General features: G+C 36.9%; 59 protein-coding genes and 1 tRNA gene. 43 read left to right on the plus strand and 17 right to left on the minus strand.

The annotated features are described in order from the left end of the window. From GWJ01_RS11875 to GWJ01_RS11940, 14 genes are all read left to right on the plus strand, one after another. On the plus strand, nucleotides 1-393 hold a 393-nt coding region (locus GWJ01_RS11875; RefSeq protein ID WP_036904905.1), incomplete at its 5' end, for a hypothetical protein. Then, entirely contained in the window at nucleotides 393-563 is a 171-nt protein-coding gene (locus GWJ01_RS19065; RefSeq protein WP_023582529.1) for a Lar family restriction alleviation protein, read from the plus strand. The genes GWJ01_RS11875 and GWJ01_RS19065, both read left to right, overlap by 1 nt. Nucleotides 564-625: 62 nt before the next feature. Next, nucleotides 626-1,009, plus strand: a complete 384-nt coding sequence (locus tag GWJ01_RS11885; protein ID WP_036904907.1) for a RusA family crossover junction endodeoxyribonuclease — start codon at nucleotides 626-628, stop codon at nucleotides 1,007-1,009. A gap of 18 nt (nucleotides 1,010-1,027) precedes the next feature. Next, nucleotides 1,028-1,831: a KilA-N domain-containing protein gene (locus GWJ01_RS11890; protein ID WP_036904909.1), complete on the plus strand. Its 804-nt coding sequence runs from the start codon at nucleotides 1,028-1,030 to the stop codon at nucleotides 1,829-1,831. Then, nucleotides 1,828-2,853: a DUF968 domain-containing protein gene (locus tag GWJ01_RS11895; protein ID WP_161711120.1), complete on the plus strand. Its 1,026-nt coding sequence runs from the start codon at nucleotides 1,828-1,830 to the stop codon at nucleotides 2,851-2,853. Before GWJ01_RS11890 ends, GWJ01_RS11895 begins: the two co-directional genes overlap by 4 nt. A 28-nt stretch (nucleotides 2,854-2,881) precedes the next feature. Then, nucleotides 2,882-3,265 (plus strand): antiterminator Q family protein, encoded by a 384-nt coding sequence (locus GWJ01_RS11900; RefSeq protein ID WP_161711142.1) that lies wholly within the window; start codon nucleotides 2,882-2,884, stop codon nucleotides 3,263-3,265. A gap of 240 nt (nucleotides 3,266-3,505) precedes the next feature. Continuing rightward, entirely contained in the window at nucleotides 3,506-4,672 is a 1,167-nt protein-coding gene (locus GWJ01_RS11905; protein ID WP_161711121.1) for a 5-methyltetrahydropteroyltriglutamate--homocysteine S-methyltransferase, read from the plus strand. Between the two features lie 112 nt (nucleotides 4,673-4,784). Then, nucleotides 4,785-4,943 carry a hypothetical protein gene (locus GWJ01_RS11910; protein ID WP_156733932.1) on the plus strand — a complete coding sequence of 53 codons (159 nt, stop codon included), beginning with the start codon at nucleotides 4,785-4,787 and terminating at the stop codon, nucleotides 4,941-4,943. Nucleotides 4,944-5,147: 204 nt separating this feature from the next. Continuing rightward, entirely contained in the window at nucleotides 5,148-5,396 is a 249-nt protein-coding gene (locus GWJ01_RS11915) for a hypothetical protein (RefSeq protein WP_115350921.1), read from the plus strand. 65 nt (nucleotides 5,397-5,461) lie between these two features. After that, nucleotides 5,462-5,534 (plus strand) — tRNA-Pro (locus tag GWJ01_RS11920). Nucleotides 5,535-5,635: 101 nt separating this feature from the next. Further along, complete coding sequence (locus GWJ01_RS11925; RefSeq protein WP_161711122.1) at nucleotides 5,636-5,953, plus strand: phage holin, lambda family; 318 nt, start codon at nucleotides 5,636-5,638, stop codon at nucleotides 5,951-5,953. Further along, nucleotides 5,946-6,365 (plus strand): structural protein, encoded by a 420-nt coding sequence (locus tag GWJ01_RS11930; protein ID WP_161711123.1) that lies wholly within the window; start codon nucleotides 5,946-5,948, stop codon nucleotides 6,363-6,365. The genes GWJ01_RS11925 and GWJ01_RS11930 overlap by 8 nt, the downstream gene beginning before the upstream one ends. Before the next feature lie 199 nt (nucleotides 6,366-6,564). Further along, nucleotides 6,565-7,143 carry a phage antirepressor N-terminal domain-containing protein gene (locus tag GWJ01_RS11935; protein ID WP_075673907.1) on the plus strand — a complete coding sequence of 193 codons (579 nt, stop codon included), beginning with the start codon at nucleotides 6,565-6,567 and terminating at the stop codon, nucleotides 7,141-7,143. Between the two features lie 70 nt (nucleotides 7,144-7,213). After that, nucleotides 7,214-7,588 (plus strand): lysis protein, encoded by a 375-nt coding sequence (locus GWJ01_RS11940; protein ID WP_161711143.1) that lies wholly within the window; start codon nucleotides 7,214-7,216, stop codon nucleotides 7,586-7,588. 239 nt (nucleotides 7,589-7,827) lie between these two features. Here the strand turns inward: GWJ01_RS11940 and GWJ01_RS19070 are convergent, their stop codons facing one another. Continuing rightward, nucleotides 7,828-8,031: a KTSC domain-containing protein gene (locus tag GWJ01_RS19070; protein ID WP_036904935.1), complete on the minus strand. Its 204-nt coding sequence runs from the start codon at nucleotides 8,029-8,031 to the stop codon at nucleotides 7,828-7,830. A 940-nt stretch (nucleotides 8,032-8,971) separates the two neighbouring features. Here GWJ01_RS19070 and GWJ01_RS11950 point away from each other — a divergent pair. From GWJ01_RS11950 to GWJ01_RS12060, 23 genes are all read left to right on the plus strand, one after another. Continuing rightward, nucleotides 8,972-9,319, plus strand: coding sequence for an HNH endonuclease (locus tag GWJ01_RS11950; protein ID WP_161711124.1), 348 nt, complete (start codon nucleotides 8,972-8,974; stop codon nucleotides 9,317-9,319). 162 nt (nucleotides 9,320-9,481) lie between these two features. Then, a complete protein-coding gene (locus GWJ01_RS11955) occupies nucleotides 9,482-9,952 on the plus strand; it encodes a phage terminase small subunit P27 family (protein ID WP_099660116.1) in 471 nt (156 codons plus the stop codon). A 3-nt stretch (nucleotides 9,953-9,955) separates the two neighbouring features. Further along, complete coding sequence (locus GWJ01_RS11960; protein ID WP_161711125.1) at nucleotides 9,956-11,689, plus strand: terminase large subunit; 1,734 nt, start codon at nucleotides 9,956-9,958, stop codon at nucleotides 11,687-11,689. Nucleotides 11,690-11,877: 188 nt separating this feature from the next. Next, a complete protein-coding gene (locus GWJ01_RS11965; RefSeq protein WP_023582514.1) occupies nucleotides 11,878-13,107 on the plus strand; it encodes a phage portal protein in 1,230 nt (409 codons plus the stop codon). Then, a complete protein-coding gene (locus GWJ01_RS11970) occupies nucleotides 13,085-13,729 on the plus strand; it encodes an HK97 family phage prohead protease (RefSeq protein ID WP_185902262.1) in 645 nt (214 codons plus the stop codon). The genes GWJ01_RS11965 and GWJ01_RS11970 overlap by 23 nt, the downstream gene beginning before the upstream one ends. A 13-nt stretch (nucleotides 13,730-13,742) precedes the next feature. Further along, nucleotides 13,743-14,951 carry a phage major capsid protein gene (locus GWJ01_RS11975; RefSeq protein WP_161711126.1) on the plus strand — a complete coding sequence of 403 codons (1,209 nt, stop codon included), beginning with the start codon at nucleotides 13,743-13,745 and terminating at the stop codon, nucleotides 14,949-14,951. A 95-nt stretch (nucleotides 14,952-15,046) separates the two neighbouring features. Further along, a complete protein-coding gene (locus GWJ01_RS11980; RefSeq protein ID WP_088495899.1) occupies nucleotides 15,047-15,355 on the plus strand; it encodes a head-tail connector protein in 309 nt (102 codons plus the stop codon). After that, nucleotides 15,352-15,675, plus strand: a complete 324-nt coding sequence (locus tag GWJ01_RS11985) for a phage head closure protein (RefSeq protein ID WP_109372937.1) — start codon at nucleotides 15,352-15,354, stop codon at nucleotides 15,673-15,675. Before GWJ01_RS11980 ends, GWJ01_RS11985 begins: the two co-directional genes overlap by 4 nt. Beyond that, nucleotides 15,672-16,112, plus strand: a complete 441-nt coding sequence (locus GWJ01_RS11990; protein WP_023582509.1) for an HK97-gp10 family putative phage morphogenesis protein — start codon at nucleotides 15,672-15,674, stop codon at nucleotides 16,110-16,112. The genes GWJ01_RS11985 and GWJ01_RS11990 overlap by 4 nt, the downstream gene beginning before the upstream one ends. Then, entirely contained in the window at nucleotides 16,109-16,444 is a 336-nt protein-coding gene (locus GWJ01_RS11995; protein WP_109372938.1) for a hypothetical protein, read from the plus strand. The genes GWJ01_RS11990 and GWJ01_RS11995 overlap by 4 nt, the downstream gene beginning before the upstream one ends. A 65-nt stretch (nucleotides 16,445-16,509) precedes the next feature. Continuing rightward, the gene (locus GWJ01_RS12000) at nucleotides 16,510-16,977 is read left to right on the plus strand and encodes a phage tail tube protein (RefSeq protein WP_109372939.1); all 468 of its coding nucleotides are present in this window, start codon (nucleotides 16,510-16,512) and stop codon (nucleotides 16,975-16,977) included. 2 nt (nucleotides 16,978-16,979) lie between these two features. Beyond that, a complete protein-coding gene (locus tag GWJ01_RS12005; protein ID WP_088495895.1) occupies nucleotides 16,980-17,360 on the plus strand; it encodes a phage tail assembly chaperone in 381 nt (126 codons plus the stop codon). Nucleotides 17,361-17,401: 41 nt separating this feature from the next. Further along, complete coding sequence (locus GWJ01_RS12010) at nucleotides 17,402-17,665, plus strand: phage tail assembly protein T (protein ID WP_227335946.1); 264 nt, start codon at nucleotides 17,402-17,404, stop codon at nucleotides 17,663-17,665. A 19-nt stretch (nucleotides 17,666-17,684) separates the two neighbouring features. Beyond that, nucleotides 17,685-20,951 carry a phage tail tape measure protein gene (locus GWJ01_RS12015; protein ID WP_161711127.1) on the plus strand — a complete coding sequence of 1,089 codons (3,267 nt, stop codon included), beginning with the start codon at nucleotides 17,685-17,687 and terminating at the stop codon, nucleotides 20,949-20,951. A 2-nt stretch (nucleotides 20,952-20,953) separates the two neighbouring features. Beyond that, nucleotides 20,954-21,286 carry a phage tail protein gene (locus tag GWJ01_RS12020; RefSeq protein ID WP_023582503.1) on the plus strand — a complete coding sequence of 111 codons (333 nt, stop codon included), beginning with the start codon at nucleotides 20,954-20,956 and terminating at the stop codon, nucleotides 21,284-21,286. Beyond that, nucleotides 21,283-22,032, plus strand: coding sequence for a phage minor tail protein L (locus tag GWJ01_RS12025; protein WP_161711128.1), 750 nt, complete (start codon nucleotides 21,283-21,285; stop codon nucleotides 22,030-22,032). Before GWJ01_RS12020 ends, GWJ01_RS12025 begins: the two co-directional genes overlap by 4 nt. A 5-nt stretch (nucleotides 22,033-22,037) precedes the next feature. Further along, nucleotides 22,038-22,745 carry a C40 family peptidase gene (locus GWJ01_RS12030; RefSeq protein ID WP_161711144.1) on the plus strand — a complete coding sequence of 236 codons (708 nt, stop codon included), beginning with the start codon at nucleotides 22,038-22,040 and terminating at the stop codon, nucleotides 22,743-22,745. Nucleotides 22,746-22,835: 90 nt separating this feature from the next. Beyond that, nucleotides 22,836-23,336 (plus strand): hypothetical protein, encoded by a 501-nt coding sequence (locus GWJ01_RS12035; protein WP_161711129.1) that lies wholly within the window; start codon nucleotides 22,836-22,838, stop codon nucleotides 23,334-23,336. Between the two features lie 56 nt (nucleotides 23,337-23,392). Next, nucleotides 23,393-23,986 carry a tail assembly protein gene (locus GWJ01_RS12040; RefSeq protein WP_237585717.1) on the plus strand — a complete coding sequence of 198 codons (594 nt, stop codon included), beginning with the start codon at nucleotides 23,393-23,395 and terminating at the stop codon, nucleotides 23,984-23,986. 19 nt (nucleotides 23,987-24,005) lie between these two features. Continuing rightward, the gene (locus tag GWJ01_RS12045) at nucleotides 24,006-27,437 is read left to right on the plus strand and encodes a host specificity protein J (protein WP_161711130.1); all 3,432 of its coding nucleotides are present in this window, start codon (nucleotides 24,006-24,008) and stop codon (nucleotides 27,435-27,437) included. Further along, a complete protein-coding gene (locus tag GWJ01_RS12050) occupies nucleotides 27,437-27,799 on the plus strand; it encodes a hypothetical protein (RefSeq protein ID WP_202611207.1) in 363 nt (120 codons plus the stop codon). The genes GWJ01_RS12045 and GWJ01_RS12050 overlap by 1 nt, the downstream gene beginning before the upstream one ends. Nucleotide 27,800: 1 nt before the next feature. Next, complete coding sequence (locus tag GWJ01_RS12055; RefSeq protein WP_098943252.1) at nucleotides 27,801-28,415, plus strand: hypothetical protein; 615 nt, start codon at nucleotides 27,801-27,803, stop codon at nucleotides 28,413-28,415. A 50-nt stretch (nucleotides 28,416-28,465) separates the two neighbouring features. After that, the gene (locus tag GWJ01_RS12060; protein ID WP_161711131.1) at nucleotides 28,466-29,857 is read left to right on the plus strand and encodes a phage tail fiber protein; all 1,392 of its coding nucleotides are present in this window, start codon (nucleotides 28,466-28,468) and stop codon (nucleotides 29,855-29,857) included. 1,249 nt (nucleotides 29,858-31,106) lie between these two features. Here the strand turns inward: GWJ01_RS12060 and GWJ01_RS12065 are convergent. Continuing rightward, a complete protein-coding gene (locus GWJ01_RS12065) occupies nucleotides 31,107-32,333 on the minus strand; it encodes a tyrosine-type recombinase/integrase (RefSeq protein WP_161711132.1) in 1,227 nt (408 codons plus the stop codon). A gap of 462 nt (nucleotides 32,334-32,795) precedes the next feature. Here GWJ01_RS12065 and GWJ01_RS12070 point away from each other — a divergent pair, with 462 nt between their 5' ends. Next, nucleotides 32,796-33,131, plus strand: a complete 336-nt coding sequence (locus GWJ01_RS12070; protein WP_109401479.1) for a hypothetical protein — start codon at nucleotides 32,796-32,798, stop codon at nucleotides 33,129-33,131. A 540-nt stretch (nucleotides 33,132-33,671) separates the two neighbouring features. Here GWJ01_RS12070 and GWJ01_RS12075 read toward each other — a convergent pair. Continuing rightward, nucleotides 33,672-34,565 carry a hypothetical protein gene (locus tag GWJ01_RS12075; protein ID WP_109392785.1) on the minus strand — a complete coding sequence of 298 codons (894 nt, stop codon included), beginning with the start codon at nucleotides 34,563-34,565 and terminating at the stop codon, nucleotides 33,672-33,674. Nucleotides 34,566-35,215: 650 nt separating this feature from the next. Beyond that, the gene (locus GWJ01_RS12080; protein ID WP_109392786.1) at nucleotides 35,216-35,524 is read right to left on the minus strand and encodes a helix-turn-helix domain-containing protein; all 309 of its coding nucleotides are present in this window, start codon (nucleotides 35,522-35,524) and stop codon (nucleotides 35,216-35,218) included. Nucleotides 35,525-36,094: 570 nt separating this feature from the next. Between GWJ01_RS12080 and GWJ01_RS12085 the strand changes: the two genes are divergently transcribed. From GWJ01_RS12085 to GWJ01_RS12105, 5 genes are all read left to right on the plus strand, one after another. Continuing rightward, nucleotides 36,095-36,508: a hypothetical protein gene (locus tag GWJ01_RS12085; protein ID WP_109401480.1), complete on the plus strand. Its 414-nt coding sequence runs from the start codon at nucleotides 36,095-36,097 to the stop codon at nucleotides 36,506-36,508. A 350-nt stretch (nucleotides 36,509-36,858) separates the two neighbouring features. Next, nucleotides 36,859-37,014, plus strand: coding sequence for a hypothetical protein (locus GWJ01_RS12090; RefSeq protein WP_157957591.1), 156 nt, complete (start codon nucleotides 36,859-36,861; stop codon nucleotides 37,012-37,014). A gap of 349 nt (nucleotides 37,015-37,363) precedes the next feature. Further along, a complete protein-coding gene (locus GWJ01_RS12095) occupies nucleotides 37,364-38,779 on the plus strand; it encodes an NAD(P)/FAD-dependent oxidoreductase (protein ID WP_109392788.1) in 1,416 nt (471 codons plus the stop codon). A 423-nt stretch (nucleotides 38,780-39,202) separates the two neighbouring features. Beyond that, nucleotides 39,203-39,580, plus strand: a complete 378-nt coding sequence (locus tag GWJ01_RS12100; RefSeq protein WP_109401481.1) for a hypothetical protein — start codon at nucleotides 39,203-39,205, stop codon at nucleotides 39,578-39,580. A 532-nt stretch (nucleotides 39,581-40,112) separates the two neighbouring features. Further along, the gene (locus GWJ01_RS12105; protein WP_109392790.1) at nucleotides 40,113-40,406 is read left to right on the plus strand and encodes a helix-turn-helix domain-containing protein; all 294 of its coding nucleotides are present in this window, start codon (nucleotides 40,113-40,115) and stop codon (nucleotides 40,404-40,406) included. 143 nt (nucleotides 40,407-40,549) lie between these two features. Here the strand turns inward: GWJ01_RS12105 and GWJ01_RS12110 are convergent, their stop codons facing one another. The 13 genes from GWJ01_RS12110 to GWJ01_RS12170 all read right to left on the minus strand — a co-directional run. Continuing rightward, a complete protein-coding gene (locus GWJ01_RS12110) occupies nucleotides 40,550-41,287 on the minus strand; it encodes an ankyrin repeat domain-containing protein (RefSeq protein WP_193528583.1) in 738 nt (245 codons plus the stop codon). A 410-nt stretch (nucleotides 41,288-41,697) separates the two neighbouring features. Beyond that, the gene (locus GWJ01_RS12115) at nucleotides 41,698-42,258 is read right to left on the minus strand and encodes a hypothetical protein (protein WP_161711133.1); all 561 of its coding nucleotides are present in this window, start codon (nucleotides 42,256-42,258) and stop codon (nucleotides 41,698-41,700) included. A gap of 68 nt (nucleotides 42,259-42,326) precedes the next feature. Further along, nucleotides 42,327-43,700 carry a VasL domain-containing protein gene (locus GWJ01_RS12120; protein WP_161711134.1) on the minus strand — a complete coding sequence of 458 codons (1,374 nt, stop codon included), beginning with the start codon at nucleotides 43,698-43,700 and terminating at the stop codon, nucleotides 42,327-42,329. An 84-nt stretch (nucleotides 43,701-43,784) separates the two neighbouring features. Next, on the minus strand, nucleotides 43,785-44,213 hold the full coding sequence (gene tssE / locus GWJ01_RS12125) for a type VI secretion system baseplate subunit TssE (RefSeq protein ID WP_088494841.1): 429 nt from the start codon (nucleotides 44,211-44,213) through the stop codon (nucleotides 43,785-43,787). Between the two features lie 2 nt (nucleotides 44,214-44,215). Then, nucleotides 44,216-44,773, minus strand: coding sequence for a type VI secretion system lipoprotein TssJ (gene tssJ / locus GWJ01_RS12130; RefSeq protein WP_161711135.1), 558 nt, complete (start codon nucleotides 44,771-44,773; stop codon nucleotides 44,216-44,218). Further along, nucleotides 44,754-45,848: a type VI secretion system baseplate subunit TssG gene (gene tssG, locus GWJ01_RS12135; protein WP_109401485.1), complete on the minus strand. Its 1,095-nt coding sequence runs from the start codon at nucleotides 45,846-45,848 to the stop codon at nucleotides 44,754-44,756. The genes tssJ and tssG overlap by 20 nt, the downstream gene beginning before the upstream one ends. Further along, nucleotides 45,812-47,575, minus strand: a complete 1,764-nt coding sequence (gene tssF, locus GWJ01_RS12140; RefSeq protein ID WP_109401486.1) for a type VI secretion system baseplate subunit TssF — start codon at nucleotides 47,573-47,575, stop codon at nucleotides 45,812-45,814. The genes tssG and tssF overlap by 37 nt, the downstream gene beginning before the upstream one ends. 32 nt (nucleotides 47,576-47,607) lie before the next feature. After that, entirely contained in the window at nucleotides 47,608-49,230 is a 1,623-nt protein-coding gene (tssA, locus tag GWJ01_RS12145) for a type VI secretion system protein TssA (RefSeq protein ID WP_161711136.1), read from the minus strand. A 44-nt stretch (nucleotides 49,231-49,274) separates the two neighbouring features. Continuing rightward, complete coding sequence (locus GWJ01_RS12150) at nucleotides 49,275-52,631, minus strand: ImcF-related family protein (protein ID WP_161711137.1); 3,357 nt, start codon at nucleotides 52,629-52,631, stop codon at nucleotides 49,275-49,277. Next, nucleotides 52,618-53,751 (minus strand): hypothetical protein, encoded by a 1,134-nt coding sequence (locus tag GWJ01_RS12155; protein WP_161711138.1) that lies wholly within the window; start codon nucleotides 53,749-53,751, stop codon nucleotides 52,618-52,620. Before GWJ01_RS12155 ends, GWJ01_RS12150 begins: the two co-directional genes overlap by 14 nt. 56 nt (nucleotides 53,752-53,807) lie before the next feature. Continuing rightward, nucleotides 53,808-56,204 carry a T6SS phospholipase effector Tle1-like catalytic domain-containing protein gene (locus tag GWJ01_RS12160; RefSeq protein ID WP_161711139.1) on the minus strand — a complete coding sequence of 799 codons (2,397 nt, stop codon included), beginning with the start codon at nucleotides 56,202-56,204 and terminating at the stop codon, nucleotides 53,808-53,810. Beyond that, the gene (locus tag GWJ01_RS12165; RefSeq protein WP_161711140.1) at nucleotides 56,189-56,734 is read right to left on the minus strand and encodes a DUF3304 domain-containing protein; all 546 of its coding nucleotides are present in this window, start codon (nucleotides 56,732-56,734) and stop codon (nucleotides 56,189-56,191) included. The genes GWJ01_RS12160 and GWJ01_RS12165 overlap by 16 nt, the downstream gene beginning before the upstream one ends. Next, on the minus strand, nucleotides 56,719-56,877 hold a 159-nt coding region (locus tag GWJ01_RS12170; protein ID WP_161711141.1), incomplete at its 5' end, for a DUF3304 domain-containing protein. The genes GWJ01_RS12170 and GWJ01_RS12165, both read right to left, overlap by 16 nt.

Below are 56,877 nucleotides of genomic sequence, written 5' to 3' on the forward strand. Positions count from 1 at the left end.
ATGAAAATCACAGAGCAAATCTTAGCGTTGTACAAAGTCGGTGAAGTAGTAGATCGCGACATTATTACTCGTGATTTAGAAACCACTTTAGGTGGTGCCTCTCGTGCACTTGCTCATCTCCATAGTCTCGGTGCATTAACCAGAGTTAGTGAAAATTACCCGCTTTACTATCAAGTGACGAATGAGGCTAAAAAAGTTCATAACGCAATGATAGAGGAACGTAAGTCAGGAGAATCCGTCTACCTCGAAAAGCTAAATGCTCAGAAAGCAAAAAAACGAGGTATTCCAACAATCATATGGGTAAAACACGCCACTTCTAATTTTGCACATATGGGGAAATTACCAACTGAGCCCTACGATTCGTTAGTCAGAGCAGTAAGGAGTAATCACTAATGAACAATAAAAGCTGTCCATTCTGTAACTCTAAAAAACTAGAAGTCATGCAAGTGATGATCAATACATTCACTCGCTGTCAGAAATGTGGAGCAAGAGGTCCTATTGCTAATAACGCGGACGAAGCCCTGAAAGCTTGGGATAAAAGGAGTGTAAACGATGCTAACTAAATACGCGCTGTTTATAGGTTTTTGGTTCGTTCTCATGCTGGCTATTGGGTTGTGGGGGACTTATGCCTGAACTCATGCTCACGTTGCCATTTCCACCTAGTGTTAACTCATATTGGAGAAACATTAAGGGTAGAACGCTGATCAGTGAAAAAGGGCGTAAGTTTCGAATTAACACCATTGCTTCTGTATATGAGCAGTTAAAACGAAAACCCAAAGCTATTAAAGAAAATGTCTCTGTCCTGGTTCGTTTATACCCACCAACAAAACAGCGCAGGGACATTGATAACTTTTTAAAGGCCCCATTTGATGCATTAACACATGCGGGTATTTGGGAAGATGATCAGCAGGTAAAGCATATGGATGTGATGTTAATGGAAGTCGTAAAGGGTGGAAAGTTAGAAATCACTATCCGCTCATTTAATAACGTGATGTACGGTCACGAGTAAAACGTGGAGAGAAATAGCATGAATGGATTAATTGTTATTGATGGTTTTCAGGTTCGTAGAGATGTAGCCGGTCGCTATTGTTTAAATGATTTACATCGAGTATCGGGTGGTGAAAAGCGCCATCAACCATCGAACTGGAGTTCATTGGCTCAAACCAAAGAGTTAATTGATGAAATTTCGACCGCTCCTGAGATCACAGGAGCGCCCATTGTGACAGTCGCTGGTGGATATAACCAAGGGACGTATGTTTGCAAAGAATTAGTGTATGCCTACGCAATGTGGATCAGTGCTTCTTTTCATTTAAAAGTAATCCGCACATTTGATGCCTTAGTGACACAACAGCACCAAGAGAAACTCAGTGATAAGGTCCAAGCTGGCGTGATACTACTGGAATCGATGTCTAAAAGTTTAAATTTTTCGAATTCATCAAAATTAGGCGCTTATCAAAAATTACAGGCCATGGCGGGATTACCTGAATTAGCACCTGTGTATGCGATTGATGCACCAAGTGGATCTATGGATGGCTCCAGTCGTCCAACAGTTGCATTATCAACACTGATCAACAAACACAACCTACCTATTTCAGCACAGCAAGCCTATAAGCGATTAGCCGAACTAGGCATTGTTGAACGTCTATCACGCCCAAGCACGAAAACTGCTAGCAAAACGAAAGAGTTTTGGTCTGTTACGGCTAGAGGTTGTCAGTTTGGGAAGAACATGACCAGTCCTAGTAATCCTCGCGAAACCCAACCGCATTTCTTTGAGAGTAAAACGGATGAGTTGATTCGCATGGTGATGCTGAATAAACAGGTGAGTGCATGAAATTATTATTAACGCCTTATATTCAGCCAGAGCTTGGTGTTGTGCTACTTAAACCTGGTGCTGAATTACTCGAGCAATTTAAAAAGCATCACCGCGTGATTATTAGTGATGTGCCAAAAAGTTTAGATGTGTTGCCCTCAGGCGCATTAACGGGCGATGAACAGCCGATTTTAAACAATAAGCACATCATTCAATTTCTTAATAGTAAAAAAGTGATCCACACCATCGATAAAGTGGCACCGATGGACTCTTGGGTTATTAGTAATATCAAATACTGTCAGATTGATAACGATGAAGATAATTATCATCACCACGAGTTAGTAACGACCTTTAATGAAGCGGGAGTTATTCGCACTTGCTGGCATCACGATAATCATATTCGTCATTCATCAGCCGGTTGGGTTGCTGAATTAGCTCATAAAAATCGTATTAATTGGATGTTAGATACTATCCGTTTTCGTTTGAGATTAGATGGTGGCCACCAGCTGACAATACCTGATTTTTTCTCATTTGCAGTTATGCATAACTTGGTTGATGAATTGCCTGAACCAATATTACGCCAGATTTTAAATTGGTCAGATAAACAAGAGGAACGCAAAGTTCATGGTGGTTTTCCTGAAGCTGACATTATTCCAAGTAACGTGACAGCGCTATCAGCAATGAATGAGCGTTTAGATGCGATAAAGCCAGTTATTAAAATTGTTGTCGATCCAGAGCCACCAGCGTCATTTCTTCTTAAACCTAAAATGCAACGCTGGGAAAATACCAACTGGCTTCAATGGGTGAAAACTCAACCGTGTTGCGTGTGTGGGCAACAGGCTGATGATCCGCACCACATCATAGGTCATGGCATGGGAGGCATGGGTACTAAAGCTCACGACTTATTCACCATTCCATTGTGTCGTATTCATCATGACGAGTTACATCGAGACCCAAAACAATGGGAAGTTACTCACGGCAATCAACTCGAATTGTTATTTCATTTTTTAAACCGTTCATTAGGCATCGGTGCATTTATTTAACGTGTGTACGGCACGAGGAGTATTAAGCATGAGAGATATGCAGGAAGTTTTATCACGTTGGGGAGCGTGGTCGGCAGATAATACAGAGTCGGTCCAATGGTATTCGGTTGCTGCGGGATTTAGTGGATTAATACCAAGTAAAGTTAAAGCACGTCCTCAATGTTGTGAAGACGATGCAATAATTATTTCTAGTTGTATGGCGCAATTGAATAAAAAGAATAGTGATATGCATGACCTATTGCTTGATTACTATTTATTCGGAATGACATTTATGCAACTTGCTAACAAGCACAGTTGTTCTGATGGACATATAGGTAAAAAATTACAAAAAGCAGAAGGAATAATAGAAGGTATGTTAATGATGCTAGATGTTCCATTAGAGATGGATCGATATGTAGAAAAAATCATATAAAAACTTTACGTACGTAAAAATGATGATATTGTGATAAGACTGACATCAAGGTCAACTAGCTTATGAACCTCATTTAAAGTGAGGTTTTGTGTTTTTATTGGTTATTCTCTTTGTCTGCGCTTTTAATTTTTAAAATGAAATAGCTTCATATTAAATATGAAATAGTTTCAATATCCATTTTTTTTATTAATGCTATGTTTGGTAGCAAAATTCTTAATAAGAAAATATAGGATATATTGAATGAGCACTAACATCCCTCCATTTAAAGCTGATGTCGTTGGTAGTTACCTTCGACCTGAATATCTACATAAAGCGCGTAGCGATTATGCTAATGGCACTATTTCTAGCCATGAATTAAAAAAAATAGAAGATAAAGCGATCATTGAGTTAGTAGAAAAGCAGAAAAAAGCCGGATTACATGTTATTACCGATGGTGAGTTTCGTCGTAGCTGGTGGCATTTAGACTTTATGTGGGGATTAAACGGCGTTGAAAAAGCCTTTTTATCTAAAGGATATTCATTCGATGGTATTGAAACTCGTCCAGAGACGGCTCGATTAACAGGAAAAATATCTGGAAATAACCACCCTTTTATTGAACATTTTTCATTTTTGTTGAAATTTGCTGAGGATAATATTGTTCCTCGTTTAACGATCCCTGCACCAGCTCAATTTTTCAAAGAGCTTTATCGACCAGAGAATTTAGATAGCACTAATGCAATTTATCCTTCAAAAGATGAGTTAATTAACGATATTATTGGTGCTTATCAAGAATTCATAAAAGAGTTATATCTTGTAGGGTGTCGCAATTTGCAATTAGATGATTGTACTTGGGGCATGATGGTTGATTCTCGATATCACAATTCAGGTATTGCTGAGAGCGAAAGTGTAAATAGTTGCTCATGCCATTCAGATCATACTGTAATAAGCAATGATATAAACTCATTAGCGGAAACGCTTGTTTATTTGAATAATGAAGCTATTAAAAACGCACCATCAGATTTAGTGTTAACAACACATGTTTGCCGAGGTAATTATCGTTCTACATGGGCGGCTAGTGGTGGCTACGGACCGATTGCTGAGATCCTTTTTGGAAGAGAAAATGTATCAGCATATTATTTAGAGTTTGATACAGATAGAGCTGGTGATTTCTCTCCATTATCTTATGTTTCAGGTAACAAAAAAGTTGTTCTGGGATTAATTTCTTCCAAAATTGGCGAGTTAGAGGATAAACAAAAAGTAATAGAACGAATCTATGAAGCTAGTAAGTTCATACCATTAGATCGATTATGTTTAAGTACTCAATGTGGATTTGCATCAACTGAAGAAGGGAATGCATTAACTGAAGAGCAACAATGGGATAAAATCGCATTAGTAAAAGAGATTGCTCAAGAGGTCTGGAAAGATTAATCTCACAGACTGAAAACGTTATTACTCATAAGACTCTATATATCGTGAGATTATTGATAGTTTCTCAAAACCTCGTCTGGGCGGGGTTTTTTGTTATCTGGAGTTTATATGTATGACGAATTCGACAGATTCTAAATATCCAACTAGGGCTGACTTAGCTAAAGCCAGCCCTTACACTGAGCGCGATAAATTGTCAGAAGAAGAGCGTGAAGAAAGAAGTCAGAAGTTTAATGATTCTCTATTTTTCGGTAATGGGTATCTCAAACTTTAATTCCCCCGAATTCGAGGGTGTTACCTTTATTGATGAGGGTATCATAGTTTAAGTTATTGATATTGTTCCGATGTCGGAATTCCGATATCGCTATTTCAACCTGTAAGTAATTCTTACAAGTTCACATATTCGATTATTCCGAACAGTTTATTCAGAAGATCGCTTAGGCGGTCTTTTTTATTATCTAAAATAAGGAACGAAATTATGTACGCACTTAAATTAATTACTGAACGTGAAGGTCGTAAAGTGGAAGAAGTCCACTGCTTAGGAGAAATGTACCGCCTAGAGTTTTACCCAGAATCAGAAAATAAAGATATCGTGGCGCGGGTTGAACACACAAAGAAAGATGCTATCCCTTCATTTGATATTAAGCGTACAGATCATGCTTACATTACGACAGTAACAGGTGATACTGTTCGGGTTATTTCCAGAGGCAGAAAAGCTTGCCAGTAAGGTCATTTCGGTGGCTTTTTTTATTTCTACCATTTTGTTGATATCACCGAAATGGTTTCGTATATGCTCCTTTAGTTTCAATATGGTAGAACGGCTATCTTCGGATGGACGGCTTGGGTTCGAATCCCGAAAGGAGCCTCACTTATGCCGACCACAGAATCAATCACAACACCTCACGTTCACACAAGAGCTGTGAGTCGGCGTTCTATTAACTAATTCCTCCAAATAAGGGGGTGAGTATGAATCATATGAAAGAAACCCCTGAATTTTGGGCTCAAGTATTCCAAGTTATCGACGCCCATAAGGAACAAGGCATTAGCGCAGCGCTAGCAACTAGCATGGCTATTCTACGTGGTAAATACAACGGAGGTGGCTGGAAGAAAACGTTATTTGATGGTGCTATGTGTGCGTTGTTTGCATGGTTTGTAAAAGACCTCTTGACGCTACTTGGCCTTAATCATGAATTGGCATATCTGGCTAGTGTATTCATTGGGTATGTCGGTGTGGATGGATTAAGTAAACTCATTAAGGGTAAGGCAGGGCTGAAAAATGACTAGACCCGCACGCGGTGAACGCAATAACAACCCAGGCAACATTGACTATAACCCACGTAATAAATGGAAAGGTTTAGTCGGAATTGAAACGGGAGTTCCTAACCCTCGATTCTGTGTCTTTGAGTCGCCTGAGTATGGCATCAGAGCAATTTATAAACTAACTCAAACATATCAACGTAAATATGGTTTGAACTCAGTATCAGCAATTATTAATAAGTATGCACCGCCAGTTGAGAACAACACGAATGGTTATGTTAGCCGTGCATCAAAAGAGATTGGTGTTGGTATTAATGACAAGATAGATACTCAATCAAAGTCAGTTGCTATCTCTTTAGCAAAAGCAATCGTGGGCGTTGAGTTGGGCTATCAACCGTATTCACAAAAAGTCTTTGAAGATGCTTGGTTGTTACTTTAACTCAATAATTAATCCTATCTCATAGCCTCGCATTTGCGGGGCTTTTTTGTATCCACGTTTTACGCACACCGAAAGTGCAAATCACATCGAGCCAATATTTAGGTAATGAGCCTTTGAGGGGATCAGTTAAAGCTGGTGTCGCTTCGATGGGCTGATTTCCTATTTCGGCAAAGGTTCATTACTAAATAAGGTAGACACTATGACTAATACAATTACTGTTCCATTTTATGATAACGAGCTTTATGTTGTTGAGCATAACAATGAGCCGTATGTTCCCATGAAGCCAATAATTGAAGGTATGGGATTAAATTGGGCATCACAGTTTACTAAGTTAAAAAAACGCTTTAGTAAAGGTATTGTGGAAATCGCAATACCTTCTAAGGGTGGTGAGCAATCAATGATTTGCCTACAACTTAGAAAACTTTCAGCTTGGATGCTGACTATTTACCCTAACAAAGTTAAACCTGAAATTAGAGGTAACGTTATTCGATTTCAGGATGAATGCGATGATGTCCTTTATCAATATTGGACAGAAGGGGTGGTTGTTAACCCTCGCAAGTTAAGCGTGATGGAACAACTCAATGAAGCTTGTGCTGATTTTAAAAGAGATGAAGCGATTGCGAGTAAGTTTGGCAAAGGGTTAAACGCTTGGAAGGATGTTAAGCCTCAACATGAAAATAAAATTCAGAGCCTAAAAGAAAAAGCAGGGGAAATGGTACTTGATTTTATTTTGATGGAAACGGGTAAAGGTAAAATAACGAGGGGTAGTTGTGAATAAGTTAAAGCCCTGGTTTCCCATTTTATTATGGGGAGCTTTGTGTGTTGCTCTATTCTTTTCAACCAAAGAAATGATTGAGCTTGGTAAAGAGAATAAAGAGCTAAAGAAAACAAACGACTCTCTTGTGGTTGAAATGGCCGATTACGAAAAGCGCATTAACTCACTTCATGAACTTGATACAACACACACGATGGAACTCACAAATGCAAAAGCTGAAATTGATAGGTTGCGCGTTAGTGCTGGGCGCAACCCTGAACGGGTGTACATCAAAGCCGAATGTCCAAAGAGCGCTACCACTTCCACCTCCGGCGTGGCTAATGCAACCACCGCCCGACCTACTGACACCGCTATCAGAAATTATTGGTTACTCCGAGAGCGAATTGCAGAATCAGAGCAAGTGATATTGGGATTACAGGATTATATTAGGACGGAGTGTGTGAACTAAAAAAAGCCCTACGTAGGGTACGAGGGCTAAAATAAACCAAGTTGAAAAATATCAATCTTTAATTAGTATAGTATACGTAACTAAATATACTCATAGTACAAGAATAAAAATATTACTTTTAATTTTAACTGGAATTCTCTTTGTTAATTAATCCGTAAACTTATTACATTAGTTATCAAATAATATGTTTTTGTTTATGTTGAAATAAAATTTAAGTGTAATAATAATTATTAGATTACTTAACTATAAGGGTATTTATGTTCAATCATAGAATAATAAAATGCTTCTTTGGAGTTTGATGCCATCAATCCTTGATATATGCAAAATGGCACTTCATTATACTGATGTTTTTCCCCACATTTGAAATTAATTGCTAATGTTTTACTGTGGTAATCGTAAGCAACAGAGATGATGTTAGACGATGAAATATAAATTTTATCCATTAGAGTAAGCTCTATTAGGTAAATGTAATAAATGAAAAATAGGTTTTTGACCTTAGCTATTGTTAATCTTAGTAGAAATATTAAATTAGTTTTATGTGATAATGGAAAAGTAATGGAATTTATTATTTGTGTGAAGTTAATCACAATAAAGATATGGAATACTTAGAATAAAAAAAGCCCAGCATTAAGCATGGGCAAACTAACAAGATGTCAATCAAAGTATAGCGATGTTTGTTTAGTATAGATTAAATAAGTGTATATACCAGTTTACTGTTGTTAATTATCTAATTTTAATTAATTGACATAAAACAAGATGACTATACAGGGGTAAACTGGGCAGAGACTGAATTAATAGGGCAATTACTAATAGAGCGCTATTTAGGAAATTATTTAGTAGGTAGTTACCAGATCTCTTCATCAGCGGAGTATGGTTAAAAAAAAGGCCCTAAAGGGCCAAACACAAAAAGGCATGAAAAATAATCAATCAAAGTGTGAGTACAAATACTACATTAGAAAAATATTAAATAAAGTAACAAAGTGTAAGAATAAAAAAATACTTCTCCGTAAATTAAATTTAAGTAAAAAAAAGCCCACATACATGGGCAAAACTAACGAACCACAAAGTAATAGGGGGGAGAGATATTCTTTTAGTATAATCAAAGAAAGGAGAAATACTATTTTAATGTTATTAAATATTTTGTTTTATGTTAATCATTTGAATCTATGTTACTGAACCTGTTAGGTGTTATGTAGCTGGCATTATTGAGTTAATACAAAAATAAAAGTTAAACACCAAATGTGCCTCAAGTTATGAATGAACTAAATAACAGAACGTGGTGCAGTCAGAAGTAAAGTCGGGAAATCCCGCCTTTAAAATCAAAGGGGATTATCCTCCTCTTTAAAATGGCAAATATCTGCCCTTTAAATTATAGGAGATAACATGCCACCTCGCATACCTCGCGCATGTCGTAAACAGGGATGCGCCAAGACAACAACAGAACGTAACGGTTACTGTGAAGAACATCAGAACTTAGGATGGGAAACCCACCAGCGCGGTAAGTCTCGTCATCAACGTGGTTATGGTACCCAATGGGATAAGCTACGAGCACGCATACTCAAGCGTGATAAGTATCTGTGTCAGGAGTGTCTGAGAGCAGGACGAGCCACTGAAGCAAAAACGGTTGACCACATCATTGCTAAAGCACATGGGGGTACCGATGCAGAAGATAACCTACAAAGCCTGTGCTGGCCCTGTCATAGAACTAAGACAGCAAAGGAAGGGAAATAATTCCGTAGCTTAAAGCAACCCTATTATTCATAGGGGAGGGGCGGGTAAAATCCCTACCACTCTCGCCACCTAGGACCGCCCCCTTACCTCTTTTCACATCACCGCAGGTTAGAAAACTTTTTTTGGGGAACCCCAAGCAATTATTGATAGGAGATTTCTATTATGGCTGGACCGCCTAAAACCCCGTCACATCTGCAATTGGTGAGGGGGAACCCATCAAAACGACCGATTAATAAAAAAGAGCCAAAACCGCCAAAAGGGGTACCCCCAACTCCGAAGCATTTCACTAAGCAAGGTAAGTATTGGTTTAAGCGTATTGCTGAAGAACTTGATGCAATGGGTGTCATGAGTCAGATGGATGCTAAGGCATTGGAGTTACTCGTCGAAGCTTACACTGAATATCGACATCATTGTGATGTTCTCGATGAAGAAGGCTATACCTACAAAAACAATACAGAAAGTGGATTGATGATAAAGGCGCATCCATCCGCTGCAATGAAGGCCGATGCATGGAAACGTATTCGTGCCATGTTAAGTGAATTTGGTATGACTCCCGCTTCTCGAGCAAAAGTCACGATGAACACTCCCGCCGAAGAAGATCCTTTTGAGGCATTTTTGAAAAAGCGCAAATGATGAATGGCAATCGTAGCAGATGGAATTCAGTACGCCGAACAGGTGGTTGCTGGAGAAATTGTTGCGTGCGAACTGGTACGTTTAGCGTGCCAACGGTTTTTGAATGATTTAGAGCATGGGCCTGAGCGTGGCATCTATTTCATTGAAGATCGCGCACAGCACATACTTGATTTTTATAGTTTTATTCCTCATGTCAAAGGAGCATTAGCGGGTAAACCCATTGATTTAATGCCTTGGCATGTATTTATCTTAATTAATATTTTTGGCTTTGTTATTCCGTTAATTGATGAACAAACGGGTAAAAAAGTTGTAGATGAAGACGGTGATGTTGTCTTTGTCCGTCGTTTTCGCACAGCTTACAACGAAGTTGCACGTAAAAACGCAAAATCCACATTGTCATCAGGTATTGGGCTTTATATGACCGGTGCTGATGGTGAAGGTGGTGCCGAAGTTTACTCTGCAGCTACGACGCGTGATCAGGCTCGTATCGTATTTGAAGATGCGAAGAATATGCTGAAGAAGTCCAAAGCGACACTAGGTCGTTTATTTGAATTTAATAAACTCGCTATCTATCAAGAAAGAACCGCCTCTAAGTTTGAACCTCTTTCCAGTGATGCCAATAACCTTGATGGTTTAAATATTCACTGCGGTATTGTTGATGAATTGCATGCACACAAAACTCGTGATGTGTGGGATGTATTAGAAACTGCCACCGGTGCGCGTCTGCAGTCTCTTCTTTTTGGGATCACCACGGCGGGTTTTAATAAAGAGGGAATTTGTTACGAACTACGGGATTACGGTATTAAAGTGCTTCGTGGCCAAGTGGATGATGACTCGTTTTTCGCGATTATTTATACCTTAGATAAGGACGATGATCCCTTTAATGAAACCGTATGGCAAAAAGCGAATCCGGGTCTCGGTGTTTGTAAGCGCTGGGATGATTTACGCCGTTTAGCCAAGAAAGCCAAAGAGCAGGTTTCTGCACGGATTAACTTCTTCACCAAACACATGAATATTTGGGTCACGGCTGAATCTTCATGGATGGATATGATGAAGTGGGATAGTGCTCCTGAACTCGCATCACAACAGGAATTACAAACTTATCCGTTATGGGTCGGTGTTGACCTTGCTAATAAAATTGATATTTGTGCGGCAGCTAAAGTATGGAAACAGCCTGATAACGGTCATGTTCATGCTGATTTTAAGTTTTGGTTACCCGAAGACCGACTTGAGCGTTGTTCTAAACAAATGGCGGAGCTTTACCGCAAATGGGCTGATATGGGGTATCTCGAATTAACTGATGGTGAAGTTGTCGATCATGCTCAAATTAAAGAAGAAATCATTGAATGGGTGACTGGCGAGAACTTAAACGAACTGGGTTTTGACCCGTGGAGTGCGACACAATTTAGTTTATCACTGGCTGAAGAAGGGTTACCCCTTGTTGAGGTTGCTCAAACGGTGCGTAACTTTTCCGAGTCCATGAAAGAGATTGAAGCTCTGGTTTATGCGGGTAAGTTTCATCATGGTCAACACCCTGTTATGAACTGGATGATGTCGAACGTCACGGTTAAACCGGATAAAAATGACAATATTTTCCCTAATAAATCAACGCCTGAAGCCAAAATAGACGGCCCTGTTGCACTATTTACGGGTATGAGTCGATTATTGGTGAATGGTGGAGATCAGGAACAAAACCTCTCTGATGTCCTCGCTTCTCGAGGCTTACGCTCTCTCTAAGGAAATTTAATGAAATTTTTAACAATAACAGCCTTATTGGTTGGGATTGCGGGTGCCTTTTTGTTGTCATGGGGCGCTTGGTTAATCTACCTACCGATGGGCTATATTTGCGCGGGTTTATTGTGCCTTTTATGGTCATACCTTGTTTCAAGAGCGCTTGGACAACCTAGAAATAACAAGGAGGAATAATGTTTTTCCCTGGGTTATTTCAGAAATCTCAGAAAGAGATGACCTCATCAGAACTGAGTGAGTTAATTGGATTGTCTTATGACACTTATTCTGGTCGAAGAGTGAGTACACAACTCGCTATGCAACTGACTTCTGTATTTAGTTGTATTCGTGTTCTTGCAGAATCGGTAGGGATGTTGCCATGTTCTTTATATGAACAATTAGAAAGAGGAAATAAACGCGCCACCAAAGAACGGTTACACAAGTTACTGGCGGTTAAGCCCAATAATTACATGACACCACAAGAGCTTTGGGAGCTATTAATTGCCTGTTTGTGTTTAAGGGGGAATTTTTATGCTTATAAGGTGTACGCCCTAGGCGAAGTGGTTGAATTACTACCTCTCGATCCTAGTTGTGTCACGCCAAAATTAAATAGCCAATGGGAGCCTGAGTATCAGGTGACATTTCCAAATGGTAAAAGTGAAACACTGACACAGCAAGAAATCTGGCATGTGCGGATTTTTACTCTTGATGGTTTAGTGGGATTAAGTCCGATCGCCTATGCACGTCAAGCCATTGGTTTAGGATTAGCCACCGAAGAGCATGGTTCGCGTTTATTTGGAAACGGTGCGGTGACAAGTGGTGTATTACAAACGGATCAATATCTAAAAGATGATGCTTACGAAAGACTGAAATCTGACTTCGGTGAACGGCACCAAGGGTTAGCCAATGCACACAAACCGATGATTTTAGAAATGGGGTTGAAGTGGCAACAAATCAGTTTATCGGCTGAAGATGCGCAATTTCTTGAAACACGAAAGTTTCAGTTAGAGGAAATTTGCCGTATTTTTCGTGTTCCTCTCCATATGGTGCAAAACACCGATCGTGCCACATTCAATAACATTGAAAACTTGGGTATTGGTTTTATTAATTACTCACTTGTTCCCTACCTTATTCGTATAGAGCAACGCATTAATGCAGGACTAGTAAAAGCCAGTAAACAAGGCACTTTTTATGCCAAATTTAATACTGGTGCTTTATTACGTGGTGACATGAAATCGCGATTTGAAGCCTACTCAACAGGCATTAACTGGGGGATTTATTCGCCTAATGAATGTCGTGAACTCGAAGAGTTAAATCCTCGTGAGGGTGGTGATATTTATCTCACACCGATGAACATGACCACTAAGCCAGAAACCCAAAAACAAGAGGAGAAAGCGCATGCCGATGACGACCAAACAACGGCTTGATGTGCCATTGAAAATTAAGTCTGTTAGTGACTCTGGTGAGTTTGAAGGCTATGGCTCCGTTTTCGGGGTAAAAGACAGTTATGCCGATATTGTGATGCCGGGGGCTTTTCTTAATTCCCTGAGTCAGTGGAAAGAAAAAGGTACGTTACCTGCTTTACTTTGGCAACACCAAATGGCTGAGCCTATTGGTATTTATACCGAGATGAGAGAAGACAGCACCGGACTCTATGTAAAAGGTCGCCTGTTAATTGATGACGATCCTTTATCTAAACGTGCACATGCTCATATGAAGGCCGGATCACTCTCCGGCCTTTCTATTGGTTACATTCTTAAAGATTATGAATATGACCGCAGTAAAGATGCCTTTCTACTGAAAGAAATCGACCTATGGGAAGTCAGCTTAGTGACGTTTCCTTCCAATGATGAAGCGCGAGTCAGTGATGTGAAATCGGCATTTGCTCGTGGTGAATTACCTACACAAAAAAGTATTGAGCGAGTCCTGCGCGATGTTGGGCTTTCGCGAACACAAGCCAAGGCTTTTATGGCCAAAGGCTACGATGCACTTTCTCTGCGTGATGTTGAGCAAGAAGCATTAGAAACATTGAAATCTATTTTTAAATAATAAAGGAAAAATTATGGCTATTGATCATAAAGACGTCAGTGAAGTTGCGCAGGAATTAAAAGGTCAGTTTGATGAATTTAAAAAGTCGAATGATAAACGTATCGATGCAATTGAAGCTGAAAAAAGTAAGTTATCAGCAACCGTTGATACCTTAAATGAAAAATTATCAGAGCTGGATGAATTAAAAAGCAATTTAGAAGCGGAACTTGCTTCAGTAAAACGTCCAGATGGTAACGTGACGAATAAAGATGTCTCTGAGCATAAAACCGCGTTTGAATTATTTGTGCGTAAAGGTACAGATGATGGCCTTGCGGAATTAGAGCGTAAAGCAATGCAGGTCGGTTCAGATCCTGACGGCGGTTATGCGGTACCTGAAGAACTGGATCGTAATATCATTACGGCATTGCGTGATGAAGTGGTTATGCGCCAAGAGTGTAATGTGATTACGGTTGGCACAGAGAAGTTTAAACGCCTGATTAATCAAGGTGGCACTAATAGTGGATGGGTGGGTGAAGTGGATAAACGCCCTGAAACCAACACATCAAAACTCGCCTCTATTGAGCCTGTATGGGGAGAAATTTACGGCAACCCTGCTGCTACTCAAACTATGCTTGATGATGCCTTTTTTAATGTTGAGCAATTCATCACCAGTGAGTTAGCCACAGAATTTGCGGAGCAGGAAGAAGCGGTATTTACCCACGGTGACGGTATTAAAAAGCCTAAAGGCCTGTTGGCATACGGCAGTGACGATAAAGGCGATAAAGAGCGTGAGTGGGGTAAGTTACAGCATTTGTTATTGAAAAAACCAACAGAAATCACTGCGGATGAAATCATGAAATTGATTTACACCATGCGAAAGGTTTATCGTACAGGTGCTAAATTTATGATGAATAACAATACATTATTCCAAGTTCGTACACTGAAAGATGCTCAAGGTAATTATTTGTGGCAACCCGGTCTGCAATTAGGGCAACCTTCAGCATTATTAGGGTATGGCATTGCAGAAAATGAGCAATTTGCTGATGTCTCTGCTGATGCTGTGCCGATTGCTTTTGGTAACTTCAATCGCTGTTACACCATTCTTGATCGTATTGGTGTTCGTATGTTACGTGACCCATACACCAACAAACCGTTTGTACATTTCTATACGACGAAACGCGTTGGTTCTATGTTGGTTGACAGTAATGCGGTGAAGTTACTGAAAGCGGGAGCCACTAAATAATCTGAGTTTATGTATCTCAGTTTCATATATACCGCTTAATTGCGGTTTTTTTATGCCTGCGATCGAGATAGGTCGCAGGATTTATTGGAGGTTTCATGGCATTTCCAACTATCGATGAATTGAAACGCCAATGTTATATCGATGGTGATCAGGATGATGATTTGCTTCAACAAAATCTATCGTCAGCGATAGCCGAAGTGGAAAGATTAACAAACCGAAAATTGTATGATGATGAAATACCTGAAAATGATCATTATGGCTTACTTCTTTCCGAAGATATAAAAATAAGGCTCATGCAAATGGTCGGTTTTTGGTATGAGAATCGTGAAGGTCAATCACTCCCCGAGTCGCTATGTAATGCATTGCGTGAATATCGTATCAGACCTATGCGAGGGCAATCATGAAAGCAGGAAGATTGCGCCAAACTGTCATATTTCAACAGAACGTACCCATTAAATTACCTTCAGGGCAACTTAAAAAAGAGTGGGTTGATATCGCTTCAGTGCGATGCGAAGTAAAACATCTTTCTGGTCGTGAGCTGATATCAGCTAATGCTGAAATGTCAGAGGTTACTGTTAGAGTGTGGATGCGTTATCGATCCGATATTAACAGTACCTGCAGAATGGTTTGGCGTGAGCAAATTTATGACATTCAGTCAGTCATCCCTGATGGGAAATTGACTCGATTAGAATTGCTATGCAAACAAGGAGTTAAACAATCATGAATTTGGATTTCTCCGATCTACTCGACTTATCAAGAGAGTTAGATGTTTTAAGTCGAGCTGAAAGTCATCAAGCGATGCGAAAAGCAACCAATGCGGCCGCGACGTTATTACGTGATGAAATTAGAACGTCCGCACCACGAAAGACGGGAAAATTAGCACGAAATATAGTGACCCGTAATCACAGAATGCGCAATAAAGGCGAGGTTTCTTCGGGCGTTTATGTTCGAGGGAGTAACGCATCAGGCACAAACAGTGATACATCCATGAAAAGTGATCATCCTAATAATGCCTTTTATTGGCGCTTTCTTGAAGAGGGTACTTCTAAAATGGCGCCAAGGCCTTTTATACGTCCTACTTTTGATCGTGAATCGGATAAGGCAGCCAATTTAGCCATTAGCGAATTAAATAGAGCGATTGATGAGGCGCTAGGAAAATGACAGAGGCGGATATCTACGCAATTTTATCTCCTGTATTACCTGATAAAGTTTTTCCGTATGTCGCTCCACAATCAAGCCCTGCAATAACAGCGCCTTGGTGTGCCTTCTCTTTGTACGATGTCAAAGGCGATGTACTGAAGGGGCAAGCCGAAACGATGACAAATATTCAGGTTGATGTTTATGCCGATACGATTGATGAGGCGAGAACGCTTCGCTTGTTATTTGCTAATGCCTTAACAAAATTAAGCCCTGTTGAAATTTCAGAGAAACAAGACTACGAGCCAGATACAGGATTGTTTAGAGCAACATTTGAGTGCCAAGTTTGGCAATAGCATCGCCTTATTATTCACACTAAAGCCACCTTCGGGTGGTTTTTTTATGCCAATAGGAAATGATCATGTCTAGTAAATATGAAAAAACACAAGGCACTAAAATCAGTGTCTCGAAATTACCCGCAACAGAAGTTAACCCAGCTGATGCGGTATTTTTAGGGATTTCTTGCTCAACAAAAGAGATCAGTTATACCGGTGGGCAGAAATCAGATATTGATGTCACCACGCTCTGCTCTGAGGAGCAAGAAGTTACCAATGGATTATCCGCACCTGCAGAGCTCACCATTAATGGTAATTTCACCGATGATGAAGGGCAAGAAACATTACGTACCGCGTATGAAAATGATGAAGTTCATGCATTTAAAGTGGAGTTCCCTTCGGGTATTGGCTATACATTTTTAGCCGAAGTACGTCAAAACAGTTGGAGTGTTTCTACTTCGGGTGTGGTTTCTGCTTCATTTACCCTACGTTTAAAAGGTAAATCTAAGCCGATTAAAAACGGGACTGTTAATTTAAATAAAGGTAGCGAATAACCATGAAAAAACCGTCATTAAAATCACTGGCTTTAAGTGAAAAGAATGCCTTTCGCACAAAGAAAGTGAATGTTGCTGAATGGGAAAATGCGGTTGTTATGCTTCGTGAGCCGTCATCACCTGCGTGGATGAAATGGCGTGAAATTATTCATCATGATAATGCAGAGGATGAACATTCGTTATCTGACATTGAAATTGCACAACGTAATTTACGTGCCGATGTTGTGATGTTTATTGATGTGTTGCGTGATGAAAACGGGGATGTCGTTTTTGATGAATCAGACATCAACGATGTGATGGCTATTTATGGCCCTGTGCATTCTCGTTTATTAAAACAAGCGCTCGATTTAACTATTTCGGTTGATGATGCAGAAAAAAAGTAGCCCAGCCTGATACTTTCTTTTTAATGACATTGGCGCTCCGCATGGGGCGCACTCTTGATGAACTCACTCGCCAAATGAGCTTGAGTGAACTTCGGATGTGGATGGCTTTTGATCGCATTAATCCCATCGGTGATATTCGCAGTGATATTCAAACAGCACATATCGTTTCTTCTATTTATCACTCTCAAGGCGGTAAATGCACGCTTTCTGATGTGCTTTTACGCTGGGATCCCAAAGCAACTCAAGAAAGTGATGATAGTTCTAATGGGTTAGAGAATTTCTTTCAGTCTATTTCAGAAAATTAATTATTTTTGCGAGGATAAAATGGCAAAACTGCGTGAACTGATTATTAAAATTTCTGCTAATTCTTCCTCGTTTCAATCTGAAATAGCGCGGGCTTCGCGTATGGGAGAAAACTATTATCGGATCATTGAGCAAGGCGGGAGACGTGCCAGTGGTGCATCTCGTGAAATGCAACGCGCTATTCATGATCTAAATGGTGAATTATCGTCCATTAAAAATACTGTATCAGGCGTTGCGGGTGCATTTGCAGGAGCTTTTGCAACACAGCAACTTATCAATTATGCAGACACATGGAGTCAACTCAGCGGTCGATTAAAATTAGCGTCTACCTCGCTGGAAGATTTTAAACAAGCACAGCAAGAGTTAATGACGTTGAGCCAAAGAACGGGCACATCGATTGCAGCGAATACGAATCTATACAGCCGTGTTGCACAATCCATGCGTGATGCGGGTTATGCCTCAAGTGATGTTGTGAAAGTTACCGAAACCATTGCAACTTCATTAAAACTCTCTGGCGCCAGTGCTGAAGAAACCAGCTCTGTTATTACACAGCTAAGCCAAGCATTAGGTTCGGGTGTTCTTCGTGGTGAAGAGTTTAATGCTGTCATAGAGAATGGTGGTCGATTAGCAAAAATGCTGGCTGATGGTATGGGAACGACGATTGGTGGTCTGCGTGAAATGTCGCAAAATGGACTGCTCACGATGGATAAAATTGTTCCTATCCTGACGAATACGCAACAGTTACGAGCCGAGTTTGAGCAATTGCCAGCCACGGTAAGTGGGTCTGCACAGAAGATTGAAAATGCGTTCATGGCATGGATTGGCAATGTTAATGAAACATCAGGCGCTACTCGCACACTATCAACCGCAATGGAGGGGATCGCGAACAATATTGATGGTATAGCCTCTGTTTCTGGCGTGTTAATTGGCCTAGGTCTGGCGCGTTATTTTGGTGGGTTAACAACAAGTGTGGCAAATGCAACCATTGGGGTTGCGCGTGCAACAAAAAATGAAATCGCCTTAGCTCAAGCTCAGTTACAAGGTATTAAAATATCAACGGCTCGAGCAAGGGCAGCAGTCTATCGAGCACAGCAAGCTAGAGCTTCAGCACAAAGTGCTGAGCAACAAGCATTGGCTGAGCGTCGATTAGCTTCAGCGCAAGCAACATTAAATCGAAATATATCAGCAAGGCGTACTGCTCAAGAGAATCTTAATCGAATCACATCGACAGGATCTCGATTAATGAGCGGTGCTATGGGGCTAATAGGTGGGATCCCCGGACTTGTTATGGCAGGTGCTTCTGCTTGGTACATTATGTATCAGAATCAAGAGGAAGCGCGGCGTTCTGCTCGGGAATATGCCGAAACTATTAATCAGGTACAAGAGAATTTAAGAAAGATGTCTCTTCCTGATGTATCTGACAATTACGATAAAACGAACGATTCACTCACTGAACAAAATAGGCTAGTTACAGAGCAAAAAGGTAAAGTTGATGATCTAGAGAAACAAATTAGAGGTTACCAGCAGATACTTGCATCACCTGGTCCTAAGATGGGTGATTTCATGATAAATCATCTAACTAGTGAAGCTGATGTTGTTAATCAATTAGCTGAAGCTGAAAAAGATCTTGCAGCAGAAAAAGAACGCCTCATTCAAATGCAAGAGAAATCGACGGGAATTCAGTCTGCATTAAAAAACATTGAAGAACAACGAGTATTTTTAATTCGACAACAGGCTTCAGAGCAAAACAAAGCTCATCAAGCCTTGTTGTTTATGAATGCTGAGCAAACGAAGTTCAATCAGATCATGAATATTGGTAACAACATGCTCGCTACTCGGCAGGCACTAGTCAATATTCCTATGCGTATTCCTAATGCACCACTAGATGATAAACAGCAGACGCTAATAAATAACTCTGAACGAGAGAAAATTCTATCTTCATTAACGGGTGAAGCTAAAGTTATTAAACAAGCCGAATTTTCTGCCGATGATGTGGGGTTAACCAACACGCCTGAGCATGCCGAAAATCGCCAGAAATATATTAATAACCTAGTGACTGCTTTTCAAAATCGAGAAAAGCTAAATGAATCTCTTCAAACAGGAAAGGCAACACAAAGCGCCTATGAAAAGGCGCAAAAAGAAGCAGAAAGAACCGCAGAACAATATGAGCGGAAGATAGCAGATTTAAGTGTGGCAACAGAGGTTCAGAAGGTTAGAGCTTCACAAGGCGAAAAAGCCGCCTCTCTTTATGCAGCATCACATGAAAATGGGGCTAAATGGACGGATAAGCAAAGAGAAGCAATTGAACGCTCATCTATTGCTCTCGCAGAATGGACGCAAAAAGCAGATGATGCCGTCAAAAAGCATCGTGATATGGAAGACGCTCGCAAAAAACTGCAAGAAGCCACGGTCAAATTTAACGATGAAGCTACGTTAGCGACTCAAACCAATAGCATGAGTTCAAGAGAAAAAAGCTACTTTGAAGAAAGCCAGCAAATAGACCGTATCTACAATGAATCTGCAAAGAAAACAGAAGATATTGAAGCCAGATCTAAAGCATTAGATGCATTGGAAAATAAATATCGAAGTATTGCTCTCGCTGAATCTGACTGGACCGCAGGAATAACACGTGGAATGAAAGATTGGGTTCAAGAAAGCAGTAACTACGCTACTCAAACAGCCTCTGTTGTTCAAAATGCAATGGGAGGAATGGTTGACACGATCAGCGATAAATTAAATGGCAATAAAGCCAGCTGGAAAGATTGGTCTGTTAGCGTGTTGAAATCTATTCAGAATGTACTCATTAATGCGGCAATCGTGAATAGCCTTAATACAATGGCCGGTGCTGGTGGTTGGATGGGCGCTGTTGGTGGATTTTTAGGTGGTGTTGCCCACGCTAAAGGTGGGGTACATAGTTCAGAAAGCCTTGGTTCTTATAGTAATCAAATCGTTAGCTCACCCACGTATTTTGCCTTTGCTAAGGGGGGCGCGCCTAATCTCGGACTCATGGGCGAGGCAGGGAGTGAGGCTATAATGCCATTAACTCGAACTGCAGATGGCAACTTAGGGGTTAGAGTTGTTGGTGGTAATAATCAAGGCGCTCCTTCAGCACCACAGGTTTACATTACCATTGACGGTAACGGTAATTCAGAAACTCAATCAACGAATGGATTCGAGCAGTTTGGTGCGGAGATTGGCCGATTTGTTGATAGCCGTTACCGAGAGTTAATGTCTAAAGATATTAGGCCGGGTGGTTTAATTTGGAATGCAACTCGAGGAGGCCGTTAAAAATGGAAACATTCACTTGGTGTCCGCGTGTAAATCCGACTGAAGATGTCTCTTACAACACAAGGAAAGTCAAGTTTGGGGATGGTTATGAACAAGTTTCTGGCAATGGTTTAAATTCACGCAGTCAGAAATGGTCAATGGAGTTTGTGGGTGATGAAAATTATATTTCAGCTATTCGTCACTTTATTGATAAACACGCAGGAATAAAGTCATTTTTCTGGAAACCGCCTCTTGAGCCACTTGGATTGTATCGTTGTGATGAACACAAACTCATTCCGAACGGTGCAGGAAATTACACCCTTTCTTTGGTTTTTATTCAGGCATTTAAATCATGATCACAGCCGATTATCAAAAATTAGAGCCGGGCAATACTGTCCGGCTTTTTGAAGTTGATGGTACAGAATTTGGTGTTCCTAATATTCTGAGATTCCATGCATACAATATTCCCATCACGGAAGAGGAAATGCAAAAGGCTAAAGGAGAAATAGAGGCTAAGTCCATTTGGTGGCAAGGGAATGAATATGGGGCATGGCCAGTTCAAATAGAAGGGTTAGAGTCCTCTACAACGGGATCTAGTGCTAATCCTAAATTGTCAGTGGCTAATTTAGATAGCTCAATAACCGCATTATGCCTGCATTATGATGATATGTTGAAAGCAAAAGTGGTTATTCACGATACACTTTCTCATTATCTCGATGCAGAAAATTTTAGTGATGGAAATGCTTCTGCAGATCCTACCCAAGAGCGAGTGTCTGTCTTTTATATTGATAGTAAAAGTGCAGAAATAAATGAATTTGTTGAATTTACACTGGCGAGTCCAATGGATTTACAAGGTGTGATGATACCTACTCGGCAACTACATTCAATGTGTACGTGGTGTTTACGTGGGCAATATAAATCGGGAGATGGGTGTGATTATGCAGGGCAAAATGGTTATTTTGATAAACAGGGTAATCCTGTTGACGATCCATCACTAGATAAGTGCAGTGGTTTATTGAAAACGGGGTGTGTACCGCGATTTGGTAAAAATAATCCTCTTCCTTTTGGTGGCTTTGTCGGAACCTCATTGTTACGGAAATAATAATGATGCAAAAGAAAATACGAAAGGCGATATTTTCTCATGCAAAAAAGGAATATCCCAAAGAAGCATGTGGCGTTATCGTACAAAAATCCAGAGTAAAGACATATTTACCTTGCGTAAATGTAGCTACAACACCTCAAGAACACTTCGTTATTTCTCCTCAAGAATATGCATTATGTGAAGACCAAGGCGTCGTTATTGGTATTGTTCATAGTCATCCAGATGCCACGACTCAACCTTCTGAGTTAGATCAGGCTCAATGTGATGCACTGGGTATCCCTTGGTATATTGTCAGTTACCCCGAGGGGGATTTTCGTGAAATTCTTCCTCGAGGCGAACTTCCTCTTATTGGCCGTCCATTTGTACTTGGTTTTACGGATTGTTGGGGCCTAATAATGAGTTATTTTAAGCAGACACATAATATTGTATTACCTGATTATCGTGTTGATTATCCGTGGTGGGAGCAAGGTGAGGATCGCTATATGGATAATTGGCAAGAAGCGGGGTTTGTAAAAGTAGAAGGTGAACCACAAGCAGGTGATATGGTTGTTATGCAGGTTCAATCCAATGTTGCAAATCATGCCGGTATTATTCTGGATGATGGTATGTTGTTGCATCACCTTTATGGGCGATTAAGCCAACGAGTTCCTTATGGTGGTTATTGGCGAGATAGAACAATTATTATATTGCGTCATTTATCATTAATTAAATAAAAAGTATTTATTTCTATATTTGCCTTTCATTCTTATTATCAAATTATTAACATGTTCACGTTTAATTATAAAAACTGATATGGAGTGATAATGAAAAAATTTGGTTTTTTTACATTTGCTATTGGTGTTATCAGTATAATTATCGGATTGATAATATTAATGAATATTAAAACGGAATATGATTCTGTTAGATTATTTCCTAATGCAGTAGTTTCTATGTCCATCGGTTGTTTTTTAACTTTAATAGGCTCTATTTTTGCAGGCTGTGGCGCTATTGTTGAAGAAATTAGAGGAGGTAAATCATCTCTTACTAATAATCAACAAATAAATAATCAATCAATTGAAAGTGAATTTTTTGATATAGGTAAATGGTCTGCTTCTAATTTTGTTATTAGAGGAAGTGATGGACTGAAATTTGATGAAGAAGCAGTAACTAAATTTGTCGAAGAAATGAAAAAATCAAAACCTGCATATAACGGAGCACAGTTAATAGCATTTTATAAGATGGATATAAACGCTATAACAAACGGTTTTCCAGAATCATTAAGATCAAAATTTACTGAAGATTTTGAAAATAAAGTAAATCATTAATCATTCAAACATCTTAAATATAACCCGCCAAGTGCGGGTTTTTTTATGGAGTTTTTATGCAAGAAGAAAAAATGGTAACAATAGAGTTAAGCGGAATATTAGGCAAAACATTTGGTAAAACTCATCAGCGCATAATTACGACAACATCAGAAGCAATCAGAGCACTTTGTTGTACCTTAAATGGATTTGAACAGTATTTAAATACCAGTAAATCACGTGGATTAACATACGCTGTATTTAAAGGGAAAAAGAATATTGGTGTTGATGATCTTAATTTCCCGATATCAGAAGAAATTATTCGTATCGTTCCCATTGTGATGGGGAGCAAAAGAGGTGGTGTTTTTCAGACTATTTTTGGTGCCGTCCTTGTTGCTGCCGCTATATGGCTACCTTGGGGTTCCGCATTATGGGCCAGTAACCTTTTATTTGCTGTTGGCGCATCAGTCGCTATTGGCGGTGTTATTCAAATGCTTTCACCTCAACCGAAAGGTCTTGCAATGCAAGATCAGGGCGAAAACAAACCTTCGTATGCATTTGGCTCTCCTACTAATATCGTTTCTCAAGGTTACCCTGTGCCAGTGCTGTATGGCGAAAGAACTATTGGTGGTGCCATCATTTCTGCCGGTATTTATGTAGAAGATCAGCAATAAATCTATTTGGAATAATCTAATGAGAAAAACAATTCACGGTCAAAAAGGGGGCGGTGGTAGTCCTCGTGTGCCTGTTGAGCAACCTGATGATTTACAATCTATTGCTAAAGCAAAGTTACTCATTGCCTTGGGTGAGGGAGAGTTTGCAGGAGAGTTAACGGCACAAAATATCTTTCTTGATGGCACACCGTTAGAAGACACTGAAGGAAATGCAAATTTTAGTGGTGTGACGTGGGATTTTAGACCAGGCACACAAGCACAGACTTATATTCAAGGATTACCTAGCGCTGAAAATGAGATCAATGTTGGTTCAACGATTTCGAGTAAAACACCGTGGGTTCACACATTTACCAATTCACAATTATCGGCTATTCGGGTTCGTCTAAAGTGGCCTTCATTATTCAAGCAAGAAGATAATGGGGATTTGGTGGGTAATGAAGTTAAATACGCCATTGATTTACAAACTGATGGTGGTAGTTGGAAAACCGTTATTGATAGTGCTGTGAAAGGAAAAACGACATCAGGTTATGAGAGAGCACACAGAATTGATTTACCTGAATCGACAACATCATGGTCACTACGTGTTAGAAAAGTCTCTAATGATGCTAATAGCAGTAAAATTGGTGATACGGTTGTTTTGCAAAGTTACACTGAAGTCATTGATGCTAAATTCACCTATCCTCATACAGCGTTACTTTATATTGAATTCGACTCTAAACAATTCAACGGCTCTATTCCGCAAATAACGTGCAAACCGAAAGGACGCATAATCCGAATACCTTCAAATTACAATCCTATTGATCGCACCTATGCGGGTGTGTGGGATGGTTCCTTTAAATGGGCATGGACCAATAATCCCGCATGGGTTTTCTACGATATTGTCATCTCCGATAGATTTGGTCTTGGACAACGAATAAATCAACAACAGATTGATAAATGGGAGTTATACCGTATAGCGCAGTATTGTGATCAATTGGTACCCGATGGGAAAGGTGGTGATGGCACCGAACCTCGTTATGTCTGTGATGTTTATGTGCAAGATAGAAATGAAGCGTATAACGTGTTACGTGACTTTGCGGCCATCTTTCGAGGAATGACCTATTGGGGGGGCGGTCAGATTGTGACATTAGCGGATATGCCTCGTGATATTGATTATAGCTATACCCGAGCCAATGTGATTGATGGCAAATTTATTTATTCAAGCAGTAGCAGTAAAGAAAAGTATTCCACAGCATTGGTTTCGTATTCAGATCCGCAGAATGGATATGCTGATGCAATGGAGCCAGTGTTTGAACCTGATTTAGTTTCTCGGTTTGGGTTTAATCAATTAGAAGTTACCGCAATTGGTTGCACCCGACAAAGTGAAGCAAACAGAAAAGGGCGCTGGGGAATACTGACAAACAATAAAGATAGAATGGTGACATTCTCTGTCGGGTTAGATGGGAACATTCCGCAACCTGGTTACATTATCGCTGTTGCTGATGAACTATTGTCAGGAAAAGTCACTGGCGGTCGAGTGAGTGCCATCAATGGCAGAAATATCACGTTAGATCGTGTTGCAAGTGCTGTGAGTGGTGATCGTTTAATTCTCAATCTTCCTTCAGGGCAATCGCAAGCAAGAACGATACAAACAGTATCAGGGAAAGTGATCACGGTTACAACGGAGTACAGTGAGACACCAGAGACAGAATGCGTTTGGGTTGTCGAATCAGAAGAGCTGTATGCACAACAATATCGCGTTGTTAGTGTTACAGAAAATGAATCTAATCAATTTACTATTACCGCCATTCAGCATGATCCCAGTAAATATGAACATGTTGATTCTGGCGCATTGATTGATGAAAGGCCCATTAGTGTTATTCCTCCTAATAACCAGCAAGCCCCGAAAAACATTGTCATCGACTCTTACTCCATTGTAAGCCAAGGCGTTAGCATTGAAACGATGCGAGCACAGTGGCCACAAGTTGAAAACGCAATCTCTTATGAAGCGCAATGGCGTAGAAACGAAGGTAACTGGGTCAATATGCCTCGTAGCTCCATTAACTCTATTGAGGTTCCTAATGTTTATTCCGGTCGATACTTAGTCCGTGTTCGAGCCATTAATGCTTCTGAGATCTCAAGCGGATGGGGATATTCTGAAGAAAAAACGTTAACCGGAAAAATAGGAAATCCACCAAAGCCGGTTAACTTTAGAGCGTCACCATTAGTCTTTGGCATTAAGTTAGACTGGGGATTTGGTGAAAACACCAGTGATACATTAAAAACTGAAATTCAGTACAGCAAAACGAATGATGGTGAAGGCCTGATGTTGTTATCTGATGTTCCTTACCCATCTAAAACCTATGAAATGGCGGGTTTGTCGGCAGGAGTGGCTTTTTATTTTAGAGCAAGGCTGGTGGATAAAACAGGCAATCAATCTGAGTGGACTGAGTTTATTCGGGGGGAATCGGAGTTTGATGTAGGTACGATATTGCCAGAGCTTGATGGGCACTTCATGTCATCAGAAGCCGGTCGGCAACTCAGTGAACGCTTGGGTTGGAATGCTGAGACAGCAATTATTCTTAGTAATGCTGACTCTCAACTATCACGCAGTTTGTTAGTGAAACACGGTCAATCACAAGCTGGGATCAAAGAGCTATGGCAAGTTCGTGCAACGGATAACGAAGCATGGGCGCAGGAAGTTAAAGAAATTTACTCTGCGGTTGGTGATAACACGTCTTCAATTAAAGAGACTCAAACGTCAATTACTGAGCTAAATAAAGCTTTCAGTCAAACAACTACGGAGATCCGCACAGAGTTAAAAACAACTAACCAAAATTTAGCTGACACCAACCAGAAGTTAGGCAATACAGATAAAGAAGTTGGTCGTATTCGTGCTGATGTTACGACGAATAAAGAGGCAATATCTGAAACAAATAAAGCTATGGCTAAATCAGAGGAGCAAGTGCAAGCCCAATTCGGCAAACAGCAGGGCATGATTAACCAAAAAATGCAGGCCGAGTTTAGTCAAACGGGCGACGGTGTTGTCACGCACTCAATCAATATCACGATTGTTCATAACAACGTGAAATATAACGCAGCAGGACAAGTTATTAGTGCTCAAGTTAAGAATGGCAAGCTTGAAAGTTTTATAGGCTATAACGCTAATAATTTCGCGTGGTATAACCCAGTAAACGGCAAGATGGAACTGTTTATGGCGGTTAAAAATGGACAGCTATTTGTTAGAGAGGCATTTATTGGTGATGCCACTATCACCAGTGCAAAAATTGCTGATGTATTGCAATCAACTAATTTCAGCAATGATAAAAAAATTGGCTATCAATTAAATATGCGCACAGGGGAGGAAATAAAATATGGAAATAACTCGCAGGGCTACTGGATTGAAACAAACGTATTAAAACGCTTGTTTGATAAAAACGGCACAATGCGGATCAGAATGGGGATGTGGTAATGGGGATGGGATTAGAAATTTATGATGAAAAAGGGCGGTTAATTATTGGTGAAGATACTATCATTCCTCGTTATTTAGGAAAGTTTGATTTGCCATTATCACAGTATGGTTCATTGATTATTCCTGAAATTTCATATGGTGGGGAAATAGTTTGCCACTTTTGGATCCGTTATCGCTCTATATTCTCTAACTCATTCCACAAGATGGGGCCAAATGAACGAACTAGTTATTCAGTGAGCGGGACTACGTTAAATTATCGTTGTGATTATAACGTTTATCGATGGGAGCAAAATGGAGGGGGAGGTGGGCAAACGCAGACAAATGATAGTTTTTCAAATCATGTAGTTGTATGGGCGGTGTAATATGATTGGTGCTGAAATATACACAAAAAATCGCTTAACTCAATTCACAGATAGTTTGGAGACGATGTGTGTTTTAAAGAAACTTCTTCCGTCTGAGGTAACGACAGCATCAGGCCCTTATGATGAGTTTCCCATTATTTATGCACTGAGTGGGCAGTGGTTAGTAGCGCCCATATCTAAAGTCGAAATTCCTACACATGGTGTTGGTTTTGAGGTGTATGACGCTGACGGTAAAGTAAAATTTTCATCATTGGCTAAGCTTGTCGCATTTGAAAAATATTATGATGTAAATATGGATTCTGCGGGTAAGGGAAAATTTCGAATTAATGGTAAAGCAGGGCATCGATATGGAATGATTCAAACGCGATCTCTAAGTTATTATCACAATACAAACATACGTAGTTATATTGATCCGGTCACTTGGGATGAGGTTTGGGCATTTAACAGATATATTGAACATTATGTTGTTATTGATGATTTAGGGGGGCTAACTTTTGAGTACAAATATGAATTTCTGGGTGAAGAAGATGGTTGGATTAGTATGCCACCCAGTAGGGAGGGCTCCGGATTAATGCAACAGGGTCTAATGATAGACGTTTCAATGCTCGAAGACTAAATACCGCATATTGCGGTTTTTTTATATCTAAATTCCAGGAATAAATAAAAATGATATACACAACAGGCACAGTCTCTACTGTGTCAGGGTCTGCTATTGTCAAAGGCACTGGCACTAAATTTAAAAATAATAATCCAGCCATTAATATTGGAATGACTATTTTAATTAAATCGGGGAATACTAATATTCCCTACATGATTAAATCCGTTAATTCCGACACTGAATTAGTATTAGCACAACCGGCATTAGCCACAGCAACTAACACAGCATTTTCAATTCATATCACTGAACCTGATAATAACAGCGACGCAGCTAGAACTATGGTCGCTATTAATAGTTATGTTGAGTATTTCCTTGATGCAATGAACACATGGATGACTCAAACTGGGCAGACAAAAATTGAAATGCCAAATGGTGAAGTTGTCACTCTCGATAGTATTAAAAAAATGCAGGGGGATATACAAAATAAGGCCGATAAATCAACGACAGCACTTCAACTATTTTCGGGTGGAGTGAGAGCTCCTTATGTAGATGCCATTCAAGGAAGTGATTATTTTGGTTTGAGGGCATTTAATAACATCCCATCGTTTTATGCTTCATTTAATGGAAAGGGCTATAACATAAATGTGCCAATCAAACAGGGTACAATGATGCTGGTTGGAGATTATGGTATCGGTGGGATCGCTCCAAGAGTCACTAATGATGAATTAAAAGGTACTCTATTCAGCCAATTTATGGCAATGGGAGCAGGGAGTGATTCAAATCATTTCGGTAGTTATGGTGGTGGTATATCAATAAAGCAGAGTGAAGATGCATCACTTCGAATGTTCGTTACGGGGAATGCTGATTTTATTGCTGAATATTATAGTAAAGGTGCAAATGTTGTTAGAAGTAACACAATGTGGGGAACTAGGAATACCACAACGGACCCTCAAGGGTTCATCAAAAAAGCTTCTCCAATCGTTAACATCAACTCCGATGGCACATTCATAACTAACGACGAATCAGAAGGCGCTACGGTTACTCGAGTATCTCAGGGTGAATATCTTATCGAAGGTGTGCTGGGTTTTAACTCAGATGCAGGATGGGGCGGTGTTGATGGCGGTATTGAAATTCCACTCGATGTAAATAAACAACCACTTATTTGGGTTAACTCTGAAGTTAATAAAGACGGTTCTATTCTCGTTAAAACGTATCACCGCACTCATCCTAATGCACCTAAGTTCGCCCGTAATGATATTGACAGCTATAATGATGGCGACCCAATTGATATCCCTGATGGTCGTTTTATTTCTGTTCGTGTACAGATGCCAGAGCAATCAATCTATAACGTGAGAATGCGTGAGATGGAAGAAGCGCAGAAAGCGGAAGAGGAACGCAGACAAAAAGAAGAGGAGATGAAAGCACAATTCGGGTTAGGTGAAAATGAAATACTATTATGATAGATGTATTATGATGAAATGAATTTTGGGTTTCATTATGGTTTATTTTTATTTACTTTTTATAGTGAAAATATTCACATATCTTATGTATACATAAGATTATTAATATATTAGCTCCCCACTCTTGAAGTGGGGTTTCTTTATTATCAATAAATTCTATCAAAATCTTCATCATTACTATCCAAAAAACAATTGAAGCGTTCTGATTCATTAGATATTCTAAAACATTTTTTCAATACATTTGCATTTCTATCATGTGTATTTTGGTATTGAATTTTCTCGCTCGGGGATAGTTCTGAATAAATAACTCGTTCTTGACATCCAGTGGAGAGTAATGACGTTAGTAATAATAAAGAATATCTCATGTTTTTATTTCTTTTAAATATTTAATAATAAATTGGTTAAAGATATAACCGCTATATCTAATAAATAGAATAACTATTAATTTTGTTCTTTACAAGTTATTTTAAATTAAAAATATAATTGGTTTTGTTTTCATTTTTACAACATTAAATTTAATGTGGCGTCTTTATTTTTTACTTATTAGTACATTGTTTACCTTCACCTTACATTCTTGAACAGCTTTAAATAAACTATTCATGTATTTATTAGCTTCATCAGATCCTCTTATGTATTCTTTTGTGTATAGTAAATCTTCTTTTTTTATATCTTTTAATTGTTCTTCATATAAACAATTACACATCTCACTCGTATAGATGGCATCATTTATGCATCTTTCGATATAGTAGTTATTTGCGTAACAATTACTAATTATCATCCATGATAACATAATGTTAATGAGGTGTTTTTTCATAAATTACCTTTGTTGTATTATGAGTTATTATATATATATTTATTTTATCACGTTGGGATAGTAACGGTAAACAATATCTTTTTTACATAACAGGAACAAGGTGTTAGTTCTTAGAAGAAGAGTAAAAACATAATACTTTTTTAAATTATCTTTTTGTCTTTTTTATATATATTGTATAACGATATTGAATTATACTTTGTTTTATATTGGGTTTAGTTTAGTAAAATATTATTTAAATTGGTTTTTATGGGTAAAAGGGACTTTATTTTAATTAATAAATCAGTAAAGTGATTCATCGGTGGGGGATATATCGTTATAAAAACATCTCAAAAATATGGATTATGATTATCTAAGAATTATTTAGAGTTAATAAAAATTAGCCTCATATGAGGCTTTGTGATTACTTGTATCTATGATAATGAATAGTATGGAATACTACTCTTCTTTTATCGATGATAGTTTTTCACACCATGCATCAAGCGTTTCTCGTTTTTCTCTTAAATAATCATACCTGTCATAATGTTTCTGAGAAACGCCGGGTCTTTTATGGTTTTGTACCATATCCCTTAACTCAGAACTAATCCCCATCTCTCCAGCCAATGTTTTAAATGTTCTTCTTACATCTCTAGGCGTGAATTTATCAAACTCATTTTTCTTACAAAATTTATTTAATTGTTTAGCGTATTCAGATGTTAATAGATGTCCTTCTTTAGTATCAGCAGGGAAAAGATAATTAGATGTTGGATACAATAGCTCTTGGATATTAAGAATATCAATGGCAGGTTGAACCAAAGGGATCACATGATAATCGCCTGTTTTTGAAATGTGGGGTGGAACCGTTAATGTATTGTTCTTTTTATCCCAATTGTCGCGAGTATTAGCCAGAATTTCCCATGGTCTTTGTCCCGCGGAATAAACGCAAAATAGAAATAGACGCGCATAATCTGAGTTAATAGGGCATTCGATGGTGGGTTTATTGAATAGCTCTAATAATAGCTTCAACTCATCCCATGATAGAAATCTATCTAACGCTTTATCTGCACCTTTTTGTCTAGGAACCACAGTGACAGGATTTCGTTCCAATCCATAAATAACACGCTCGTTTATTTTTGCTGGATCATTATCGGCAAACAAACCGAAGTTGAATACCGTATGTAGGTTTGCTCTTACTTTGTTTGAACCAGCCAAAGCACCTCGGGAGATAAATTCAGAAAGTATTCTTTTTATATGATCTGGAGTCACATCTTTTGCAGGCATAGAGGCATCAATATGTTTACTATCTAGAACCTGATTTAGTCTGTTTTGAGTTTTATCATATGAACGTTTGCCTTGTCGTTTCTGATCTTCAATGTAGTCATCAAAAAGCTGTTTTACTGTGGCGTGTTCATATTTAATTTTCTCAGGGGATGATGATTCTGTAGCTGCTGCTACGGATTTTACTGCAGCATCTGCTAGTGATAAATTAGGGTAATCACCAAGCGATATAAATTTCTCTTTTCCATCTTTGAAGTAGCGGTAGACGAAAATTTTTCTTCCTGATGGATATGTTTTTACACCAAGGCGTCCGGTTCCTCTAGTCGCTGATGCTTGCCAAGTATAATACGCAGATTTCTTTGGTTTCAGTCCTCGTATTTTACTATCAGTCAGTAATACGCTAGCCATAACTAATTTCCATTTACGGGTTGTTTGCGGGTCAAGTAACGGGTCAAGTAACGAAGAAATGATATGAAACTAGCTGAAATCATGCAAGGTATATAAATCCTTATAAATCAAAAAGATGAAATCTTGTGAAATTATATAAAACCCAATGAAATCAGTATGTAACGCCCTTCTAAGCCGTAGGTCACAGGTTCGAATCCTGTAGGGCGTACCATTTAAAATCAAGCAGTTATTCTCCTTTAAATTCAACTAGATTTCCTCCTTGTGTCATGTTTGTGTCGTTATCATTAAAACGCCATCAATTTTGCACGCATGCTCTGTTTTCTATTAGGCTATAATCGGGCAGTAGCGATCATGTTTTTTATACGACAAAAAAGACCTGCATCAACACGATGATGATCTTGATTAAGTCATTTATTGATAACATTAATGGATTGAAAACATAAAAAAATAATATGGTTATGTATGTTAATCCCATTTTTCGGTATGACTAAGGATGAGTCTGATGTTGTTTACACTCCTTTAGAGTTATTGGAGATGACCGTTGCGAATAAAATCCCAGATAGCAAAACGCCCATTTTGGATAAATCTGATAGTTCTAAAATATTATTTACTGAATGCAAATCAATAGCGAAGACCGTAATTTCTAATTTCAGTAATGCTTACCCAACAGTGATTGACGTTGATAGTGGAACATACTTTAAAGTAAGAATCGGATCAGTAAATGAGGTGTTTATCCTAGAGTGCGTTAATGGTGAAAAACGAGTTTACAGGGCTAAATATAAACCCAAAAGTAATTAGTTTTTATGTGGAATAGCTGATTATTTGCAGAATAATAATGATGATTTTCGGACACGTTAGAAAACCCATAAAAGCGAGATGGATAGCGACAAAAATAAACGTTGAACCCTGACAAATCTTAACATTTTTTAATGCCAAAAACCTAAGGGATCCTAAGATTATTACTGGGGAGATATTAACAATTGTAAACGTTTGGATGATAATATTTGATAACGTATTTCCATGAATGCCATTTCACGAAACCTTATGTCATTGATATTTTACTACTAGCCAAAACTAGTCTTGCTACTTCATAAAACTTCAGGTTGAAATTAATTATCTCTACAATATATGATGTACTAAAATGATTAGATTAATAATTTATTTTCCCAGAAATACTCTTGTACGTTTCCATTTTTTCATAAAGAAATACTAAAGTAATACAACGTTTGATAAGGCATGCTATTTTCAAATATTTCAACAACTAGAGCTATCCATAAAGCCCTTATGAAATCAGCCTTCGGTATTCTGATATCTATTGATGTCTATCAGAATTTGAACCTATCTAATTCCTAATGTGAAAGCGATGCCATGAGCATTGTCACTTGATAGATAGCCAATCCCTGCTTTTATTTTCACTTGGTTATCATAAAACTTAATAGGAGTTTCTAATGCAAATGAAGTATTGTTAATAAAACCAAATGATAATTCTCTATAGCCTTCTCCATAGAATCCACCAATATCATTGGATAAAATTAAATTAAAATTTACACCATTTAAGTTAATTAGGTCATTCATAATATATTCGCCACCAATAGACCATGTCCCTGTATTATTATTGATGTTTAGTTTTTTTTCATTGCCAAAGCTATTAGTAAACATATATGATATATGACCATATATATTAAATTCATCATTGTTATTTAATTTGTTATTATTTCTTAGCCCAAGTTTTGGTGTTATATGAAATGTATTTATGCTCCAATCTAATAAACCCTCTTCACGCAATATCTCTTTCATTTGTTCATTACCATGAAATGAAGATTTATTATTCATATTTGAATAACCAAATTCTAATTCATTTTCTATGCTAAATTTTTCATTTATTGGGTAGGTTATTTTTGGGGTAGCAGATAGGCTAAAAACATCCCAATGAGCACGCAGGTTACCTAGAGAGTCAATATTGGCTGGTGAGGATTTAATTTTAAGATAGTTACCGTTTAATTTCATAGATAAGAAATAATCTTTTGTTACATAAAGATTTTTGAATTCATAGGGTAAAGAATATTTGTCATAGCTAAGTTCATTTGAGTTTAGTTTTGACGCGCTAATATCATCAGTCAATGAAAGAGCTAGTAACTTTGCATAGGCTGCATTTAGATTTTCATCAGCATAAGTGCTACATGCATATAATGCATAAAACAAGAATAGTAATTTTGAAGATAATGATTTCATTATATATTCCTATGATTAAGTGGTAACACTATGATGCTTTTATTCATTTTTATTTTCATTATGTTAGCTTAGTAAGCTAATTGAAAGAGTAAAATAGCAATAAGTAAATTAAAAAAATAGATTTGCTAAGGATATATTACAATATTAAATTCACTGTAAAAAAATAACACATTATGATGATAACAATATGAGTACTTTAAACGTAAAAACAATTAAGAATATCATATTAATAACAGCAATAAAATACTATAAGAAACGACAAGAAAAATAATAAGATTATTCGCAAAATTAACTTAATTCAGATTTTTGTGATTATGTTCAATAGATAAATGAAAATGAGTTAAAAATAGATTTAATAAAGAGTAATGTTGAGATGGTTTTATCTATAGAGAGTTAATTAATATTGTTTGTTTTATATTATTAATGAGGGGTCGGATATAAAATCTCTAATACTAAAAATATTCAATTAAATACGTTTAACTTACAAGGTGTTAATAATTGATTATTTTTTTTAACAAAGAAATCAAGCGATTGATTTTATAAATAGATGAGGTTTTATTTAAATAAAAGAAGATGAAAAATTGCGATATTCTTTAACTAAAATAGTTTAAATATTAAATTAGATAGCGCTAAACAATATTGTTGCATTCTTATCTAAGATTACGGCGTTTCTTATTTCTTGAAACAACAATCTCATTTGATGACAAAGTTGTTTCAGCCCAAGCATTTAGCATTGGTGACATTATTTCGGGTGTAATCAACAAACTTTGTGGCGATATTCCTAATATTAAAGCAATAGCAATAAGCTGATCGACGGTTATCTTAAGATGCCCATTTTCCAAACGCGAATAGTGTTGCTGACTGATACCAAGCCTTCTTGCTATCTCGATACCTGTTATTTTTAGCTGCTTTCTTTTCTGTTTAATTCTCTGACCTACAACAATATTAATTGAACTCATATTAATCCCTCTTTTTAAAAGAGATTACAGTAAAAATACTTAAAGATCGATATGAGCGATCAAAAATAGATTATTAATAGTTATTATCTATCAGTTTTTATTTATTAAAAGATTTAAACCGTTTTACCTAAATCAAATAATTAGATAAATTACATTAGTTTTTAGCAGTATTTTTGTTTGTTAATGACGAAATAAGAGTGTTGATTAAGAATAATATGAGTTAATTGGAGGTTAGTGAGAATGGAAGGCTCCATTTTGCAGTGCTTGTTTGAAACGATGGATGATGATCCGTATCCGATAAGAATAAGTTAATTTTTTTAAATGGTTATTTGATTAATCTATTGGTTATTCAGATTTCTATCATAAAATAGTGTTTTCTTTACCCCTGTTTTCCATTCAATGAGATATGTGTTTTGATAGAATTTATATTCTTGATTGTCATCGTTCAATGCATTTCGAGGATACTATTCTGTTTAAGCACAAAAAACCACGGTATTTCAGTATTTATAGAGCTACTGTGATAAGGTTTTAAATATAATATTAATAATACCAAGACAGTAGGAAGAAAAGATGAAAAAAGGATATTGGATTACATTATTTCTACTGACTTTATTTTTCATTCTTATTTTTTGGATATTAAAAGATATTAAAAATACAAAAGAAAGAGGTTACATCTACACTGAATATAATGTTTTTTATTATTATTTTAATACTTCCTCTGTGATTAAATCAGTACCTAGAATATCAAATAATTATTTTTTTACTGGTGATGGCATTATTGATAGAGGATTTAGAAATAGTAGTGTGACATTTTGTCTTATTAATGATTGGAATAAAGCATATCAACAATTAAGAGAGTATACTGATAAATTAGATTTTCCAGTTTATTATGGAAATCCTAAAGTAAGAGATAGTGAGCAATATCTTGAGGTTTATAAATATGATAATTGTTTACATATAACTTATTCTGAAAATTATTTTTGATATTAGAGGGGGGGAGTATTTTAGTTAATTTTATGTGGTTATTTAATAACAGTAGAGAAAGCTTTTGAAAAAATTTTATTTAAGTCATCAGTTGAACGTTGTGCTGAGCGCTTTTTAGAGGCTGTGAGGCTATTGGAATCGAATGTAATTCGAGATACAACCGAAAGGAAAGGGCTACCGCATAGGCTTTTTCTTTAGAACTATTATTAATTTTAGCCATTTATTTTGCTTCTTATTTTTTTTATTTAGATGAATTCTCACATAAAATAAATTTGTTATAAATAGGTGAGCACTTAACTTAATATTTTTTTATTTCTCTTTTTAAAAATTGGTTATATAAAGAGATAAATATGATCTTAAGTATGGTCATTCCAACTATCTTCTTATTTTCTTCTGAATCACCATTGAATAACCACTCCCTTGTTATGTTTCTTATCATTATCTCCTTTTTATGTATTCAATTTATTGTTTTAGTAACATTAGTGATTTTGTGGATTATTTGTTAACCAATTTATTTTATCCAGCTTGTTTATTTGTAGTTTGAATGTGTAATCAACCTATGTTTAACAGATGGTTTGTAGGTCTTTAATAGTGAAAAATTTTATATTTTGATGAAAAAACCAAGAAAACAACTAGTTTGATATGCTCTCATTTTACTTAGTGTGCTTAAATAATCGATAAAAAACAAAGTTATAATTAATCCCCTTGTTTGTATAAGTAAATTAAATAGTACGGATTTTTAAGAAAAAAACAGATGAAAAGATTTACAAATACTTTACTAATAGTTTACAAATGAAATAAGATATCGTTATTATTTTAATGCTAATAATTCATTGAGTAAAAGGAACGTGTAAAATGGCGATATCTAGAAGAAAATTTATCATTGGTGGAACAGTAGTGGCTGTTGCTGCTGGTGCGGGTATTTTGACACCAATGTTAACTCGCGAAGGGCGCTTTGTTCCGGGTACGCCAAGACATGGCTTTGTTGAAGGTACTGAAGGTGCTTTACCAAAACAAGCTGATGTTGTTGTTATTGGCGCTGGTATTCTTGGCATTATGACAGCGATTAACCTCGTAGAACGTGGTTTATCTGTTGTGATCGTTGAGAAAGGTAACATCGCCGGTGAGCAATCTTCAAGATTCTATGGTCAGGCGATTAGCTATAAAATGCCTGATGAAACGTTCTTATTACACCATTTAGGCAAACATCGCTGGCGTGAAATGAATGCAAAAGTAGGTGTTGATACTACTTATCGAACACAAGGTCGCGTTGAAGTTCCTTTTGATGAAGAAGATTTAGTTAACGTAAGAAAATGGATTGATGAAAGAAGTAAGAATGTTGGCTCAGATATTCCATTTAAAACCAGAATTATTGAAGGTGCTGAATTAAATCAACGTCTTCGTGGTGCAACAACAGATTGGAAAATTGCAGGCTTTGAAGAAGATTCAGGTAGCTTCGATCCAGAAGTTGCAACCTTTGTTATGGCTGAATACGCCAAAAAAATGGGCGTTAGAATTTACACTCAATGTGCGGCTCGTGGCTTAGAAACGCAAGCGGGTGTGATTTCTGACGTTGTCACTGAGAAAGGTGCAATTAAAACTTCTCAAGTTGTTGTTGCTGGTGGTGTTTGGTCACGCCTATTTATGCAAAATCTCAATGTTGATGTTCCAACACTGCCTGCATATCAGTCTCAACAGTTAATCAGTGGCTCACCAACGGCACCGGGTGGTAACGTTGCTTTACCGGGGGGAATTTTCTTCCGTGAACAAGCTGATGGTACTTATGCAACCTCTCCTCGTGTTATTGTGGCGCCAGTAGTGAAAGAATCCTTCACTTACGGTTATAAATATCTGCCATTATTAGCTCTACCTGATTTCCCTGTGCATATTTCTTTAAATGAACAATTAATCAATTCATTTATGCAATCAACACATTGGAACTTAGATGAAGTTTCTCCGTTTGAACAATTTAGAAATATGACTGCATTGCCTGATTTACCTGAGTTAAATGCTTCATTAGAAAAATTAAAAGCAGAATTCCCAGCCTTTAAAGAATCGAAATTAATTGATCAATGGAGTGGTGCAATGGCTATCGCACCAGATGAGAACCCAATTATTTCAGAAGTTAAAGAGTACCCAGGTTTAGTGATTAATACTGCAACAGGTTGGGGTATGACAGAAAGCCCAGTATCAGCAGAGTTAACGGCCGATTTATTACTTGGTAAAAAACCTGTTTTAGATCCAAAACCATTTAGCCTTTACAGATTCTAATCGATATAGTTTAGAAAAAACTTCAAATTTGAAGGTGACTCCATAAAATTGGGGGCGTTTATTCAGTAGATTAAAAAACCTGATTTCGATATTTAATCGAAATCAGGTTTTTTATTTTTTATAAAATTATTATTTAAATAAAAGGCGTGTTTTTTGTACTTAGGATATATCTAATTCACGATTATGATTTATTTATATTACATTAATTCATAGAAGGAAAAATAAGTTTATATTTATTTTTATAAGTAAGTCCTAATTTGATAGGTGGGACATAATGAGGAAAACACATTTAGTAGGCATAACATTACTTTTTTCATCAGCTGCATTAGCGACAGAACCCCAAGAAACAAGTGCAATAAAAGAGGAGGTAAAACCTTCACGTCTAATTTAACTATTGTAAGTAAAGATGACCTATCTGGATTAATGGATGGAATTGACGAAGAACGTCAATCTGGTAGCAGTGTAGACGGAGCAGCCATTATTTATGATAAAGATAACCTGAAAAAATACACAACAGTTAGAACGCTTTTTGTTGAGTCTATAGGTGGAAATAATTATTTAGTCACTCTTGCTGTTAAAAATAACTCTGACTCTCTTATCCGTTTAACAAGCTTAAATGAAAAGAAAAATATTTATGCTAAAGATGCTGATGATTTTGTAGAATATTTAGGTGGTATTCAAGAAGATGTAAATATTCCAAGTAAGACAGCGATAAAATTGCGCTTAATTTTTAAAGATGCAGATGATGAACCCATAAAATTGCGTTTTTATGATGAGGAAATTGAATTAAAGAAAAAATAAAATACTTGCGGTTTTATTTTAAACCGTAGATATATACTAGTATTGAAAATTTTTATAAAAAACAAAGAATGAAAATATTATAAATATTATAAATATTATAAATATTTAATTTATTTTATCTAATAAGTAACCAATCTATATTTTCATAAAATTTATTGTTTATTAATAATAAATATGTCCGCATAAAAAACATTGATTGTATCTATGGTTTTTAGAGTAAATCTCTCTTCTTCTATAAAATCACAACTAAAAATCATCTAACTCATTGATATTTATTAATTACACATTCGATATTTAATACTATTGTGTTATTCTAAATTTGACGGATGTTAAAATAACATATAGATATGTAAATTATTTTAAATTTTAAATATCGGAATAACCTTATTAACAGAATTAATAAAAGTAAGTAATGTTACGGTTATCCAACAACTAATGATTAAGTCTTTTCAGTTTATAGTTTGATGGTCTATAAACTATAATTCGGTGTTTTATCGATGTAATCATCTAATAAAAGAAGGAGAGTAAAGGGATGATTAACACCAAAGTTGGGAATAGAATCAAAATGATAAGAAGACAATTGAAAATAACAGAAAATGAGATGTCTAAAAGGTTGGGAATAAGCATGCTACATTATTCTCAATTAGAAGATGGGCATCAAAAAATAACAGTAGATCAATTGATTACTATTTCTTATATACTTGGTGTTACACCTCAAAGTCTTATCTTAGAAGCCACTAAAACAGATTTTATGGTTTTTGAGGATAAGCAGTCGATAACGCAGCCAAGTGAGATAGTTATATTTAGAAAGAAGAAAGTAGTTTAAAAATAGTGTTGTAGTATTGTTTATATTGAATTCTGATAAATATATTGAATCGTTTTTTAGTTGCTTTAATTAAAATTCTATTTCTCAAAACTCAATGAATAATAGAACAAAAGCCATCTTATTATAGGATGGCTTTTGTGTATTTAATGGCAGGATGTTGTACCTGTTATATGATTTATAGCACCGTTTCTGATCAACAGTCTCTGCATATCTTTAAGATTATTTTGGCAAGCATAACTTAACGCACTGTGGTTATAAGAGAATAATGATTTATCTTGCGTTGTAGTAACAAGATTAACATCTGCACCTTTAGAAATAAGGTATCTTACAGTATCAAGACGATTATTTCTGGCTGCAATCATAATAAATGTTTCACCATCGTCTTCTACTCTTTGGTTATTGAGCTCGATATCGCTTCTCATTAAGTCGTGAATTTTTTTTACCACATTGACATTATTTCCTAAGACTGCTGATTTAAAAACATTATAAACATTGTCTTTATCCGTAGCCCAAAGGCTTGCACCTTGAGAGATGAGATATTCTACCATCTCTTCATCACCAATAAACGCAGCCCATCCTAGAGCTGTTTGTTCTAGGCTTCCCGTGTCTTTTGCTTCAATATTTTGACCATTGGCAAGCATCTTTTTAACTTCATTTAAATCACCATGTTTTACAGCATCAAACCATAGTGCATTCTTGCCTGTACTTGGTGAAGTATAGAATACCCGATGTGGTAAACGTGATTTATTAGCCAACTCAATCATATCAGAATAATTTGATTTAAAAGATTGATACTCTGGTGGATTATTTTCATTAATAATCAATGCTTGTGCGCCAAAAGAGATCAATGACAATGAAATAACAAACATTTTTATATTCATTTAAACACCTTACAATCTAAATAATTAATAAAACTTATTACAATTAGTTTATTAAAAATTAATATTTATTAGTGTTGACAATTGAAACAGAATGTAATTAAGGTGTGTTTTAGTAATACGTATTTTTAATAAAGATAAATCTTATTAATTGATTTGTTGCTTTAGTGATTAAATATACGTATTTTTACTTGTATTTTATTGAATATAATGAGAATTATTTATTTTTAGTCATTATATGACAATTTAATCATGTCATACACTGATGGCTTAACACTGTGATTTTATTATTATCTTCTTTTTTAGTTATTAATTTAAAAACTATTCTGTAATAACTCGTTACTTTTTATCGCATTTTCGCCATCTATTTAATGATGATTTTTAATTTATTAATATAAAATTGAGTTATTTAATTATAATTCAGATTGAGTACAGATAATCTCCTTATCTTGATACTGACTATTCTCTACTTTAAATTTCATTTCTAACATTGGGATCTCAATATCATTTTTAATTTTGCTATGGAATTTACATGAAGGGAAATAATTTTCTTTATCAAAAGATAATTTTATATAAAAATAGCCTTTTCCACGGGAAAAAATCCTAAAATCTGCGGAGTGTAACTGATAATCTGAATAACGCTTATCTATTTTTCCATAATCTATTAATGGTAGTCTGTACCTTTCATTACTAATGGTTACGGGGATCTTAGATGTTATTTTGTACATGGTGTTATCACGGTAATCAAGATTTAATGATGTGGTATATTCCTTATCATCAGGTAATGTAAACTCAATCACACCAATATTTTCTTTGGAGAGTAGAAGGTCTTCTTGTGTTAATGTAATTTCTGTTTTCATTATTATAGTTTTTCTGTTTTGGTAATACTTATTTACCTCTTTACTCCTTTCTTGATTTATTCTAATTAAATCTATAGGGCCAATAAAGATAAGTCCTCCATAAGGTGAACCCATAATGCAACCACTTAATAAACTAACAATGATAATAAGGATCAATCTTCTTATAAAGTACATATTTTTCCTTATTTAGAACGCAATAACGAATATCGATTTAATAGTTGTTTAAAATGATTATCTATCTGTTGATATTCATAGTCTGAAACTGCATTTTGTGTTGGTTGCTTTTCAAGTAAGCGTAGCTCTTCTTCTAAGGGTTTAGCTTGATTGAAATGTTGGCGAGCTTTGAAAATAATAGATTTAAGTTCAGAGCCTGTAATGTAATTTTTAGGATTACCATCAAAGCTATCTAACCTTTGGCTTAATCCATCAAGTTCAGTCATGCCTTTAGACCATTGATTGAGTTGTTCATCCGTTGTGGCATTTATTTTTAGATTATTTTTCCAGAGCTGCGTAAATGATAAAAGCTCTGGATTATCTTCATACTGTGCATTCAAATAACTGATTACTTCAAGTCCATAATTTTGTGCCCATGTGGGAGAAAGTAATGCGAGTTCATCTAAACGTTGTTGTATCACGTCAATCTGTTCAGAATTGAGCGTTCTTATTATGTTTCTACCATTTGCGGTTTGTTGTTCAATAAGAGAGCCTGCGTGGGCATTAATGGTTGGAATATAAGGAAATGCATCTGTTAGATTGTTATTTTTTAATTCAGATAACCAAAAATAAAATAGGATAATAAAAAATAAACTACTGGTTAGTGTGCCAATTAAAATCCCTCGCCATAACTCCTGACGATATGTCTTTTTTATGGGAGGCTGTAATGAGATGGAAGAAGATATATAGGTTTTGGGGGGTGTAATACTTTCATGAATATTTTTGGGTGTAGATAAAATCACATCGATAATTTCAGATGGCTTTTCTTCTTTATTGACAGTGGAGGATAATTCAGGAATATTAAAATTACTATCTAATGTGTCTGCATTCTCTAATTGCTGTGCTTGAGTAATAACTAAGTTCTCTAAATAATCAAATTGAACAAGATGTTTAATTTCTAAAGTTTGAAGGTGATGATTGATATTCTTTAATAATTCTTCAATTTGATAAAGAATAGATAAGTCGGAATAGACAAAAGTTGTACCACGAATACCAGAGACTAACTGTTGGCTTAAGGATGAAAGAATATTGATACGAGTATGTGTTTGTACTGGCCATAATGTTTGCCAATGTTGAGTCAATAGTTTATGAATAAGGTAAAGCCCTTCATTTAGGCCATCAAGTCCAGCTTGGTGTTGACGACATACGACAAACCAAGAGGCGGTCTGAAGATCGACACCATTTTGATTAAATAAAGAGATACACAATTCATGGACATACTGCCAATTAATATCTGGGCGAGCTGGATGAAAACGTTTATCAATTTCTTCTTTAATAGCAAGAAATTGATTAAATACACGAGGATCACCTCCAATTGAAAGTGAATCTAAGTAAGAATTCATAGTTGCCTCAGTTAATTTAAGGTCTCAATAATATAAAAATAAATCTAAATAAAGAAAATTAAGAATAAATAGAAAGAAATAACATCATGATAAATAAAATTGTTTTTTTAAATGGTGGAGAAATATTCTTCCATCAGGTGAAAACTCAGTACCATAACGTATAAGTCCTCTTTCATGTAATTCAATATCTAAAGAATAACACAATTTTCCAAATTCATTTTCAGGTAATATACCTAGTGTTACTGATTTTATTCTAGGTTCATATTTTAGTAATGTTGTTGATAATATAGACATTACTTTATGCGAACTTCCTGGTAGTCCTTGAATTATTTTGCTCATATCAGGTAAACCGTAATCAGGCAGATGTTTTAGTGTTCCTGCTCGTGAATTTAATATTCGACGAATATTATCCATAACAGAAAGAATAACCTGATCTTCTTCTGATATAGAATCAACAGGTAACCCACCTGAAAAATAACCCGTTAGCATTTCATAAAGAGAGGGTTGTGGCATCGTTATTTTTTATCCAAAGGTTGTAATGTAAGAGTATTTTCAGCAAGTTCAATTTTTCGTGCTTTATCAGGATCGAGTTCATTTTTAGGAATAACAATTCGCCAGTTATTTTTAGATTCATCTGGTGTGTGAAACATTGTGGCAATAGCAACAAATTCGGTTTCTTTCTCCATTGGCATATCGAGAGAAATAGATTCTCCTGGTCGAATGCGTAGATCTTTTTGTGCTAATAAAGAGGATTTTAAAACATCATTATTTTGATTAAATAGTGAGAGGTAATCACTATTATTAAAAGTATCTTCTGACTTTAGTTGGAATACTCGAACAATAACGGAAAGTGATGAACCATTATCATCGGTATTAAGTGCTTCTCTCGCAATAAAATCCAAATGTAATGTTTTGATTTGTTTATAAAAAATAGATTTAGTTAAAGAGACAGTACCATCACTGATGGTTTGAGTTAAACCACAACCTGCGATTGCAAATGTTACTATAAATAACAGTGCCAATCGGTGGGCGCGAGAAAGAAATGTTTGCGATTTAAAATTGATAATTGCCATATTCATCACTTTTATAATGTTGAGTGCGGGGGGTTAGATATTGGTAAAAGCCAAGTCCAATGGTGATAAAAGACGCTGTTAGTGTTTCAATCGGTTTGTGAGGTCGCATGACCGCGGTTCTACCTAATTGCACGCCTTGGTTTTTAGAAGTACTCAATGTTGCATCAGGTAATAAATTTCTAGGTAATGTTAAACGGAGTCGCGCATTAACCCTTGATCCCAAATAAACGCGAAGTAGTGCCATAAAGTCTTGATAAATACTGCCATCAGGTAACCAACCTTTTGCTTCTTCCTTATTTTCAGTGTGTAGTTTTATTAATACTTGGCTATTTACATCAATAGCATAGCGACCTAAAACGGGCTTATTTTCTAGTGTTATCGGTTGTAAGCACGACATGGTTATGGGGGGGGCGAGCGCAATTCTTCGAGGATCATGAGGCACAATACTGACTTTTGTTGATGGCGCTAATAATTTTACTAACGCGCTAATACCTTCGGCTGTGCGTGTTGGTAAACGTAAGATCCCTAATAGCGCTAAAAAGCGAGATAGGGGGGATTGCACATGATTAGCACAGCCCGGAATACCTAAACCAATTAAGCCATAAAGATATTGCGATGTTTTATCTGATCCTCCTTCCCCAAACGTGGCGGGATAAGAGTATTTTCGCCAGATCCGATAAAACTGAGTTGTAAGGCGATGGTTAAAAATATCTAAAAAATCAGTGAGTGAATCCGTACCATCTCGATATTGTGCAATATCGTCAAGGTAAGATGTTGGAAGTGGTGATGTGATACCATAAAGTCCCAAAAAAGTAGTATGTAAGCTTGGTACTGTACTTTTTCGGTATTTATCTAGAGGATCAATCCCTTTGATCTCTGTCGCAGGAAAGCCCATACCACGATGTGGTCGAAAGCGAATGGGATCGGTTTTTGGATCATGAGAACTTCCTAATTCAGGTAATTCGGGGCTAGTTTTTTCAAGTAATTGACAAAAGCGATAAAAATTCACATAAGGTAATTTTTCGCCTAACGCCTGAATTAACGGGGTAGCTGTGGGTTGTGGCTTTCTTTCCATTGAATTCGTTTTCCTGTTGGCAAGATAATCAGAGTTAATTGATTAAAAAGATGAACATCGGCATAAAGTGCAAAAAAGCGATTAAGCATTTCACCAAATAAATGAATATCACCTTCACCATTAAAGCCATTGCTATCAATCGTGACTTCGATATCAATACCTCGTTGTAAAAAACCTTTTTCAAAGCGTTCAATTAAATGATGTTCAACATGAATAATGGCATCGAGTTTTCGATGGTTCATATCATCATCTCGCCAATCGTAAAGTGCGAGAGTGCCTCGCAGTACTTCAGCATTATCCATCATGTTTAGAAAGCTTGAACCTAAATGGCTTAGCACTCGCCAGTGGAAACGATCTTCTGAAGGAGGATAAAGAGGAAGTGTTGGCTTACACAAATTACATACAGTGAGTGGGATCTGTAAGGTTTGTTCTGTTCTATCAAGCAAGGTACTTTGTAATGCTTTGCGCGGTAATTGCCCATTAGTGCCAGTGAGTTGCAATGAAAGGGTTTCTGGCTGAGTTGCTAAATCAATCTCTTGTTTTTCTCCCCCTAATATAAGCCAAGTATCATGAAGTCCCGTAACACCACGTTTTACTCGGGTATGATAATAACGTTCAGGTGCGTTATGGCGTAACATACCTCCACGATGGCGAAAGCTGGTAAAGGGTACATAAATCGCTTCATTTGTACGTTGAGAGCCATGTACGCTATCAACGCTATAGATTTCAGTGTGTCCATCTTGAACACGACGCGGTCGTAATAAATATTCGCTTTCTAATCCATTAACAGTGAGTGGATCAGCTTCTATATTGAAAAGGTTAATAACGGGTACGCAATGTAAACGGATATTTTCCTCATTTAATGTAAGAGAGTTATCCCATAATGTATTGAGAACAATATCTAATTCAAATTCAGGTGTTTCTTCAGGAAAATGAATATCATCTAATCCATTAAGTGAAACAAACATAAACTTTTCACGGAAAGAAAAATATTCGAGTAATAATTGATAGCCACTAAATGTGGTATCTCCTTTAGGCCAAAGAGTGTCTGTATCCTGAAATCCTCCCGGTGAAAAATAGAGAGGAATTACTATTCTATCTTTTGATTGAGGGAGTTTTAGATAAGTTTTTGCAACTTGCTTAGTTAATGCTAAATGCAGTGCATTGGTTGTCGGAATATCGCCAGATAAATAAAATGAGAGTTTATGAAGGTTAATTTCAGACCAATTAATCATTTCACTGCATTTAAATTTCAGTCGAATAGTTGAACGGCCATCGGGCTCAGTCGTTAAGTTTACAGCGACAATTTTTATTGGATTAAGCGTTAAATCTTGAGTTGTTCGATAATGACAAATCGTTCTTTTAGGGCCAATAGGGCGAGAAAGTACCTCAAATTGAGCAGGGACCTTATCTGCTATTTTCATTTTTTGAATATCTGGGGCCAATTCAATAATTGATAGTGAAGGAATTGTTTGTAAATAGTGAGGCCATAATAAGCTGACAAGACCTTCTGTTAATTCAGGCAAATCATCATCAATTTTTTGTCTTAATTGCCCCATTGAGAAAGCAAAGCCTTCAAATAAGCGCTCAACAAAAGGATCGGGCGTACCTGCTTTATCTAAATCGAGCATCGCAGCTCTATCAGGATGTGCTTGTGCAAACTCTTTGGCAGCTTCTCTAAGATAACGCATTTCTGCATCAAAATAGCGAAGGGTTAAATCGTCCATTAATTTGATACCTTGATTTGTCGAGTAAAAGATTAGGAATATAAAATCGCAGAGCGAACGGGATCGATAACAGTTAGTTCACTGAGTAGTAGCTCCATTTGTTGTTCTATGTGGGACTTATCTGAGGTGTTACGTTGGATTTTTGCTCGGTAAAGATGAAGTTGTCGTGCTTTCACTTCAAAAATATAGTTAGGCTCCCATTGTGTTAATGACATCGAAAGCGCTTTTTTATCAAGTTCTCGTAATAAGTTTAATGCCAGATCGTGACGAGCAAATTGTTCTGCTACTCGCGCCATAACGAGGTTTAATAACCATTTTTGCCTTGAAGTGCTGATATCAGGACGGTGTTGTAGCCATCTTAATGCAACCTCTATACCTTCATTATCCGCTTGAGTGATAGCTTCAGTTTCTAATGCCAGTATCGGTTCATCTTCAGATTGATGAGAGTAACTATTTGATAACCCTTGCATGGCATCAAAATTTTCTTCCATAACATGTTGTTTGATCCAACTTAATGTTACTTCGTCGGCAAAGGGCGTACCGTCTTCCCATGATAATTTTTCTAAATCAGGAAGGCGGATAAGAAACTGTTTTAAATCGTTTTTTATAATGTCAGACCATGCATTCCAAGGAGCAGGTGATTTACTGAGTGCTTGATAGAGATACCATTGCACATCTAACCAAAAATGATTAACACCTTCTGCAAAAAGCTTATCAGCTTGTTCTGCAAGTTCACCCCAACTTTGTTGTAAATAGAGACGTTTAAGTTGTGCTCTTGCATCAGTTCTTGGGGGAGAAAGGCGAGTGCAACCTTGCTGATCTTGTGGGGGAAGTTGATGAAGCGTGTCCCATCTCACTACTTTCATTAGTCTATGTCCTGCTAACCAGCCGCTAGGTTGATTGCGTAAGTAGTTAGCAAGCATTTTAGATTGATCTAATAATTCACGACCTGATTGTATTGTTTCTATTGGCGTGCTTTGTGATAAAGAAGAAGGCGTTGAAGATGGGCTATAAGTAGATTCATTTCTGCTGATATTTTGTGGTACTAATGAACTTGTGCCACCCGATTGAGCAAGGCGTTTTTCGAGTGCTTGATGTAATCCTGCAAGCTGTGGTCTTTCCGCTTCATTCCATGTTTCAAGCTCCGTTTCAATGGTGGCTAATAAGGCGATAATACGTGAAAACTCATGACGATCGACTTCAGGATAAAGAGATAAGCTATCTAAAACACGTTGTCCTGATAACCACTCTAAAGCAGATTTTCTACTCGTGGCTCGGCTAGGTAATAGCGTGTCGTGATAGCGAATAAGCAACCCACTTAAAAGCCCTAAAGAATCGGCAAGTCCGTGTTCACCTTCTTTGTGCAAGCGTGCCCAAATATAATAAGTGACAACGCGTACATCTTTGCAGGAATTGAGCAGTAAGTTTTCAGCAAGTAAACAAATTAGCTCAGTATCTGCGCCAGAGAGCTTATTGACTTCTTCTTTCATTCGCTCAAAGTCATCTTCATAACTGGGATCATCACCCACAGGTTGGTTAGGGGTGATCGGTAATAACCAACGATCCCATAAAGCGATTTGTTGTTGAGCAAGTTGTTGCACTTTGTTTGTATCATCAGCAAAACATGATGAAATTAAGGTATCCAATAAGGACATAGTGAGCGTATTTCCTTTTGAGATAATGTGGAATGTGATTTTATTTAATCTAAGAAGATTTTTTCTGGTAAAACAAAATTGCGTAGTTGCAAGAGTGCGATTGGACCCTCGCCCATTTCAGTTCTTAAGGTGTAATTGAGGGATTGCCCATTTAAGGTTTTCCAACTGACAGAGTAACTACTGGTGCTACCGGCATAAGGGGTAATTTTGGCATCTTCCAATAAACGAATAATGCCCCAGACGCCACGATAATCACCATAAATACGTGTCCCAGTGTTGGTGGTGATCCAGCTGAGTGATGCACCAGAGGCAACCGTATCCGCTGGCCAAACAAAGCGTTGCCATTGCGGTTGTTGGTTATCGTAGATCAGTGATTGTCTATCAATCATTAAATGGGTTTGCATAATGTCGGGTGATGTACCTGGACGTAACTCAAAGTAAAGACGCGCCTCACCATTCGCAAAAACCACATCCCCTAGGTAGCTTAATTTATCTAAGGCTTTTAAGAACTCAGGGTTAAAGGTTAAGCCTTGTGTATTTGTGGTATCGGGTACCCAGTGTGTACCTTCTTTATGTAAAACACCGTTAAGATGAGTTTCAAGGAAGCGCTGGATACGACCATTATCAGGGCGTAGATATTGCGCCATTAACGGTAATGAGATTTCACTTTGCGTATTTTTGAGTGGATAGCGACCACCAAATGCCCTATTCCAGTCATTAACCACGGCATTTCGCCATTGAGTGTTGATACCTTGCGAAGTGGGCGCTAATAACTGTTGCCATGCTTGAGACATGGGCTGTACAAGCAATGTATCCCCAAAGCTATTCCACTCTTGCCCAAAGCTTGCTGCAATCAAACTGCCGTAATCTCGAGTTTCTGATAAATCGACGGTCTTTCCTTCAAAAACACTTCGAGCCAACGCTTGAGACATGGCTTGTGGATCAGGGGCATTAACAACTTGTTGAAGTTTTAAGCGAACTCGAGTCACGCGTGTGAGGTAGGCTTGCAGGCTTAACGCATCACTGTTTTGCGCTGAAGATTGAGGGTCGGTAAAGGCCAGTATTGGCGCAAAAACAGGCTCTAGAGGGCCGGTAAATTCCGCTTTTTGACTAATAACCGGCTGTTGTTCTTTGTTTAATAAATCTTTGGCTGAGTTAACAAAAGAGTCTGCTAGTTTTTCTTGTTGGCGACCCGTTTTGCCTTGATAAGAAAGTGTATTCATTAAGGCAATAATGGGGGATTGTCTGACATCGCTCATTAAGGTGAGTTGATCAATAGTATCGGAGAGACTTTGTGTTTCTCGCCACTGTAAGCCATTGAGGAAGCTTAACCAACTGCCTGAAAAATCATTAAAATAGCGTTCTGTGAGATTTTGCTGGAGTTTTTCAGGTGAGATATCAATATCGGTCTCTTTTTGTGTGTCACTTAACACCCAATCTATTTCTTCTCGCCTCTCATGAACCGCTTTTTTAATCGCGGGTTCAATCGATTCTTCCCATGCTTTACGTGTAAAAATACCGGGTACCGTATCTGCTGAACTTAATAAGAAACTGACATCGGTATCCCCCGTCATATCATCTAAGGTCATATCCGCAAAGTTATGCTGTGCTTGTTGTAAGATTTTTTGGTAAAGCGCAGATTCACCATTACGTTGACCAATTTGGCGAATAAGAATAGTTCGGCTTCCGGCAACTAACGTACGATTAGGCTTGATTGTCCATTCATGGTGATAAGGTAATTGAGAGGCATAGAAGGTTAATAATTCCGTTCCTAATGTTTGCCATTCCCCTTCTTTTAATCCGTTATAGTCAGGCCAAATACGTAATGCACTTTCAGTGAAGAATGCAGGGTCAATACGGGAAGGATCACCCATCATCAAATAGGCTTTTAAGGCTTGATAAGCGGATTGAGCGCCTTCAATTCGTTCCGCACTGTCAGGTGGGAACTGCATAAACGCGTGAAGATAATTTTCAAGATGTTGTTGGGTTGAATCGCGTAATAACGGCAACATGGATTGGCTATAAACCGGCCATAGATGACTAAGCAATGCGTTATTACTGCTTAATCCAAATCGTAACCAAAATGGGACAGAAGTTTTCTCTCGATAGCTTAATAAACCGAGTGTTTGTTGTAAGCCATATTGTGCCTGTAGGCGGGCAAATTCAGATTGATGATTGTCTGTTGCCAACTGCGCTTGTTGCTGACTTTGGGTAATTAATTGGCGATTCATAAAATAAGAGACCACCATTCCAATTCCCCACAGCGTCATAGCGATTGCGACGGTATATTGCAAAATACGTTTGGAATTTAGACCTAAAGGCGAGGCTTTTAACTGATAGGGTAGTTGTGAATTTGCTGTGAGAAGCGCTTTCCAATGGGGATTGGATGTCCATTGATTATTTTGTGATAAAGTTGCAGACACGTTATTGTCAACAGGTGTACTAAAGAGCACACCAGCAAACGGTAACGAGCGATAACCTGATAAAAGCGGTGCCAAGTTATTGGCGAGTTTTTCACATCCTTCATGTTGAAGAAAACGCGCTAATGCTAGTAGGTAAGTTTGAGTTGGGTTATGCAAGACAGCGTGTGTACCTTGTTCTATTAATGCCGGTAAAAGCGTTTTCAAGTCATTAGAAAGCGTTTCAGATGTCGCTTTTAAAGGTGCTGAATAAAGAACTGTCGGCGCTTCATTTGTTGTTATTTCACCGTTATTGCTGATATTCCAAAGCCAAATGGGGGCTTGCCAGCGTAACTGACGAAATAGCTGGTGGAAATAACGGCTAGCGGTATCTGTATTGGTCGGATTTAAGTGATTAAATAAGGAATGACCCAGCGGTTGTTGCGATAAGTTATTTTCTGACACCCAAATAACCGCATCGAGCGGACGACGTCGGCGCAGTTGTTTTAAATCTTGAATTAAATTTTCATCAATACTTTGATGGATATCACCCCCATAGATAAGCAACGTTCCATTGTTTTCTTGCCAGATATCCGTTGTTAGATTAGGAGTGAGTTTTTCGATAGATGTCGAGGTGCCGATGAGGAGTATGCGTATTAAATTTTTTGAATTACGTTGACCATATTGTTTAAATATATCATCAATAAATGAATTATTTTGTTTGTTTATTTCTGGTAATGTTTTTGTATTATATAAGAAAGGTTTACTGAGTAATGGAATGACTTTTTTCCAACCATAAATAAAAAAAGGAAAAGCTAATAATAAAGCAGCCCAACTGGAAAAAGTAAAAAATACAATTTCTTTAGGTGAGTAGTCTGTTTCTAATATTTCATTACCAAAAAGATAATAAAGTATGCTTAACGTAAAAAGGGATATTGTAAGAACAACAGCATAAATAATAAATAAATCCCGAGTTGAAGAAAGCTTATCATTGATTTTCATCTTTGAGAATAACCCCTGCTATATATTGATCGTTACAATATCCAGAAATCCATCCACAACTATTAACATCGTTATGCATGCAGTGTAGAGCAGCAAACGAAATAGCGATAAATGGTGATGAGCAAGTACTATCACCGAAGTAATCCTGTACAATATTGTCGGCTGAATAGAGTGATGTTGATAAAAAAGCATAAGATGCTTGAGTATTAATCGATATATTTATTTCTGGTAATTTCTCCATCCCTGAATATTTAATAATTTGAGACGCTAATTCATTAGCATTTTCATTATTTGATATTTCACAACGATGTAAATGATAGGCTTTTTTATCAGAAAGTATTGTCCATAAAAAACCAGTTTCACTTAATTTACCTGCATTGATATCATCAAAAATATTAGAACCGCCAACAAGGTTGTAATGTTCTGACTTATAATGAAGATAGTAGTTATCAATAATGATATCTAAAGAATCTATTGAATCGATAAATATGGTTTTTAATGGTGGTAATATATGATGACCTTTTAGATGTTCAATAAATTTATTTAGACTATCTTGACTACCTTTCCAGTAAAAATTATCTATTTTGATATTATCAATATTGTTTTCTTCAGTATTTATAAAGTGATTAGCTAGTAATTTAGCAATCATTTCTTCTCTGTTTTTTTTATCTCCGATGAGTGCTGAACAGGGAATGCACTCTTGCTCTTCCTCTATTATAGAAGATGGAGGTATTGGTTTATCTTTTAAAGCCTGATGCCATTTATATTGGTTTTCACCCAAAGAGCCAATAACAACTGAATTTTTTATTGGTATTGAAGCACTATGGTATAACCACCATTTTTTACTGTCTTCATCAAATTGTTTTTTAAATAACTCATTGTTATGATTGTTTAATACTTTTAAAAATAAATAAATTAAAAATAAGAATGATGAAATAAAGATAGGAATGATAACACTAGAGATTAAAATAAAATATTTATTCTCTACTTTACTATTTGATAAAATAATATTAGTGAAAAAAAGAGAGAAACCAATAAATATCAATAACCACTTTAATAGTTTTTTCCAATTTATCGGTTTGTCTTGGGTAAACTCAGGGTAACGCGGAGGATATCTCACGATATATCTCCTGATCTTTTAGAGATAAAGTTAAAATAAATGGGATTAATGCTAATTTAAGCAATTGATAAGACTTTTTTAGTATCAATAACTTGAGTTAAACTATTTATAACACCTTCTGTTTTTTCAACAATAGATTGAGCTATGGCAATTGATTGTACAGGGCCCGCATTTTTAGTAGGTTTAACATCTTCAGGATTAAGGGGAAGTGCTAATCCTGTTATTGCATTTACTACTTCATATTCCATTGACATAACGCCTAATGTACCTGCAAAAGCACTTAGTGCATTTTTAATGTTTTTTTGCCTCACTACATACGCCATACCACCAATAAATGTGGCTATACCAATTAATTTTCCCGCTATTGCGACAGGTGATAAAAATTTATTTGTTTCACTATCAGCATAGATCATTCTATAACTAAAATAGCTTGCCCAAGGTTCTCTAGATTGTAATGCATCATGCATAAACCAAGCACGAGAATCATGAAATTGGTTATCAAATAAATCTCTTGTTAATAATGCATCAGGATCAGGAGTGTTATTTTCTTTAAATAAAGGAAATCCATAACCTTTTTTATAAATATCATCACCACTTTGTTTCATATGAAAATATTCAGCTTTCTCATCGTCAGTATTTACTAAGCACATTATATTAGTTAATAAATTATCGACAGAAAACTGTTTCCAATTTCTGACTTCTCTTCGTTCATCGTAATAGTCCGCTTTAAATTCTTCAGCACCTTCTCTTAATTGTGTTTTACCTAGCATGGGCTCATAAATACGAGGCCCCATAAGATCTCCTGGTGAAATGGTATCTGTACCTTGTTTTATTTTTTCTTTCTGTTGTTCTTCTATCTTCTCTTTAGTTTTCTCCCATTTTTCTTTATCTTCTTTGATCTTTTCAGTGCCATGCTGTAATGCATTTTTATAAAAATCTTGATTAAAAAGATTCATATCGGCATATCTATCGATACGCCAAGCTGTCATCCATGCCATTTGTTTTTCGACGACTTTTTCTAATGTTGTATTTGCACGGCAAGCATTGAAAGTTTCCGAAAAATGAGTAGTAGTCACTTGAGGTAACCCTAAAGTAATTTTTCGCCATGCGTTAAAGCGTTGAATTAGAATTGGGTTGATTTTGAATAAACTAAGTATTTTAGGTTCTACAAGCTCACTCATATTCTTCTTTGAAACTGTTAATGGAGATTTAACTGCCACATTAAGGGGGGAGCCCGCTTGAAATGCTGAAAGATAAAGGTCATGTAAGACGATTTGTGAAGCTAACATTGAAGGATCATTAAAGGCTTTTCCTTGATCTCCTACCAAATATCCCCCTCCAATATCGGAGTGAACACCTGGATAAACCACTTCTTCAATATCGGATATTTTGGGATAACGGCCATAATTATTACCATTAATATTTTTATTATTCACAGATGTATCTGCTTTATTTTTTTCATTCTCCCAATTTGAGGGTCGTCTTACTGTATCTAGAGGAAAACAGAAACGTTGCTCATGAGCAGAAACAAAGTGACGACAGCACTTAATAAAGTTAGGAAAGATTTTTTCACTAGGGAGTTGTTGAGTGCCATTTGCCCAATCCATATGACCTGAAAAGAAAGGTGCTAAATGCACTATACCCACAGAGGGCACCGTATCCAAAATACCAATAAATTCAACTTTTACATTAATACCACATAATTGCTGAGCGGGTTTATCAGCACCTTCAGGGGTATCGAATAACTGTGTTACCCAATTAACAAAGGTTCTTGCTTCCGCCGCGCCACGTGAGAAACCGTAAACATAAAGTTTAATCGTTAAAGTTTTAGGTTTAAGTTGCAATCCTTCAATAATCTCTTTTTTATTAATTAGAGAATGGATAACCGCACGGCGGCGACCTTTACCACTAATAGGAAGATATGTTGGGGTTGCCATATCTTTCAAATACATTCTACATTCAGATATCTCTAACCTCTTATTACCAGAAGCTACACTTAATGTATTGGCTAACATTAATAATGCCCAATTAATACGATTTTCTCCCCCTGTTGCAAATATTAAGCCCATATTAGTAAAATTATATTCTGCTATTTCAGGGAAGGCAGTACCAACACCAGGCATATAATATTTAAAATATTCTCTTTGTTTTTTATCTGGGTTATTTTCATCTTCATACGTTGTTTCAAATAATCGAGTAATATTGGTCGCAGTTTTAGGCTCAGCCGCCATATCTTTTTCTCGATTATTATTGGTGCCATCAAAAAAGAAACTAATATGTAAATTTCGACAGCAGTTATTTTTTACACTAACAAGGCTAGAGTTATGATTTCGTTTCTCTTCTTCTCGTGTTTTATAATTATTCTCTATTTGTTGCTGAGTTAATTTTAATCGGCCTTTATCAGGGAAATGATTAGGTACCCAAACTGGTTCTGCTTTTATTTCTTCAAACATACGGTGGGCTCCTTCATATTATGAGGTTCATTAATTGGGTATTCAGGATGACCATATCCTTTACAAGAGGTAGTGATTTTCACCTCATTACAAGGTAAGAAATGCACTTTGACACTACAAGGTTCATCATATTGTGGGATAGGCACCCAAGCTTCATGACTGGAGGTATTATCGCGTAACTCTTGTTTCCAACGTTGATAAGCTTCTACTTGACTAAATTTAGGGGCAGGAGAGAGTTTATTTTTATCCACTTTATTCCATTGAATATGCGCGACTAAATTAGGACGCCATTTTTCGGGGATCATCACACAACAGACCGTGCCGCCAATACTGCCATAACCTTCATTAATCGAAAAACCGGTAATACTGTATTGAGTGTGGTTATAGCCTTGAAGACCAGCTCCCAAGAGGGAGTTTTCTGGTTTTGCACCCCAAGAGCCCGCATTAGCACAACCGGAAAGTAACAGAGAAATGATCAAGAGCGTGGCAAGTTTAGGGTAAGTTTGCCAAATGGTTATTTTTGAGGACATACGGTGGGCTCCTTCATATTATGGGGTTCATTAATCGGGTATTCAGGATCACCATAGCTATAGCAAGAAGTGGTAATTTTCACCTCATTACAAGGTAAAAAATGAACATCGACACCACACACTTCTTTATCATATTGTGGGAT

This window comes from Proteus sp. G2618, assembly GCF_009915995.1.
Classification (GTDB): Bacteria; Pseudomonadota; Gammaproteobacteria; order Enterobacterales; family Enterobacteriaceae; genus Proteus; species Proteus terrae.

Bases quoted from the DNA above. Each gene is read 5' to 3' on its own strand.
- GWJ01_RS12055 (WP_098943252.1), top strand. From the start codon at position 27,801: ATGATTGGTGCTGAAATATACACAAAAAATCGCTTAACTCAATTCACA.
- GWJ01_RS11905 (WP_161711121.1), top strand. From the start codon at position 3,506: ATGAGCACTAACATCCCTCCATTTAAAGCTGATGTCGTTGGTAGTTAC.
- tssE (WP_088494841.1), bottom strand. From the start codon at position 44,213: ATGCCACAACCCTCTCTTTATGAAATGCTAACGGGTTATTTTTCAGGT.
- GWJ01_RS11940 (WP_161711143.1), top strand. From the start codon at position 7,214: ATGATTGAGCTTGGTAAAGAGAATAAAGAGCTAAAGAAAACAAACGAC.
- GWJ01_RS12010 (WP_227335946.1), top strand. From the start codon at position 17,402: ATGGGGCGCACTCTTGATGAACTCACTCGCCAAATGAGCTTGAGTGAA.
- GWJ01_RS12040 (WP_237585717.1), top strand. From the start codon at position 23,393: ATGCAAGAAGAAAAAATGGTAACAATAGAGTTAAGCGGAATATTAGGC.
- GWJ01_RS11935 (WP_075673907.1), top strand. From the start codon at position 6,565: ATGACTAATACAATTACTGTTCCATTTTATGATAACGAGCTTTATGTT.
- GWJ01_RS12015 (WP_161711127.1), top strand. From the start codon at position 17,685: ATGGCAAAACTGCGTGAACTGATTATTAAAATTTCTGCTAATTCTTCC.
- GWJ01_RS11930 (WP_161711123.1), top strand. From the start codon at position 5,946: ATGACTAGACCCGCACGCGGTGAACGCAATAACAACCCAGGCAACATT.
- GWJ01_RS11985 (WP_109372937.1), top strand. From the start codon at position 15,352: ATGAAAGCAGGAAGATTGCGCCAAACTGTCATATTTCAACAGAACGTA.
- GWJ01_RS12005 (WP_088495895.1), top strand. From the start codon at position 16,980: ATGAAAAAACCGTCATTAAAATCACTGGCTTTAAGTGAAAAGAATGCC.
- GWJ01_RS12035 (WP_161711129.1), top strand. From the start codon at position 22,836: ATGAAAAAATTTGGTTTTTTTACATTTGCTATTGGTGTTATCAGTATA.
- GWJ01_RS11970 (WP_185902262.1), top strand. From the start codon at position 13,085: ATGACGACCAAACAACGGCTTGATGTGCCATTGAAAATTAAGTCTGTT.
- GWJ01_RS11885 (WP_036904907.1), top strand. From the start codon at position 626: ATGCCTGAACTCATGCTCACGTTGCCATTTCCACCTAGTGTTAACTCA.
- GWJ01_RS12045 (WP_161711130.1), top strand. From the start codon at position 24,006: ATGAGAAAAACAATTCACGGTCAAAAAGGGGGCGGTGGTAGTCCTCGT.
- tssJ (WP_161711135.1), bottom strand. From the start codon at position 44,773: ATGGCAATTATCAATTTTAAATCGCAAACATTTCTTTCTCGCGCCCAC.
- GWJ01_RS12160 (WP_161711139.1), bottom strand. From the start codon at position 56,204: ATGTTTGAAGAAATAAAAGCAGAACCAGTTTGGGTACCTAATCATTTC.
- GWJ01_RS12000 (WP_109372939.1), top strand. From the start codon at position 16,510: ATGTCTAGTAAATATGAAAAAACACAAGGCACTAAAATCAGTGTCTCG.
- GWJ01_RS11980 (WP_088495899.1), top strand. From the start codon at position 15,047: ATGGCATTTCCAACTATCGATGAATTGAAACGCCAATGTTATATCGAT.
- GWJ01_RS11995 (WP_109372938.1), top strand. From the start codon at position 16,109: ATGACAGAGGCGGATATCTACGCAATTTTATCTCCTGTATTACCTGAT.
- GWJ01_RS11890 (WP_036904909.1), top strand. From the start codon at position 1,028: ATGAATGGATTAATTGTTATTGATGGTTTTCAGGTTCGTAGAGATGTA.
- GWJ01_RS12150 (WP_161711137.1), bottom strand. From the start codon at position 52,631: ATGAAAATCAATGATAAGCTTTCTTCAACTCGGGATTTATTTATTATT.
- GWJ01_RS12075 (WP_109392785.1), bottom strand. From the start codon at position 34,565: ATGAAATCATTATCTTCAAAATTACTATTCTTGTTTTATGCATTATAT.
- GWJ01_RS12085 (WP_109401480.1), top strand. From the start codon at position 36,095: ATGAAAAAAGGATATTGGATTACATTATTTCTACTGACTTTATTTTTC.
- GWJ01_RS11910 (WP_156733932.1), top strand. From the start codon at position 4,785: ATGACGAATTCGACAGATTCTAAATATCCAACTAGGGCTGACTTAGCT.
- tssG (WP_109401485.1), bottom strand. From the start codon at position 45,848: ATGGAAAGAAAGCCACAACCCACAGCTACCCCGTTAATTCAGGCGTTA.
- GWJ01_RS12110 (WP_193528583.1), bottom strand. From the start codon at position 41,287: ATGAATATAAAAATGTTTGTTATTTCATTGTCATTGATCTCTTTTGGC.
- GWJ01_RS19070 (WP_036904935.1), bottom strand. From the start codon at position 8,031: ATGGATAAAATTTATATTTCATCGTCTAACATCATCTCTGTTGCTTAC.
- GWJ01_RS12095 (WP_109392788.1), top strand. From the start codon at position 37,364: ATGGCGATATCTAGAAGAAAATTTATCATTGGTGGAACAGTAGTGGCT.
- GWJ01_RS11975 (WP_161711126.1), top strand. From the start codon at position 13,743: ATGGCTATTGATCATAAAGACGTCAGTGAAGTTGCGCAGGAATTAAAA.
- GWJ01_RS11915 (WP_115350921.1), top strand. From the start codon at position 5,148: ATGTACGCACTTAAATTAATTACTGAACGTGAAGGTCGTAAAGTGGAA.
- GWJ01_RS11960 (WP_161711125.1), top strand. From the start codon at position 9,956: ATGGCAATCGTAGCAGATGGAATTCAGTACGCCGAACAGGTGGTTGCT.
- GWJ01_RS12165 (WP_161711140.1), bottom strand. From the start codon at position 56,734: ATGTCCTCAAAAATAACCATTTGGCAAACTTACCCTAAACTTGCCACG.
- GWJ01_RS12115 (WP_161711133.1), bottom strand. From the start codon at position 42,258: ATGGGTTCACCTTATGGAGGACTTATCTTTATTGGCCCTATAGATTTA.
- GWJ01_RS12020 (WP_023582503.1), top strand. From the start codon at position 20,954: ATGGAAACATTCACTTGGTGTCCGCGTGTAAATCCGACTGAAGATGTC.
- GWJ01_RS12030 (WP_161711144.1), top strand. From the start codon at position 22,038: ATGCAAAAGAAAATACGAAAGGCGATATTTTCTCATGCAAAAAAGGAA.
- GWJ01_RS11950 (WP_161711124.1), top strand. From the start codon at position 8,972: ATGCCACCTCGCATACCTCGCGCATGTCGTAAACAGGGATGCGCCAAG.
- GWJ01_RS11925 (WP_161711122.1), top strand. From the start codon at position 5,636: ATGAATCATATGAAAGAAACCCCTGAATTTTGGGCTCAAGTATTCCAA.
- GWJ01_RS12090 (WP_157957591.1), top strand. From the start codon at position 36,859: ATGATCTTAAGTATGGTCATTCCAACTATCTTCTTATTTTCTTCTGAA.
- tssA (WP_161711136.1), bottom strand. From the start codon at position 49,230: ATGTCCTTATTGGATACCTTAATTTCATCATGTTTTGCTGATGATACA.
- GWJ01_RS12050 (WP_202611207.1), top strand. From the start codon at position 27,437: ATGGGGATGGGATTAGAAATTTATGATGAAAAAGGGCGGTTAATTATT.
- GWJ01_RS12120 (WP_161711134.1), bottom strand. From the start codon at position 43,700: ATGAATTCTTACTTAGATTCACTTTCAATTGGAGGTGATCCTCGTGTA.
- GWJ01_RS11900 (WP_161711142.1), top strand. From the start codon at position 2,882: ATGAGAGATATGCAGGAAGTTTTATCACGTTGGGGAGCGTGGTCGGCA.
- GWJ01_RS12070 (WP_109401479.1), top strand. From the start codon at position 32,796: ATGTTAATCCCATTTTTCGGTATGACTAAGGATGAGTCTGATGTTGTT.
- GWJ01_RS12105 (WP_109392790.1), top strand. From the start codon at position 40,113: ATGATTAACACCAAAGTTGGGAATAGAATCAAAATGATAAGAAGACAA.
- tssF (WP_109401486.1), bottom strand. From the start codon at position 47,575: ATGGACGATTTAACCCTTCGCTATTTTGATGCAGAAATGCGTTATCTT.
- GWJ01_RS12060 (WP_161711131.1), top strand. From the start codon at position 28,466: ATGATATACACAACAGGCACAGTCTCTACTGTGTCAGGGTCTGCTATT.
- GWJ01_RS11955 (WP_099660116.1), top strand. From the start codon at position 9,482: ATGGCTGGACCGCCTAAAACCCCGTCACATCTGCAATTGGTGAGGGGG.
- GWJ01_RS12025 (WP_161711128.1), top strand. From the start codon at position 21,283: ATGATCACAGCCGATTATCAAAAATTAGAGCCGGGCAATACTGTCCGG.
- GWJ01_RS11965 (WP_023582514.1), top strand. From the start codon at position 11,878: ATGTTTTTCCCTGGGTTATTTCAGAAATCTCAGAAAGAGATGACCTCA.
- GWJ01_RS12100 (WP_109401481.1), top strand. From the start codon at position 39,203: ATGGATGGAATTGACGAAGAACGTCAATCTGGTAGCAGTGTAGACGGA.
- GWJ01_RS11990 (WP_023582509.1), top strand. From the start codon at position 15,672: ATGAATTTGGATTTCTCCGATCTACTCGACTTATCAAGAGAGTTAGAT.
- GWJ01_RS11895 (WP_161711120.1), top strand. From the start codon at position 1,828: ATGAAATTATTATTAACGCCTTATATTCAGCCAGAGCTTGGTGTTGTG.
- GWJ01_RS12080 (WP_109392786.1), bottom strand. From the start codon at position 35,524: ATGAGTTCAATTAATATTGTTGTAGGTCAGAGAATTAAACAGAAAAGA.
- GWJ01_RS12065 (WP_161711132.1), bottom strand. From the start codon at position 32,333: ATGGCTAGCGTATTACTGACTGATAGTAAAATACGAGGACTGAAACCA.
- GWJ01_RS19065 (WP_023582529.1), top strand. From the start codon at position 393: ATGAACAATAAAAGCTGTCCATTCTGTAACTCTAAAAAACTAGAAGTC.